44 protein-coding genes and 2 pseudogenes (1 of these 46 cut by a window edge) are annotated in these 50,945 nt (G+C 70.0%); 30 read left to right on the forward strand and 16 right to left on the reverse strand.

Annotated elements, in window-relative coordinates; genetic code table 11:
• Positions 1-1,194, forward strand: the 3' portion of a protein-coding gene (locus ACH4SP_RS37510) for an SDR family NAD(P)-dependent oxidoreductase (protein WP_398422039.1). 10,881 nt of this gene lie to the left of the window's left edge; the window shows 1,194 of its 12,075 coding nt (coding positions 10,882-12,075); the start codon falls outside the window, past its left edge; it ends in the stop codon at positions 1,192-1,194.
• The gene (locus tag ACH4SP_RS37515) at positions 1,191-2,789 is read left to right on the forward strand and encodes an MFS transporter (RefSeq protein ID WP_398422041.1); all 1,599 of its coding nucleotides are present in this window, start codon (positions 1,191-1,193) and stop codon (positions 2,787-2,789) included. The genes ACH4SP_RS37510 and ACH4SP_RS37515 overlap by 4 nt, the downstream gene beginning before the upstream one ends.
• 87 nt (positions 2,790-2,876) lie before the next feature.
• Here the strand turns inward: ACH4SP_RS37515 and ACH4SP_RS37520 are convergent, their stop codons facing one another.
• Complete coding sequence (locus ACH4SP_RS37520; protein WP_398422043.1) at positions 2,877-3,641, reverse strand: thioesterase II family protein; 765 nt, start codon at positions 3,639-3,641, stop codon at positions 2,877-2,879.
• 284 nt (positions 3,642-3,925) lie between these two features.
• Between ACH4SP_RS37520 and ccrA the strand changes: the two genes are divergently transcribed.
• On the forward strand, positions 3,926-5,278 hold the full coding sequence (gene ccrA, locus ACH4SP_RS37525) for a crotonyl-CoA carboxylase/reductase (RefSeq protein ID WP_398422045.1): 1,353 nt from the start codon (positions 3,926-3,928) through the stop codon (positions 5,276-5,278).
• The gene (locus ACH4SP_RS37530) at positions 5,275-7,011 is read left to right on the forward strand and encodes a 3-hydroxyacyl-CoA dehydrogenase family protein (RefSeq protein WP_398422047.1); all 1,737 of its coding nucleotides are present in this window, start codon (positions 5,275-5,277) and stop codon (positions 7,009-7,011) included. The genes ccrA and ACH4SP_RS37530 overlap by 4 nt, the downstream gene beginning before the upstream one ends.
• 42 nt (positions 7,012-7,053) lie before the next feature.
• On the opposite strand, the gene ACH4SP_RS37535 is transcribed toward ACH4SP_RS37530, so the two are convergent.
• Entirely contained in the window at positions 7,054-9,354 is a 2,301-nt protein-coding gene (locus ACH4SP_RS37535) for an AAA family ATPase (RefSeq protein WP_398422049.1), read from the reverse strand.
• A gap of 225 nt (positions 9,355-9,579) precedes the next feature.
• Between ACH4SP_RS37535 and ACH4SP_RS37540 the strand changes: the two genes are divergently transcribed.
• Positions 9,580-10,179, forward strand: a complete 600-nt coding sequence (locus ACH4SP_RS37540; RefSeq protein WP_398422133.1) for a dihydrofolate reductase family protein — start codon at positions 9,580-9,582, stop codon at positions 10,177-10,179.
• Between the two features lie 271 nt (positions 10,180-10,450).
• Here the strand turns inward: ACH4SP_RS37540 and ACH4SP_RS37545 are convergent, their stop codons facing one another.
• On the reverse strand, positions 10,451-10,849 hold the full coding sequence (locus tag ACH4SP_RS37545; protein ID WP_398422051.1) for an XRE family transcriptional regulator: 399 nt from the start codon (positions 10,847-10,849) through the stop codon (positions 10,451-10,453).
• Between the two features lie 442 nt (positions 10,850-11,291).
• Between ACH4SP_RS37545 and ACH4SP_RS37550 the strand changes: the two genes are divergently transcribed.
• Positions 11,292-12,359, forward strand: a complete 1,068-nt coding sequence (locus ACH4SP_RS37550) for a ParB N-terminal domain-containing protein (RefSeq protein ID WP_398422053.1) — start codon at positions 11,292-11,294, stop codon at positions 12,357-12,359.
• 122 nt (positions 12,360-12,481) lie between these two features.
• On the opposite strand, the gene ACH4SP_RS37555 is transcribed toward ACH4SP_RS37550, so the two are convergent.
• Together ACH4SP_RS37555 and ACH4SP_RS37560 are read right to left on the reverse strand one after the other, a co-directional pair.
• Positions 12,482-12,892, reverse strand: a complete 411-nt coding sequence (locus ACH4SP_RS37555; protein WP_398422055.1) for a MerR family transcriptional regulator — start codon at positions 12,890-12,892, stop codon at positions 12,482-12,484.
• Positions 12,893-13,174: 282 nt separating this feature from the next.
• Positions 13,175-14,398 (reverse strand): MFS transporter, encoded by a 1,224-nt coding sequence (locus ACH4SP_RS37560; protein WP_398422057.1) that lies wholly within the window; start codon positions 14,396-14,398, stop codon positions 13,175-13,177.
• 269 nt (positions 14,399-14,667) lie between these two features.
• On the opposite strand from ACH4SP_RS37560, the gene ACH4SP_RS37565 reads away from it, so the two are divergent.
• The 20 genes from ACH4SP_RS37565 to ACH4SP_RS37660 all read left to right on the forward strand — a co-directional run bounded on the left by ACH4SP_RS37565 (position 14,668) and on the right by ACH4SP_RS37660 (position 39,099).
• Positions 14,668-15,558 carry a LysR family transcriptional regulator gene (locus ACH4SP_RS37565; RefSeq protein WP_398422059.1) on the forward strand — a complete coding sequence of 297 codons (891 nt, stop codon included), beginning with the start codon at positions 14,668-14,670 and terminating at the stop codon, positions 15,556-15,558.
• Between the two features lie 175 nt (positions 15,559-15,733).
• Positions 15,734-17,128 (forward strand): FAD-binding oxidoreductase, encoded by a 1,395-nt coding sequence (locus ACH4SP_RS37570; RefSeq protein WP_398422061.1) that lies wholly within the window; start codon positions 15,734-15,736, stop codon positions 17,126-17,128.
• Between the two features lie 1,426 nt (positions 17,129-18,554).
• Complete coding sequence (locus ACH4SP_RS37575; RefSeq protein ID WP_398422063.1) at positions 18,555-19,043, forward strand: PhzA/PhzB family protein; 489 nt, start codon at positions 18,555-18,557, stop codon at positions 19,041-19,043.
• A gap of 34 nt (positions 19,044-19,077) precedes the next feature.
• Positions 19,078-20,253: a 3-deoxy-7-phosphoheptulonate synthase gene (locus ACH4SP_RS37580; protein ID WP_398422065.1), complete on the forward strand. Its 1,176-nt coding sequence runs from the start codon at positions 19,078-19,080 to the stop codon at positions 20,251-20,253.
• A gap of 78 nt (positions 20,254-20,331) precedes the next feature.
• Positions 20,332-20,955, forward strand: a complete 624-nt coding sequence (locus ACH4SP_RS37585; RefSeq protein ID WP_398422067.1) for an isochorismatase family protein — start codon at positions 20,332-20,334, stop codon at positions 20,953-20,955.
• The gene (locus tag ACH4SP_RS37590) at positions 20,952-22,886 is read left to right on the forward strand and encodes an anthranilate synthase family protein (RefSeq protein ID WP_398422069.1); all 1,935 of its coding nucleotides are present in this window, start codon (positions 20,952-20,954) and stop codon (positions 22,884-22,886) included. The genes ACH4SP_RS37585 and ACH4SP_RS37590 overlap by 4 nt, the downstream gene beginning before the upstream one ends.
• A gap of 89 nt (positions 22,887-22,975) precedes the next feature.
• Entirely contained in the window at positions 22,976-23,812 is an 837-nt protein-coding gene (locus ACH4SP_RS37595; protein ID WP_398422071.1) for a PhzF family phenazine biosynthesis protein, read from the forward strand.
• 52 nt (positions 23,813-23,864) lie between these two features.
• Positions 23,865-24,512, forward strand: a complete 648-nt coding sequence (gene phzG, locus ACH4SP_RS37600; protein WP_398422073.1) for a phenazine biosynthesis FMN-dependent oxidase PhzG — start codon at positions 23,865-23,867, stop codon at positions 24,510-24,512.
• 66 nt (positions 24,513-24,578) lie between these two features.
• The gene (locus ACH4SP_RS37605) at positions 24,579-25,067 is read left to right on the forward strand and encodes a PhzA/PhzB family protein (RefSeq protein ID WP_398422075.1); all 489 of its coding nucleotides are present in this window, start codon (positions 24,579-24,581) and stop codon (positions 25,065-25,067) included.
• 70 nt (positions 25,068-25,137) lie between these two features.
• The gene (locus tag ACH4SP_RS37610) at positions 25,138-26,148 is read left to right on the forward strand and encodes a methyltransferase (RefSeq protein WP_398422077.1); all 1,011 of its coding nucleotides are present in this window, start codon (positions 25,138-25,140) and stop codon (positions 26,146-26,148) included.
• Between the two features lie 56 nt (positions 26,149-26,204).
• Positions 26,205-27,461, forward strand: a complete 1,257-nt coding sequence (locus ACH4SP_RS37615; RefSeq protein ID WP_398422079.1) for a flavin-dependent oxidoreductase — start codon at positions 26,205-26,207, stop codon at positions 27,459-27,461.
• Between the two features lie 329 nt (positions 27,462-27,790).
• Entirely contained in the window at positions 27,791-29,014 is a 1,224-nt protein-coding gene (metK, locus tag ACH4SP_RS37620; RefSeq protein WP_398422081.1) for a methionine adenosyltransferase, read from the forward strand.
• A gap of 1 nt (position 29,015) precedes the next feature.
• A complete protein-coding gene (locus ACH4SP_RS37625; RefSeq protein WP_398422083.1) occupies positions 29,016-30,077 on the forward strand; it encodes a carbohydrate kinase family protein in 1,062 nt (353 codons plus the stop codon).
• Positions 30,074-30,994, forward strand: coding sequence for a methylenetetrahydrofolate reductase [NAD(P)H] (metF, locus tag ACH4SP_RS37630; protein WP_398422085.1), 921 nt, complete (start codon positions 30,074-30,076; stop codon positions 30,992-30,994). The genes ACH4SP_RS37625 and metF overlap by 4 nt, the downstream gene beginning before the upstream one ends.
• A complete protein-coding gene (gene tkt, locus ACH4SP_RS37635; protein ID WP_398422087.1) occupies positions 30,991-33,102 on the forward strand; it encodes a transketolase in 2,112 nt (703 codons plus the stop codon). The genes metF and tkt overlap by 4 nt, the downstream gene beginning before the upstream one ends.
• Entirely contained in the window at positions 33,099-34,412 is a 1,314-nt protein-coding gene (gene aroA, locus ACH4SP_RS37640) for a 3-phosphoshikimate 1-carboxyvinyltransferase (protein WP_398422089.1), read from the forward strand. Before tkt ends, aroA begins: the two co-directional genes overlap by 4 nt.
• Entirely contained in the window at positions 34,409-35,593 is a 1,185-nt protein-coding gene (aroC, locus tag ACH4SP_RS37645; RefSeq protein ID WP_398422091.1) for a chorismate synthase, read from the forward strand. The genes aroA and aroC overlap by 4 nt, the downstream gene beginning before the upstream one ends.
• Complete coding sequence (locus tag ACH4SP_RS37650) at positions 35,590-36,135, forward strand: shikimate kinase (protein ID WP_398422093.1); 546 nt, start codon at positions 35,590-35,592, stop codon at positions 36,133-36,135. Before aroC ends, ACH4SP_RS37650 begins: the two co-directional genes overlap by 4 nt.
• 49 nt (positions 36,136-36,184) lie before the next feature.
• On the forward strand, positions 36,185-37,702 hold the full coding sequence (locus tag ACH4SP_RS37655) for a carboxylesterase/lipase family protein (RefSeq protein ID WP_398422095.1): 1,518 nt from the start codon (positions 36,185-36,187) through the stop codon (positions 37,700-37,702).
• Between the two features lie 122 nt (positions 37,703-37,824).
• The gene (locus ACH4SP_RS37660) at positions 37,825-39,099 is read left to right on the forward strand and encodes a S41 family peptidase (RefSeq protein WP_398422135.1); all 1,275 of its coding nucleotides are present in this window, start codon (positions 37,825-37,827) and stop codon (positions 39,097-39,099) included.
• A 73-nt stretch (positions 39,100-39,172) separates the two neighbouring features.
• On the opposite strand, the gene ACH4SP_RS37665 is transcribed toward ACH4SP_RS37660, so the two are convergent.
• The 6 genes and pseudogenes from ACH4SP_RS37665 to ACH4SP_RS37690 form a co-directional block, all read right to left on the reverse strand.
• Positions 39,173-39,742 carry a putative immunity protein gene (locus ACH4SP_RS37665; RefSeq protein ID WP_398422138.1) on the reverse strand — a complete coding sequence of 190 codons (570 nt, stop codon included), beginning with the start codon at positions 39,740-39,742 and terminating at the stop codon, positions 39,173-39,175.
• Positions 39,743-39,814: 72 nt separating this feature from the next.
• Positions 39,815-40,048: pseudogene (locus ACH4SP_RS37670) on the reverse strand (GNAT family N-acetyltransferase); the annotation flags it as partial.
• Positions 40,049-40,069: 21 nt separating this feature from the next.
• Positions 40,070-40,402 (reverse strand): hypothetical protein, encoded by a 333-nt coding sequence (locus tag ACH4SP_RS37675; RefSeq protein ID WP_398422097.1) that lies wholly within the window; start codon positions 40,400-40,402, stop codon positions 40,070-40,072.
• 325 nt (positions 40,403-40,727) lie between these two features.
• Positions 40,728-41,093, reverse strand: coding sequence for a hypothetical protein (locus ACH4SP_RS37680; RefSeq protein ID WP_398422099.1), 366 nt, complete (start codon positions 41,091-41,093; stop codon positions 40,728-40,730).
• Between the two features lie 146 nt (positions 41,094-41,239).
• Complete coding sequence (locus tag ACH4SP_RS37685) at positions 41,240-42,460, reverse strand: IS110 family transposase (RefSeq protein WP_398422101.1); 1,221 nt, start codon at positions 42,458-42,460, stop codon at positions 41,240-41,242.
• 340 nt (positions 42,461-42,800) lie between these two features.
• Positions 42,801-43,703 (reverse strand): LysR family transcriptional regulator, encoded by a 903-nt coding sequence (locus ACH4SP_RS37690; protein ID WP_398422103.1) that lies wholly within the window; start codon positions 43,701-43,703, stop codon positions 42,801-42,803.
• Between the two features lie 188 nt (positions 43,704-43,891).
• Between ACH4SP_RS37690 and ACH4SP_RS37695 the strand changes: the two genes are divergently transcribed.
• Positions 43,892-44,197 (forward strand): DUF1330 domain-containing protein, encoded by a 306-nt coding sequence (locus ACH4SP_RS37695; RefSeq protein ID WP_398422105.1) that lies wholly within the window; start codon positions 43,892-43,894, stop codon positions 44,195-44,197.
• A gap of 222 nt (positions 44,198-44,419) precedes the next feature.
• A pseudogene (locus tag ACH4SP_RS37700) lies at positions 44,420-44,614 on the forward strand (protease); the annotation flags it as partial.
• A 317-nt stretch (positions 44,615-44,931) separates the two neighbouring features.
• Here the strand turns inward: ACH4SP_RS37700 and ACH4SP_RS37705 are convergent.
• From ACH4SP_RS37705 to ACH4SP_RS37725, 5 genes are all read right to left on the reverse strand, one after another.
• Positions 44,932-46,113, reverse strand: coding sequence for a hypothetical protein (locus tag ACH4SP_RS37705; RefSeq protein WP_398422106.1), 1,182 nt, complete (start codon positions 46,111-46,113; stop codon positions 44,932-44,934).
• A 314-nt stretch (positions 46,114-46,427) separates the two neighbouring features.
• Positions 46,428-46,925 carry a transposase gene (locus ACH4SP_RS37710; protein WP_398422108.1) on the reverse strand — a complete coding sequence of 166 codons (498 nt, stop codon included), beginning with the start codon at positions 46,923-46,925 and terminating at the stop codon, positions 46,428-46,430.
• Between the two features lie 591 nt (positions 46,926-47,516).
• Positions 47,517-47,870 carry a WXG100 family type VII secretion target gene (locus tag ACH4SP_RS37715; RefSeq protein ID WP_398422109.1) on the reverse strand — a complete coding sequence of 118 codons (354 nt, stop codon included), beginning with the start codon at positions 47,868-47,870 and terminating at the stop codon, positions 47,517-47,519.
• 383 nt (positions 47,871-48,253) lie between these two features.
• Positions 48,254-48,553 carry a chitin-binding domain-containing protein gene (locus ACH4SP_RS37720; RefSeq protein WP_398422111.1) on the reverse strand — a complete coding sequence of 100 codons (300 nt, stop codon included), beginning with the start codon at positions 48,551-48,553 and terminating at the stop codon, positions 48,254-48,256.
• A gap of 133 nt (positions 48,554-48,686) precedes the next feature.
• Positions 48,687-49,067: a hypothetical protein gene (locus ACH4SP_RS37725; protein WP_398422113.1), complete on the reverse strand. Its 381-nt coding sequence runs from the start codon at positions 49,065-49,067 to the stop codon at positions 48,687-48,689.
• A 189-nt stretch (positions 49,068-49,256) separates the two neighbouring features.
• Between ACH4SP_RS37725 and ACH4SP_RS37730 the strand changes: the two genes are divergently transcribed.
• Positions 49,257-49,853, forward strand: a complete 597-nt coding sequence (locus ACH4SP_RS37730; protein WP_398422115.1) for a DUF2165 domain-containing protein — start codon at positions 49,257-49,259, stop codon at positions 49,851-49,853.
• Positions 49,854-50,107: 254 nt separating this feature from the next.
• Positions 50,108-50,945, forward strand: an 838-nt coding sequence (locus ACH4SP_RS37735) for a transposase (RefSeq protein ID WP_398422117.1), incomplete at its 3' end; no start/stop codon positions are given.

The following is a 50,945-nucleotide window of genomic DNA, read 5'->3' on the forward strand; positions in this document are numbered from 1 at the left end:
ACCGACGAACTGGTCGCGGAACTGACCGGGGCCGGCGCGGCCACCGTACGCGTCCTCGCCTGCGACGTGAGCAGTCGCGACGAAGTGGCCCGCGTCCTCGCCGAAATCGATCCGCAGCACCCGCTGACCGGGGTCTTCCACCTCGCGGCGGTGCTCGACGACGGTGTCCTGCGCAACCAGAACACGGAGCGGTTCGCACGGGCCCTCGCACCGAAGGTCTCCGGCGCACTGCACCTGCACGAACTCACGGCGGGCCTGGAGCTCGCCGCGTTCGTGCTGTTCTCCTCGGCGGCCGGCACGCTGGGCGCCCCCGGACAGAGCAACTACGCCGCGGCGAACGCGTTCCTCGACGCGCTCGCGACACACCGTCGCAAGCTCGGCCTGCCCGCCGTCAGCCTCGCCTGGGGGCTGTGGGAGCAGGCCGGTGTCGGCATGACCGCCCACCTCGGCGAGGCGGAGCTCTCCCGGCTGAGCAGGCGCGGCTCGCAGGCCCTGACGGCGCAGGAGGGAACCCGGCTGCTCGATGCCGCGCTCGGCCGCCCCGAGACCCATCTGGTGCCGGTCAAGTTCGACGTGGCAGCCCTGGGCGAGGGGGCCGAAGTGCCGCCGCTCTTCCGGGCGTTGGCACGCCCCAGGCTGCGGCGCGCCAGGGAGACGGCGGTACGCACCGAGTCGTTCCGCGAGCGCCTCGTCGGACTGCCCGCCGCGGACCAGGTCGCCGCGCTGCTGCGAGAGGTGCGCCAGGAGGTCTCCGGGGTGCTCGGGCTGCAGAGCGCGGACACCGTTCCCGCGGACAAACCGCTGCGAGAGTTCGGCTGGGACTCCCTGATGGCGGTGGAGCTGCGCACCCGGCTCACCGCGCAGGCCCAGGTACCGCTGCCGAGCACGCTGGCCTTCGACTACCCCACCCCACGGGCCATCGCCGAGTTCCTGCACGTACGCCTCGAACTGGCGCAGGACGCCGGGGAGTCAGGACCGCCGCAGGACCCGGCGAAGGCCGCGGAATGGGCGCTGAGCAGGGTCTCGACCGAGCAACTGCAGCAGAGCGGGCTGCTCGCCCAGCTCCTCGAACTCGCGCGGCCCGAGACCGTCGCGGCGGCCGGCGCCGCCGCCGACGCGCTGCAGGCGGCGGGCGAACTGACCGACGACGAGATGGACCAGGCCCTGGACGCCGTACTCGGAATGGGCAGGTGAGCACCACCGTGACGACGAAATCGACTTCCGCCGAAACTCAGCCCCGCGACTCGGACGGTCCGGAGGGTCCCAACGGTCCGGAGGGTCCCAACGGCGACACCGGACAGGCGGCCGCGCCGCGGTACCGCTGGGTGGCCCTCGCCGTGGTGACCCTGGCCTCGTTCCTCGACAACCTCGACGCGAACGCCGTCACCGTCGTCCTGCCCGAGATCCAGCGGGACCTGGGCGCCGGATTCACCACGGCCCAGTGGACACTGGTCGGCTACACCCTGGCGTACGCCCTCTTCCTGATCACCGGTGGACGCCTCGGTGACATCTACGGCCGCAAGCGGCTGTTCCTGACCGGCGTGGCCGGATTCACGCTGGCATCCGTGGTGTGCGGTGCCGCCACCGTGCCCGAGATGCTGGTCGCCGGCCGGTTCGCGCAGGGCTTCATGGCCGCCCTGATGGTCCCCCAGGCCGTGTCCGTCATCGTCACCATGTTCCGCCGGGAGGAGTGGGCGCGGGCGTTCGCCGTGCTGGGCGCCGCGCTGAGCGTGGGCAGCGTCGGCGGCCCGATGCTCGGCGGCGTGCTCACCGAGCTCGACATCCTGGGGCTCGGCTGGCGGTCGATCTTCCTGCTCAACGTGCCGCTGGGAGCGCTCGCCCTGCTCCTGGGCCGCCGCAGCATGCCCGAGTCGCGCTCGGACGAACCGCTGCGCCTCGACATCCTGGGCGTGGTCCTGCTCACCGTTGCCTCGCTCGGCGTCCTCTATCCGCTGGTGCAGGGGCGCGAACAGGGCTGGCCGGGCTGGATGTTCGGCCTCGCGGCCGCCGGGTGCGTGCTGTTCGCCGTGTTCGCCGGGCAACAGGCCAGGCGGTACCGGCGCGACGGATCGGCACTGGTCCCGCCGACCCTCTTCCGGCACCGGTCCACCGTGGTCGGGCTGCTCATTACGCTGCTGGTCTTCAGCGGCGTCGCCTCGTTCTTCCTCGTCGTCACCTACCACCTCCAGGTGGGACTCGGCTGGTCCGTGATGAAGACCGCGCTGGTCACGGCGGCCTGGCCGGCCGGCATCACCGTCACCTTCCAGGTCGCCTGGAAGTTCGGCGAGGGGCGCGGCCGGCTGTGCGTCGGGGCCGGTTCCCTGCTGATGGTCTGCGGCGCGCTGTGGACGCTGCTCACGGTGCACTCGGCCGGCGGGGGAGACCTGTCCTGGCCGCAACTGGCCGCCGCCGAACTGCTCATGGGCTGTGGCATGGGCCTCACCACGCCCGTGCTCACCGCCGTGGTTCTCGGCGACGTGCCGCCGCAGGACGCCGGGGCCGGTTCGGGTGTGCTGAACGCGGCCATCCAGTTCAGCTCCGCGGTCGGCGTCGCCGTCCTGGGCGCCTTCTACTTCCGGAGCGTGGAGAGCGGGCCGGGAGAGGACGCCGGGCCGGAGCACTTCAGCTCGGCGACGGGGGCGATCCTCTGGGCCAACGTGGCCATCTTCGTCCTGACCACGGTGCTCAGCTCGCTCCTTCCCGGGCCCGGGAAGGACCAGGACCAGGGCAAGGACTTGGGCAAGGAGCAGGGGCAGGGGCAGGAGCAGGGGCAGACCGCTTCCGCCTGAACCGGCGCATGGAAGAAGGCCGTTGTGGTCCGTCCCCTCCCGGGGGCGGACCACAACGGCCTCGTCGCACGGCAGCCGCGAGACCGCTCAGCGGGACACCGCCGGCGTCCTGGTCAGCTGATCCTCGATGGCGCCCAGCACCTCGCTCTGCTGGTCGACGAGGAAGAAGTGGCCGCCCGGCAGCACTTGCAGGTCGAACCCGGACAAGGTGTGCTCCTGCCAGGCAGCCACCTCCTCGACCCTCGCCTTGGGGTCGCGGTCGCCGGTGAACGCGGTGACGGGGCAGTCCAGGGCGGCCCCGGGCCGGTAGCGGTAGCGGCGCACCGCCCCGTAGTCGGCGCGCAGCGCGGGCAGGATCATCTCCAGCATCTCCGCGTCTTCGAGGAGCGCGTCCCTGGTCCCGTTCAACGCCCGTATCTCCGTGACGAGTTCTTCGTCGGTACGCGGCTGCCAGTCGCCGGCACGGTCCAGCAGCGGAGCCCGGCGCCCCGAGACGAACAGTTGGGCCGGGCCGTTGCCCGAGGCCTGCAGCCGTCGGGCGGCCAGGAAGCCGACGATCGCGCCCATGCTGTGCCCGAACAGGGCGTACGGCCGGTCCGCCAGCGGCTCAAGGGCCTCGGAGACCTGGTCGGCCAGCGTCTCCAGATCCGTCACGGCCGGCTCGTGCCGCCGGTCCTGCCGCCCCGGGTACTGGACGGCCAGGACCTCGACGCGCGGCGCGAGCGCCCGCGCCACGGGGAAGTAGAAGCTGGCCGATCCCCCGGCGTGCGGCAGGCACACCAGACGCACGGGGGCGTCGGGGGAGGGGCAGTAGTTCCTGAACCAGGGGCTGTCGCCGGGGACGTGCGTCATCGAGTTCTCCTAGCCGGTTGCGAGCGGATCCCGCTTCTCCTGGCCGGTTGCAAGCGGATCCCGCACCCCACCCTGAGTGCGGGGACCAGCCCCGGCCTCCCCTAACCACCCCCTGGAACGGGACGGCCCCGGACCCGGGGGGCAGTCAGGGGTGCCCAGCGCGGGCGAGGTGCACCAGGCTCGTCGCAACGCCGTCGCGCCCGGCCACGTCTCCTCGCGCTCCTCCGTCTCCTCGCACTCCTCGTCTCCCCGGAGAACCCTCCCCAGAGAATCAGGGAATCCCCATGAAAGAGATCATCAGCGCCATGCTCTCCGAGCATGCGGTACCCCAGGACTTCGCGAGCCTGAGCCTCCCGGAGAGCTACCGCGGTGCCGTGGTCCGCAAGGAGGACGCCGGCATGTTCGACGGCATGGCCTCCGCGGCCAAGGACCCCCGCAAGTCGCTGCACCTGCAGGACGTTCCGGTGCCGCTGCCGTCGGCGGGGGAGGCCCTGATCGCGGTCGCCGCCTCCGCGGTCAACTACAACACCGTATGGTCGTCGATCTTCGAGCCGCTGCCGACGTTCGGTTTCCTGGAGCGGTACGCGAGGACCTCCCCGGCCGCGGCCCGCCACAACCAGCCGTACCACGTCCTCGGCTCCGACCTGTCGGGCGTCGTACTGCGCACGGGACCCGGCGTGAACCGCTGGAAGCCCGGCGACCGGGTGGTCGCCCACTGCCTGTCGGTGGAACTGGAGTCGGCGGACGGGCACGACGACACGATGCTCGACCCGGAGCAGCGGATCTGGGGCTTCGAGACCAACTTCGGCGGCCTCGCCCAGCTGGCCCTCGTCAAGTCCAACCAGCTGATGCCCAAGCCCGAGCACCTGACCTGGGAGGAGGCGGCGGCGCCCGGTCTGGTCAACTCGACCGCGTACCGCCAGCTGGTCTCGCGCAACGGCGCCGGGATGAAGCAGGGCGACAACGTCCTGATCTGGGGCGCCAGCGGCGGACTCGGCTCCTACGCCACCCAGTTGGCGCTCGCCGGCGGCGCGAACCCGATCTGCGTCGTCTCCTCCCCGCAGAAGGCGGAGATCTGCCGGGCGATGGGCGCCGACGCGATCATCGACCGCAACGCGGAGGGCTACCGGTTCTGGAAGGACGAGCACACCCAGGACCCGAAGGAGTGGAAGCGCTTCGGGAAGCGGATCCGCGAACTCACCGGCGGTGAGGACCCCGACATCGTCTTCGAGCACCCGGGCCGCGAGACCTTCGGCGCGAGCGTGTACGTGACGCGCAAGGGCGGCACCATCGTCACCTGCGCCTCCACCTCCGGCTTCAAGCACGAGTACGACAACCGCTACCTGTGGATGTCGCTGAAGAAGATCGTGGGCTCGCACTTCGCCAACTACCGCGAGGCGTGGGAGGCCAACCGGCTGGTCGCCAAGGGAAAGATCCACCCGACGCTTTCCAAGGTGTACTCGCTCGAAGACACCGGCCAGGCCGCGTACGAGGTCCACCGCAACCTGCACCAGGGCAAGGTCGGCGTCCTCGCCCTCGCCCCGCGCGAAGGCCTCGGCGTACGCGACCACGCACTGCGTGCCCGACACCTCGACGCAATCAACCGCTTTCGCACCCAGGAGGCAGGCACCTCATGACGCAACAGCCCCCAGCACCAGTGACAGCGATCGTCGGTCTGGGCTCGGTCGGTGAGGCCCTGCTGCACCTCCTGCACCGGGCCGGCCACCGTGTCGTCGCCGTCGACACCGACCTCGACGTACTGGCCCGTGCGGCCGGGCGGCTGAAGGCCGTCACGAGCGGCGGACCCGAAGGACCCGAAGTCGTCTTCACCCCCGACCACACGGCGGTGCGCGACGCCGGCCTGGTCGTCGAGGCGGTGCCGGACGACGCGGCCGCCAAGGCCGACGCCCTGGCCCGCATCGTGGCGGCCTGCCCGCCCGGCACCCCCCTCGTCACCACCACGGCATCCCTGTCCGTGGCACGCCTGGCCGTCGCGACCGGCCGCCCGGCCGACGTCGCGTCCCTGCGCTTCTTCACACCGCCCGCGCCCGGCGGCCCCGTCGAACCGGTAGCCACCTCCCTGACCTCGCCCGCGACCGCCGCCGCCGTCGACGCGCTGGTGGCGTCGGCCGGACTCGAACCGGTCGAGGTCGGGGCCCGCCCCGCCGCCGACGCCGACGCCCTGATGCTCGCTCACCTCAACCGCGCCGTCGTCCTCCTCGCCACGGGCTACGCCACGCACCAGGACATCGACACCGCCCTGCGGCTCGGCTGCGGACTGCCCGCGGGCCCGCTGGAGACCCTGGACCGCATCGGTCTCGACACGGCCCACAGGGCGCTGACGGACCTGTGGCGGCGCACCGGCGACAGCGCCTTCGAACCCGCCCCGCTGCTCAGCCGGATGGTCGCCGACGGACGCCTCGGCCACAAGAGCGGCGAGGGCTTCTACACGTACGACGAGACGGGCGCGGTACGCGACCGCACGGCCCGCGCACCCGGCGCGGGGGGCGCCCGCACCGTGCGCCGTGTCGGCGTCGTCGGCTCCGGCGCGATGGCCCGGGGCATCGCCGAGATCACGGCCGCCGCCGGGTGCCCGACGGTGCTGGTCGCACGCTCCGTGGACAAGGCCGAGCGCGCCCTGGACGCGATCGCCGACTCCCTCGCCCGCGCGGTGCGCCGGGGCAGGACCACCGACCGGGCCGCGCGGTCCACCCGTGGACTGCTGCGGGGAGCCGACGACGTGACGGCACTCGCCGACTGCGATCTGGTGGTCGAAGCGGTCGTCGAGGACCTCGACGTCAAACGCGAACTGTTCGCGGAGCTCGGCGCGGTGTGCGCCCCCGGCGCCGTCCTCGCCACCACCACGTCCAGCCTCTCGGTCGCTGCGTGCGCCGAAGCGTCCGGCCGCCAGGCCGACGTCGTGGGCCTGCACTTCTTCAACCCGGCCCCGGTGATGCGCCTCGTGGAACTGGTGCACACCGACACCGTCGGCCAGGAAGCCCTCGCCACCGCCCGCGCCTTCTGCCAGGTGCTCGGCAAGACCGCGGTGGAGTGCCCGGACCGTACCGGCTTCATCGTCAACAGCCTGCTGTTCCCCTACCTCGGCGCGGCAGTCGCACTCCTGGACCGGCCCGACACCGGCATCAAGGAGACCGACACCGCCGTCCAGCGCGGATACGGCCACCCCATGGGCCCGTTCGCGCTCCTCGACACCATCGGCCTCGACGTCTCCGCCGCCATCCAGCAGCGGCTGTACGAGAGTTTCCTGACTCCGGAGTACGAACCGGCCGCCGCCCTGGCGGAACTCGTGGCCGCGGGCCTGCTCGGCCGCAAGAACGGACGGGGCCTGCGCACCGCCGCCCACCGCTGAGCCGCCACCGCCGTGCCACGGCAGGGGCCCGCCCCGCGGGCCTCAGCCGTGCGAGCCCGCCGCGACGAGATCCGTCAGACCGTCCCGCGACGTCACGCGCAACTTGCGGTAGATGCGCGTCAGATGCTGCTCGACGGTACTGGGGGTGACGTAGAGGCGGGCCGCGATGGCCCGGTTGGTGCACCCGTCGGCGGCGAGGACCGCGACCCGGCGCTCGGCCGCACTGAGCCGGGCCACCGGACTGCCGGCCGGCCCGCCCCCGGCGCGTACGGCCTCGGCAGCCGCCGGACGCCAGTCCAGGGCGCCGACCGGGGCGAGGTGCCAGGCCGCCAGCGCGTCCCGGCAGGCGTGGAAGTCGCCGAGCGCCGCCCGCGGCCGCCCCACGGCCAGCTGGTAGTGGCCCCTGGCCAGCAGATAGTGCATCCCGGCCCGGGTGGCGAACATCGACTCCGGCACCGGCACCTGCAACTGCCGTGCCGCCGCGTCGAGCGCGCCCCGCCGGGTCGCGGTGAGCACGGCCGCGGCCAGCGGCATGCCGAGGGCCACCCCCCAGGCCCCGGGCGACAGCAGCGACAGCGCCCGCCCCGCGTGCCCGGCCGCACTGTCGTACGCGCCGGTACGGATGCGTACCACGGCGGCTGCGGCCTCGGCCACCGCCCGCCTGGCCGGCGAGGAACGCATCCGCTCCACCCCGGCGGTCAGCGCGCACCACTGGTCCACCCGGTCCGTCTCCGCCGCGTGCACCAGGGCCGACAGCAGGGCGGCGATCGAGGCCGGCGGCGCGTGGTCGTAGACGAGGGACTCCAGGACGCGCTCGGCCGTCTCGCCCCGGTCCTCGTCCGGAACGGGCAGCGGTGCCAGCCCCGGATACAGGTGTCCGAGCGCCCGTCCCAGCCCCTCCACGGACGGGACCCGCACCCGGCCGGTGACCGTGCGCGCCACCGCCGCGGGTCGCCCGTGCCACAGCAGCAGGCCCAGCGCCCCTTCGGCATGCGTGCCGTCGAGGCGCCCGGCGGCCAGTTCCTGTTCGAGCGCCGTCAGATGCCGGGTCACGGAGCCCGGACCGGTCTCCCACTCGGCGCGGGCGAGCAGCTCCAGCAGCTGCCCGTCCCGAGCCCCGCCGTCGCGCCCCGCGGCGGTCCGCAGGAACTCCGCCGCCCTCCCCGGCTCACCGGAGCGCAACGCGTGCCGCGCCGCCTCCGCGAGGAGCGGGGCGGCCCACTGCGGCCCCGGCCGCCCGCCACCGGACTCGGACGCCGCGACCAACTGCCGTGCCACCAGGCCTGGTTCGGCCCCCGCGTCGTACAACAGCGCGGCCGCCCTGGCGTGCAGGGCAGCGGCCTCGTCGACGGGCAGTACCCCGAGGACCGCGGCGCACACGCCCTCGTGGCGCAACCGCCCGCCGTCGAGCAGCCCCATCGCGTCGAGCTCGTCCAGACACGGCCCGACGGCCGGTTCGTGGAGACCCAGGAGCCTGGCCAGCAGGCCGGGCGTGGCGGCTTCGGCGAGTACGGCCAGCGCACGTGCGGCGGCAGTCGCATGCGGTCCGGCACTGCGCAGACAGGCGGTGACGGCCCGCCGGAACGCCGTACCGGCCGACGGCGGGGCAGCCGGCGCCGTCTCGCAGGCCCGCCGGTCCTCCAGCAGACCGTGCAGCAGCCGGGGATTGCCACCGCTCAAGCGGTACCAGTCGACAGCGGACCGCCACGCGGCAGCCGGTGCGGCCGGAACCCCACCGGCGCCGGCCGGCCCGCCCGCGTCCGGGACCGCGGCCGCGAGAACCTCAGCGACGCCCGCCTCGTCGAGGACCGTCAGCGGGACGGGTGCGCACCGCGGATGCCTGAGGAGCTCCGCCAGCGGCAGCGGCAGCGCCGGCGCAGGGCCCGTGACCGGCCCGCAGGCCAGGACGAGAAGTATCCCGGCGGACGCGAGGCGTCCGCACAGATACAGCAGACAGCGGGCGGACGCCTCGTCCGTGTACTGGGCATCGTCGACGAGGACCACCACGGGGCGGGCGGCGGCGAGTTCCCGCAGGGTGGCATGGAGTGCGGCCGGGGCCCCCTCGGGGTTGTCGTACGCCTCCGTGCGCACCGTCTCCGGAGCGGCGCCGCTGAGCAGCTGTCCCACCACGCCGAGCGGCAGACCGGCCTCGGCCGCGGACGCCGACGCGGTCAGCACCAGCGCGCCCCGGCGCCCCGTTCGGCCGGCGAAGGCATGCAGCAGGGCGCTCTTGCCGGTGCCGGGACTGCCCGTCACCAGCGCGGCGTCACCACTGCCCCGCCGGGCAGTCGCGAACAGCTCTTCCAGCCAACCGAGTTCCGTGTCCCGAAGCACCAGCTTCACCGGCTTCCCCCATACCGTCAGGCCGCGCGGACGGCCGCCTTGCTCCCTGAGGGAAGTCTGTACAGAACGGGAACAACTTCACTGGTGACGGAACGGAGCTCCGCTGGAGCCACCACCGCTGGGCCCGGGGAGCCGGGATCATTGGGCCCTTGCGGGAGGACCCGCGGGACGACAGCCTGTTGCGGACCACCCTCCCCGGACCCCGCCAACCACCTAAGGATGTCTGTGCGTCACCTCGTGTACTACATCGCCTCGACCCTCGACGGCTTCATCGCAGGGCCGGACGGAGCCGACCCGACCGGCCCCGACGGCTTCTGGCCGATCCCCGAGGACTACATCCAGCACCTCGCCGTCGAGTACCCGGAAACCCTCCCGGCCCAGGCGCGGACCGCGCTGTCCGTCACGGCCGAAGGCACGCGCTTCGACACGGTCCTCGCCGGGCGGCGCTGCTACGAGTTGGGTCTCCGGGTCGGCGTCACCAACGCCTACCCGCACCTGCGGCACCTGGTGTTCTCCCGCACCCTGACCGAGAGCCCGGACCCCGGTGTGGAACTGGTCGCGACGGACCCGGTCGCCAAGGTACGAGAGCTGAAGCGTGCGACCGGTAAGGACATCTGGCTGCTCGGCGGCGCCGAACTGGCCGGCGCCCTCTACTCCGAGATCGACCAACTGATCGTCAAGTTCGCCCCGTTGACCCTGGGCACCGGTATCCCGCTCTTCTCCCGCAACGCCACGTTCGACCCCGTCAACTGGGACCTCACCGACCACACGGCGTTGAAGAGCGGAGCGGTCTTCCTCACCTACACCCGCAGCAGCACCGCATAAGTACCCGCTCTTCGAAGCCCTGGCCGGTACACGCGAGAGGGCCGTGAGGCACGAACCGAACCTGTGGCGACACGACGAGCCCGGCGAAGCCCCCGCGTCGGTTTGACGGCGGACCGGACTCCGCGTGCTGATTCTCGATCGGGATCGGCTGATTCTCGATCAGGATCGAGAGCCAACATCCCTGTGGGGGCGAGGAGTTGGCCGAGCACCGGCGGCAGGTTGAGGCCGCGGACAAAGCGGCGGCTCTCACGCCGCGTGGTCCCTTTGGGCCTCACCGGCTCTCGTCGGTCGAGTCGAGCGGCAGGCCCTCCCGTTTGCGGATGTGCTCGATGGTGGCGAGGATCAGCTCCACGCCCTTCGGCGACAGCCCGGCGACCCGTGAGGCGACCCGCTGCACCCCGCTCTCGCGCGACTGTCCGACGAAGTCCGGTTCGGCTCCGGCCTTGGTCGCGGTGTCCGCGTCGAAGAAGTAGGCCACCGGCACCCCGAAGAAACTCGCCAGCGTCTCCAGATGCCACCTGGTGGGGTTGTCCCGCCGTCCGGTGCGCAACTGCCACAGATAGACGTGGGAGAGGGTCGGGCCGCCGCGCTCGTGCAGCAGCTCGGCGATCTCCTGGTTCGTGTACGGGCCGCGGTCCGGCGGATGCACCGTCTCAACGAGCCTGTTCAAGCGCTCACGGAAGACGTCTTCCGGCACAACTGCCTCCTGATCCCCGTGTGTGAGCAATGACCAAGGTTTGACAAAAACATCGTAGGTGAGATTAGCTGAGGTTAATCCGCCTGTCGGCGTATCCCTTGATCCGGCGATCCGAAGTTGACCACGGCGGGATCAGCCGCCCTGACTTTCCCACCATCTCATTGTGCTGCCCCGGGGGAGGAGCCAGCATGCCAGCTGCCCGAGTCATCGCGCTGGAGAGGTTGTTGGCCTCAAGAGCCACGGCCCTTTCGACTGTCCGGCCGACTGCCGGGCCGGTGTGGCGGCCCGCCGCGCGGTCAGGGCCTCTTCCTGCCGTCTCCACGCGCGTCCCCGGAACGCGCGGACCCGGAACGCGCGTCCCCGGACCGTGCGGAACCGGGCCGAAAGGCGCCGGTGGCCGGGAAGGGCGGGCGAGTTGACCGATCAGAGCCTCCCCTTCTTAGCCGGCTCCCCCGAGAAACCGGGCGGGGAGGCGGGCAGACTCCGCCGCGCCGCCGGTGGCGGGCCGGACCGGCAGCTCGTACAGATGGTTCCCATCAGCACCCTGCTGCCGTCGGACTCGCCGAGGGTCGCAGGCGAGGACGCACGGCATGTCGCGGTGCTGGCCCGAGCGCGCACACCTCTCCCGCCCATCATCGTGCAGCGGTCGACGATGCGCGTCGTCGACGGCATGCACCGCCTGCGGGCCGCCGTACTGAAGGGCGAGGACCGCATCGCGGTGCAGTTCTTCGACGGCGATGCGGAAGAGGCCTTCGTTCTGGCGGTGTCGCTGAACTCGGCGCGCGGCCTCCTGCTCAGCCAGGCCGACCGTGCCTCCGCGGCGACCCGGATCGTCGCGTCCCACCCGCAGTGGTCGGACCGGCGCATCGCCGCTGTCACCGGCATCTCGGCGAGCAGCGTCGCAGCGCTGCGCCCCCGTTCAACTGAACAGATCGAGCAGTTGAAGAAGCGCGTGGGCCGGGACGGTCGGGCCCGTCCCGTCGAGCCGACCGAAGGCCGGATGCGCGCCAGCCGGCTGGTTGCCGCCAAGCCCGGCAGCACCCTCAAGGAGGTCGCCGAGAAGTCCGGGATCAGCATCGCCACGGCGAAGGACGTGCGGGACCGCGTGCGCGCGGGAAGGGACCCGCTGCCACCGAGGCTGCGCAGCGCCGAGGCCCAGCGCGAACGGGCCGACACCGACCGGGCGTTCCCGGAAAGACACCGGTCCGTCCTTCCCCCACGTGCGCCGACCGAGCTCGACCTCGTGCTGCAGGCGATGCTGCGGGACCCTTCGATGCGTACGGAAGCGGGCCGTACGCTGCTGCAGATGCTGCGGACCCACGCCATCGACGAGAGCAACTGGCGTCGACTGGCCGCCAGTGTTCCGGGGCACCGGGCCGCCACGGTGGCCAGAGCCGCGCGGGACTGCGCCGAGCAGTGGCTGCGTCTCGCGCGGCAGGTCGAGGCCGGCCGTGGCGGGGCGAGGGGCGACGGGCCGGGCTGAACCGGAGCCGTCGCAGGAAACGGCCGGTGCGCGGGCGTGCGGGAGGCGGGTAGGCGGGTACGTGGGTACGTGGGTACGTGGGTACCCGCGAAGCCGTCGGGACCACGGCGTCCACCGGCGGTTCAGTGGTGCTCGGTGTTGCGCCTGTCCACTTCCGCCCGCAGCTCCGGGCAGTCGAGGGCGGGGTTGTCGAGCGGGCAGGACAGCATGTGGCCGAGGTACGCGCGGGCCGCCGTCAGCCGGTCGAGCCGGGCATCGATCTCCGAGAGGCGGCTGTCGACGATCTTCTGCCAGTCGCGGCAGCCGGTGCGTCCGGCCTGTACGGCGGCGATCTCGTCCAGGGTCATCAGGCCGGTCTCCTGCCAGAGGATGATCAGCGAGATCCGGTACACCTCGGCCGGGTCGTAATACCGTCGTCCGGACCGGCGTGCGCTCGGGCGGATGATGCCGCGACGCTCCCAGTAGTGCAGTGTCGACCGCCGCACGGCGAAGAGTTCGGAGACGGTCCCTATGGGGACGAGTGGGTGTTCCATGCCGATGCGTCACTCTTGCCTGTGGTGGTGGACTTGAGACGCGGCCCCGGTGATGCAGTGTCAAGGAGGCTGCGGGAAGGGCGACTTGGTGGCAGCCCCCTGCGTTCGGGCGGCAGAACCGCCACGGCGAAGGACGTACGGGAGCCGCGAGCCCGCCGGGCCGCAGCCCGCGCGAACCAGGAATCCCCCTCCTGTGCGGAGGGGGATTCCCTTGGCCTCGGACGAGCAGCCCTCTTCTTGCGGACTACAGCCCTTCTTGCGGACCACAGCCCTTCTTACGGACTACAGCGTCACGGCAGCCTGCTCCGAGGAGGACTTCGCCGCCTGCCGCTTGACCAGCCGGTGTGCGAGTTCGGAGAGCCCGAGCGCGAGAACCGCAAGTGCCGCGGCGATGAAGCCGAGGCTGCCCGATCCGCCGATCGCGAGGCCGGCCCCACCGACGGCGCCCGCCAGTGCGATGGCGAGGTACAGGATCGACGCGTGCAGCGACACCAGCACCGACGCCAGCCCCGGGTTCAGACCGATCAGACGGTGCTGCTGGGGCGCGCTCATGCTGAAGCTCGCGACGGCGAACACGGCGATGAACGCGACGGCCGGGATGAACGACCCGGTGACCAGGGGCATGACCAGCAGGCAGACCGCGACCCAGATCAGGCAGATCGCCATCACGCCGCGGCCGCCGATGCGGTCCGTCACCACACCGGCCAGATAGCTGCCGAAGATCGAGACCACGCCGAGCGTCAGCATCAGGATGGCCACTTGCCCGCCGGATCCGCCGGTGGCGTCCGAGAAGATCTCGGCGATGTAGGTGTAGAGGACGTACACGGAGGTGAACGCCAGCATCGTGGTGCCCAGGGTGGTCAGGACCCTGGCATCGGCGAGCGGTGCGAAGCGGTGCCGCAGGCTCTCCGCGGGAGGGGTGGTGATGTTGCGGGGCACCAGGGACACCAGCCCGACGATCCCGACAATGGCCAGTACGGCGACGAACCACATCGTCGCCCGCCAGCCGAACTGGCTGCCGAACGCGGTACCGATCGGTGCGCCGAAGGCCGTGGCCGCCGTGAACCCGGTGAGGACGATGGCGATCGCGCGTCCACGTCGCTCCGGCGGCACCAGCGCGGCACCCGACGCGGCAGCGACGGGCACGAACAGACCCGTACCGGCGGCCGCGATCGCCTGCGCCACCAGCAGCAGGCCGTAGTTCGGCGCGACCGCCGCGCCGATCGTGCCCACGAGATAGACCAGCGCGGCGCTGAGCAGCACCACGCGACGCGACCAGGCGGCGGTGGCCGTCGCCAGAATCGGCCCCAGGATCGCGCAGGCCAACGCGTAGACGGTGACGACCTGGCCCGCCGTCGCCAGTGAGACCTCAAGCGAATCCACCAAGTGAGGCAGCATGCCGGCCAGCACGAACTCATTCGTGGCGACAGCGAATACGCCGAAACCCAGGATCGGAACATTCCACCAGGAAGTCTTTCCTGGTGGAATGTCTGCAGTGTCTGGCACTTGCTTTCCTTCCGTAAATGCCACCGGCAATTGGATTTGAAAGAGGTCACTTCATGCGCCGGCCCCCATCCCGGGTGGAACCGCGTGTGAAAGGAGGGGCGTAAATCTCCGCATCGGAGATCTGCGCCTCCATTGCGCACGGTATATGCATGAAACCTGGCTCCAGCCAGGCTCTATGCGATTACACTAGAAGTTCCTTGCCTGTATGGTCCACCAATCCCGACTACGAGTCCAATAGCCGGGTTGTCTAGCTGCTATAATGCATGCTTATGGAAATACGGCAGTTAGAGTACTTCGTAGCGGTGGCCCAAGAAAAGAACTTCACCAAAGCGGCTGCCAAGTTGCATGTCGCCCAGCCGGGGGTGAGTACCCAAATTCGCCAGCTGGAACGGGAGCTCAAACAGGAACTCCTGGACCGGTCCGCGCGTACGGTGCGGCTCACCGAAGTCGGCGCCGCCGTACTGCCCCACGCCCGCGCCGCACTCGCCGCGATCGCCGATGTGCGGCAGACCGTCGACGAACACACCGGCCTGCTGCGCGGACGGGTGTCGCTGGGGATGGTGACCTCGTCGGCCACGGCCTACGAGCTGCCCCGCCTGCTCGCGGACTTCCACACCGAGCATCCCGCGATCGAGATGACCCTCGCCGAGGCCACCTCCGACTATCTCCTCAACGCCCTGCACGCCGGTCAGTTCGACGCCGTGGCGGTCTCCCCGGCGACGATGGTCCTGCCGGGGATCGAGATCCTGACCGTCGCCGACGAACCGCTCGTCGCCGCGGTCAGCCACGATCACTTCCTCGCGGACCGCACCACCCTGCGTCTCGACGAACTGCGCGACGAACCGCTCATCACCTTCCACCAGAGCGTCGGTGCGCGCGCCACGGTCGAGGAGTCCTGCGCCGAGGCCGGTTTCCGCCCCCGTATCGCCTTCGAAGCCAGCGACCCCAACCTTCTCGCGGAGCTCGCCGAGAAAGGCCTCGGCATCGCCATCCTGCCCGCGCCGTTCGCCGCCGTTCGCAAGGAGACCCTGCGGGCGATCACCATTACCGATCCGCCCATGCGGGGGCGCATCGCCTTTGCCTGGCGGAAGAACGGGACGGCCAACCCCGCGGCCCGTGCCCTCATCCTCCATCTTCAACGTGCCATAACTGGTGGCTGACCATTGTCACCCCCGGTGAATCCCATGCCGTTCAGGAAGGGATCGGAAGGGATCAGGAAGGGAAGGGATCAGGAAGGGGAGGGATACAGTTCCCGAATATCTATAACGGATGATTTTAGCTGCGATATAGATATCCTCTTGGACTTGTGGTGAGGCTGCCGACATCCTTGAGTTCATGGGGAACACGAAGCACCAGAAAACACAGGATGCACCTACTTTCACAGGCCCGGTCTTCCGGCCCGGCGACGCCGGTTACGACGAGGAAGTCTCCGGCTACCAGACCGCGTACACGCACCGTCCCGCGCTGGTCGTCGGCGCGGCCGACGCGGAAGACGTCCGCAGGGCGGTGACGTACGCGGCGGAGCACCGGCTGCCCGTGGCCGTGCAGGCGACGGGGCACGGCCTGTCGGTGGCCGCTGAAGGCGGTGTCCTGATCAGTACCCGGCGGATGACCGAGGTGCGGATCGACCCGGAGGGCCGGACCGCCCGCGTCGCCGCAGGGGTCCGCGCGGACGCGCTGATCGAAGCGGCCGCAGCCCATGGGCTGGCGCCGCTCACCGGCTCCTCGCCGGCCGTCAGTGTCGTCGGCTACACCCTGGGCGGCGGAATCGGGCTGCTGGCCCGGCAGTTCGGCTACGCGGCCGACCACGTGCACGCCCTGGAGATCGTCACCGCGGACGGGCAGTTGCACCGCGCGGAACCGGGCGACGAGCTGTTCGCCGCGGTGCTGGGCAGCGGCAGCAACTTCGGCGTCGTCACCGCCCTGGAGGTCGGACTGTTCCCGGTCCGCACGCTCTACGGGGGGCAGTTGGTCTTCGACGCTCCGCTGATCGAGAAGGCACTGGAGACCTGGCGGAGCTGGAGCGCGGGGGTGCCCGAGGAACTGACCTCGTCCGTCACCCTGCTCGGCCTCCCCGACATCCCCCAGATCCCCGATCCGCTGCGAGGCCGCTACTTCGCCTCCTTCCGGATCGTCTACAACGGCCCGGCCGAGGAGGGGGAACGCCTCGTCGCACCGCTGCGCGCAGTCGGCGCCCGCCTCATGGACGACCTGCGGACCATGCCCTTCACCGAGTCCGGCACCATCCACAGCGACCCGGAGGATCCGCAGCCGTACGCCGCCACCAATGCCCTGCTCGGCGAACTCACCCCGCAGGCGCTGAGCTCTCTGCTCGCCGTGGCGGGGCCGGCGTCGCCGGTGCCGTGCATCCTGGACATCCGCCACCTCGGCGGAGCGCTGCGCAAGCAGGGTCCGGCCGGGACCGTGGTGGACCACCGGGAGGCGGAGTTCCTCGTCGGTGCCCTGTCCGTCCACGGTCCCGGCGGCATCGGCCCCGACGAGGTCCGCGACCGGCACGCCCTGGTGCGCGAGGCCCTGGCGCCCTGGACCGTCGGCCACAGTCTCAACTTCCTCTACGGAGACGGCGAGCACGCCGACGAGGACCAGACCCGGGCCGTTTACCGGCCCGGCACCTACGACCGTCTGGCTGCGCTCAAGGCCGCCCACGACCCGCACAACCTCTTCCGGTTCAACCGCAACATCCGCCCGGAACCGTCCGCTTCTTCGTAGACGGACGGCGTACGGGGACGGCTCGGCGGTGCCGGGCCCGGGACGACCGGGCTCAGCGCCGCTCCGGCCGCAAGCCGCACTCATCACAACGTACTCATCACAAGCCGCACTGATCACAAGAAGCCGGCCGCGGCCGCGCAGTTGAAATCCCGGCTCCGTTCTGCACAGGTGCTCGCCCCGGTCCGACACAGGCCTTGGCCTTCCCCCCCCCGTGGGGAAGGCCAAGGCCTGTGTCGTGTGTCAGGAGAGGGGCCCGCCGAGGGGCCCGCTGATGCGCCGGGCCGCGCCCGGCGAGCGGTGCTCCGGGCGGGCGGCGGACCGGTCACGGGCGCGGGGCCCGCCTTGCGCGGCCGGGCCGACCAGCACAGGTGCCCCGCACCGAGCAGTACCGACGGGGCGCGGGAACCCGGCCGCCGCGTGGACGCCGGCCGTCGCGTGCGGCAGCGAGGTCAGCCATGGGACGGCCGATATGGCCGGATAGCGGAATGTTTTAGCTCCATGTATCGGCAGTTGAATCGCCTGATATTTGCATGGGCTGTCGCTGCAATCCTCCCTCAGTTCGTGAGGGAATTCCAATAAGCATGCCATATGGTTCCCATCGTGGAATCGAATCGTATCGAAGTTGCAGGGCATCGGTGCTGGTCATGGCGCTATCGGCCCTGCTCCCCGGCGTTAATTGAGTTGCGCGACCGCGCTGACTATGGCTGCTGAGACGGGAGTTGACTGGCCGGAAGTTCCATGGGTAACTGGCTATCGAGGCTGGCAGGGATCGACCTGGGGCTGCTTTATGTAAAGCGGTATTCATATGTAGCCCATCGAGACTCATTGCTCAATCAAGAGTCATTGCTCAACGATCTCGAATAGGGCAGCATTGGTCGTGCTCGTCAGCGTCGACGGGGTGAGTGTTGTACGGCAGTGCCCACAGCTGGTTGAGTGTGGGCACTCATGAACGGGGGATTTCTGTGAGAGTTGTTCTGAGTATTCTTCGCAACGAGCTGCCTGCCACGCCGGGGCACATCGCCGCAGGCAGCCGCCTGCCGAGTCGGTGCATCGCATCGGTGAATCCGTCCTCTGCGACGGGGTAGGGCCGACGGTCACCGCGGGCAGATGATCTCTTCTGCCCCAAGTGCTGGAGGACGACGGTCCTCGCTTTCCATGCTTCCTAACTTTTCCCTTTGGCGATCCGTCCGACGCAGAAGTCGGGCCCATGTGCAATTCCACCCATTGATCTGCCACGGCCGTCTCAGGCTCCATGGCGGCATGCCCGGTGCACGAGAGTGCCGCTGCCGCTTGAGCTCCTGAAAGCGGCCGGCCGGGCGGCAGACATTGCGGGCCAGGGGTTTTATCGCGCCCCCGGGATCGCCGTCACATTCGCAACACGTCCACTGCTCGCAGTCTGTTTCCTATCCATCAGGGGGAAATCGTCATGTCTGATTCCGTGCGGTCGCAGAGCTTCGCCGACGAGGCCGAACTGCGTTGGATCAACCGCGCCACCGTCGAGAAGTACCTGCAGACCAGGGGAGAGGACCGGCTCCGCCGGCACGAGCTGTTCACCGAAGACGGCAGCGGCGGCCTCTGGACCACCGACACCGGGGCCCCCATCGCCATCAAGGGCCGGGACCGGCTGGCCGAGCACGCCGTCTGGTCGCTGCAGTGCTTCCCCGACTGGGAGTGGTACAACATCAAGATCTTCGAGACCCAGGACCCGAACCACATCTGGGCGGAGTGCGACGGCCGCGGGAAGATCCGCTTCGCGGACTACCCCGAGGGCCACTACGAGAACCACTTCCTGCACTCCTTCGAGCTGCAGAACGGGAAGATCAAGCAGAACCGCGAGTTCATGAACCCCTTCCAGCAGCTGAGGGCCCTGGGCATCCCGGTGCCCCAGGTCAAGCGTGCTGGCATCCCCACCTGATCAGCCACCCCCCACCGCTGGATCGGAGTCCGTCGTGGAAGACGTCATGCGTGATATTCGAGTCCGCGGGGCGCTGCAGCAGCCCGAATGGGGCGATCCGCTGCAGGTCAGCCGCGTAGGGGAGGCCCTGGCCTCCCGCCCCCCGCTCGTCCGGGCCACCGATGTCAGGGTCCTCCGCGGCTTCCTGGCCAAGGTCGCTCTCGGCGAGGCCATGGTGGTACAGGCCGGAGACTGCGCCGAAGACCCCCAGGAGTGCACCGCCGACCACGTGGCGCGCAAGGCCGCGGTGCTGGATCTGCTCGCCGGGGCGCTGCGCATGGTCACCCGCAAGCCCGTCGTACGCGTCGGGCGCATCGCGGGACAGTTCGCCAAACCCCGCTCCAAGCCCACCGAGATGGTGGGTGACACCGAACTCCCCTCGTTCCGCGGCCACATGGTGAACGCGCCGGAGCCGGACGCCGACAGCAGGCGGCCCGATCCGCTGCGCATCCTCACCGGCTACATGGCCGCCAACGACATCGTCGACCACCTGGGCTGGCGCGACTCCGCCGCGGGCCGGGCCATGGTCGAGCCGCCGGTGTGGACCAGCCACGAGGCGCTGCTGCTCGACTACGAGATCCCCATGCTCCGCACCGACGAGCGGGAGAACGTGTTCCTCGGCTCCACCCACTGGCCGTGGATCGGCGAGCGCACCCGGCAGGTCGAGGGCGCGCACGTCGCCCTGCTCAGCGAGGTGAGCAACCCGGTGGCGTGCAAGGTCGGCCCCGGCATGACCCCCGAACAGCTGCTCGCGCTGTGCGAACGGCTCGATCCGGCACGGGAGCCGGGGCGGCTCACACTCATCGCCCGGATGGGGGCCGACAAGGTCGCCGAACGGCTGCCGCGGCTGGTGGAGGCGGTACGTACCGCAGGGCACCCCGTCATCTGGCTGACCGACCCCATGCACGGCAACACCGTCTCGGCGCCGGGCGGCCTCAAGACCCGGTACGTGGAGACCGTCTCGCTCGAAGTCGTGCGCTTCCAGGACGCCGTCCGGGAAGGGGGCGGGGTGGCCGGCGGACTGCACCTGGAGACCACCCCCGACAACGTCACCGAATGCGTTTCCAACAAGGCGGAGCTCGACAACGTCGGGGACAGGTACACGAGTTTCTGCGACCCCCGGCTCACGCCGTGGCAGGCCGTCTCCGTGATATCCGCCTGGACCCCCTGACACCGGTCGGCGCCGCACCCTGCCGTCTGCGAAGCACGTCCCGCGCGCACAGCGCTCGTCGATTGAGGAAATGGAGCCATGACCGGTATACCCCCCATCAGCCCCTATCCCCTGCCGATAGCGGGTGAACTGCCCGCCGCCACCGCCCAGTGGACCGTCGACCCGGACCGTGCGGTCCTGCTCGTCCACGACATGCAGCGGTACTTTCTCAAGCCCTTCCCCGACACCGTGCGCCAGGAACTGGTGCGCAACGCCGCCGGACTGCGGGAGCGCTGCGCCGCACACGGCATCCCGGTGGCGTACACGGCCCAGCCCGGTGGCATGACCGACGAACAGCGCGGCCTGCTCAAGGACTTCTGGGGCCCGGGCATGCGCCCGGCACCCGCCGACCGCGCGGTGGTCGACGAGCTGGCGCCCGCCGCGCACGACTGGACCTTCACCAAGTGGCGTTACAGCGCCTTCTTCAACTCCGGCCTGCTGGAGCGGATGCGCGGGAGCGGCCGCGACCAGCTCATCGTGTGCGGCGTCTACGCCCACGTCGGGGTGCTGATGACGGCCGTCGAGGCGTTCACCAACGACATCCAGCCGTTCTTCGTCGCCGACGCCACCGCCGACTTCTCCGAGGAGTACCACCGGATGGCCATCCGGTACGCGGCGGAGCGCTGCGCGGCGGTCGTCACGGCCAAGGAAGTCCTCGCATGAGCGAGCAACGGAAGCAGGAGCCCCCCACGGCCCCGGAGCCGTCCGGCGATCTGCTCGACCACGTACTGCGGGAACAGCCGGGCTCCTTCGCACTGCTGTCCCGGCCGGAGGCCGCGGCGGGCCTGCTCGACGTCCTCGTCGGCGAGGTCTCGGAGCCGGACCTGCTGGCGGACATCCCGCTGCGGGACGAAGCGGTGCCGGGCGCCGGAGCCCGGCACGAGGTCCTCACGCTCATCCCCTACCGGCAGATCGCCGAACGGGGCTTCCGCTGCGCCGACGACGGGGCGCCGCTGATCGCCATGACCGTCACCGACCAGCAGCAGGTGCCGCTGGCCGACGCGCTGCCGCGCATCCCGCAGGTGCCGACGGCGCTGAGCGGCGCGCACTTCGACGTGGACGACGAGGAGTACCAGGAGACCGTCCGCCGCATCATGAAGGAGATGATCGGCACCGGCGAAGGGGCGAACTTCGTCGTCAAGCGCTCGTTCGTCGCCGACATCACCGACTACGGGCCGCACAGCGCGCTGGCGTTCTTCCGGCGGCTGCTGGAACGGGAGTCGGGCGCCTACTGGACGTTCCTCGTCCACACCGGGTCGCGCACCTTCGTCGGCGCCTCGCCCGAGCGGCACGTCAGCCTCAACGACGGCAAGGCCGTGATGAACCCCATCAGCGGCACCTACCGCTATCCGGCGTCCGGCCCCACCCTCCCGGGCGTGATGGAGTTCCTGGTCGACCGGAAGGAGACCGACGAGCTGTACATGGTGGTGGACGAGGAACTGAAGATGATGGCCCGGATCTGCGAGTCGGGCGGCCGGGTGGTCGGCCCGTACCTCAAGGAGATGGCCCAGCTCGCGCACACCGAGTACTTCATCGAGGGGCGCACCACCCGCGACGTGCGCGAGATCCTGCGCGAGACCATGTTCGCCCCCACCGTCACCGGCAGCCCGCTGGAGAGCGCCTGCCGCATCATCGAGCAGTACGAACCGGCTGGCCGCGGCTACTACAGCGGTGCGGTGGCCCTGATCGGCCGCGACGCCGCAGGCGGCCGGACGATGGACTCCGCCATCCTCATCCGCACCGCCGACATCGACCACAGCGGACGGGTGAACATCGGCGTCGGCGCCACGATCGTGCGGCACTCCGATCCGGCCTCCGAGGCCGCGGAGACCCGCGCCAAGGCCGCGGGGCTCGTCGCCGCGCTGGAGACCGGCGGAGAGAGGCGCTTCGGCAACCACTCCCGCGTGCGCGACGCCCTGGCGCACCGCAACGACACCATCGCGGACTTCTGGCTGCGCGACCTCGACAGCCGCATGGACCCGCTGCCGGATCTCGCGGGGCGCGAGGTGCTCGTCGTGGACGCCGAGGACACCTTCACCTCCATGATCGACAACCAACTCCGTTCCATGGGACTGAAGGTGACGCTCCGTCGGTTCGACGAGGAGTACAGCTTCGACGGTTACGACCTCGTGGTCATGGGTCCTGGACCCGGCGATCCGCAGGAGGCGGGCCACCCCAAGATGGAGCACCTGCACGCGGCGGTACGCACGCTGCTCGCGGAGCGGCGGCCCTTCCTCGCCGTCTGCCTCAGCCACCAGGTGCTCAGCCTCCAACTCGGCCTCAGGCTGCGGCGCAGGCAGATCCCCAACCAGGGCGTCCAGAAGGAGATCGACCTCTTCGGCACCCCGGAACGGGTCGGCTTCTACAACACCTTCTCCGCGCACTGCGACCGGAACGAGACCGAGGTCGCGGGCGTGGGCACGGTCGAGGTGAGCCGCGACGAGGCAACCGGTGAGGTGCACGCCCTGCGCGGACCCCACTTCGCCTCCATGCAGTTCCACGCCGAATCCGTACTCACCCAGGACGGGCCGCGGATCGTCAGCACCGCGCTGAAGAACGTACTGGACATGACGCAGGGCGCCGGCTCGCTCTGATCCGGTGCGCCCGGACGCACCCAACTCCCCTTTCCACACCGTGATGTGACACACCGTGATGGATCACATCGTGATCAGTTGGAGAACCGATGCATTCGTACGTCGTCGTCGACGCCTTCGCCAGCAAACCCCTCACGGGCAACCCCGTAGCGGTGTTCGCCGACAGTGACGATCTCCCCACCGAGCTCATGCAGCGCATCGCACAGGAGATGAACCTCTCGGAGTCCACCTTCGTGCTCGAACCCAAGCAGGGCGGCGACGCACACATCAGGGTGTTCACCCCGGTCAACGAGCTCCCGTTCGCCGGGCACCCGCTCCTGGGCACCGCCATCGCGCTCGGCAGGCGGACCGAGAGCGACCAACTGCGGCTGGAGACCGCCATGGGCATCATCCCCTTCGAACTGCAGCGCTCGGGAGGGCAGGTGACGGCGGCCACGATGCGGCAGCCGGTGCCGTCCTGGGAGCCCTTCGACCGCACCGACGAACTGCTGGCCGCACTGGGCATCAGCAGTTCCACACTGCCCGTGGAGATCTACCGCAACGGCCCGCGGCACGTCCTGGTGGGCCTGGAGAGCATCGAGGCCCTCTCCGCGCTCCACCCCGACCACCGTGCCCTCGCACAGTTCCCGGACATGGCGGCCAACTGCTACGCCGGGTCCGGCACGCACTGGCGCAACCGGATGTTCTCGCCCGCGTACGGCGTGGTCGAGGACGCGGCCACCGGATCCGCCGCAGGACCCATCGCGATCCACCTCGCCCGGCACGGCCTGGCCGCCTACGGGCAGCGGATCGAGATCACCCAGGGCGTCGAGATGGGCCGCCCCTCACCGATGTACGCACTGGTCAGGGGCGAGGGGGACCGGGTCGACACCGTGGAGGTCGGCGGCAACGGCGTCGTCGTCATCGAAGGGACGCTGTGCCTGTGAACCCCGCACACCGCGATCCCGGCACCGTTTCCCTCTCCCGACGGAGGCACCTGTGAGCAGCACCAGGTCGGAGTCCCTGACCGGAACGGTGGACATCGACTTCCCCGAGTACGCCACCCCGCCGGCCGAGCCGATCGGGCTGCTGCGCCACTGGCTCGACGGCGCGGCCCGGCACCGGGTCCGCGAGCCGCTGGCACTGGCACTGGCCACATCGGACGGGCACGGCGCGAGCTCGTCGCGGATCGTCGTGGTGAACAGGGTGACGGACGCCGGGCTGGTCTTCGCCACCCACGACGGCAGTCAGAAGGACCGTGACCTGGCGGCCAACCCGTGGGCCTCCGGCGTCCTGTACTGGCGGGAGACGAGTCAGCAGATCACCGTCGCCGGCCCGACGCGACGCCTCCCCGACACCGACGCCGACGCACTGTGGGCGGCCAGGCCCACCTTCACCCACGCCATGACGACGGTCGCCCACCAGAGCGAGCCGCTGGAGAGCCTCGAACACCTGGAGGCGCTGCGCAAGGAGGCCGCGTTCCTCAGCGACCTCGGTGAGCCGCTGCCGCGCCCCGCCTCGTACATCGGCTACCAACTGGAGCCCGCCGTCGTCGAGTTCTGGGCCAACGGTACCGACCGGCTGCACGAACGGCTGCGCTACGACCGCTCCGGCGACGGCTGGGCGATCAGCAGGCTCCAGCCGTGACACCGGTGCGGGTACGGCCCGCCGGCCGCCCGCTGTGAACGACCACCCCGACGAATGGGAGACGCCATGACCGACCGCCCGACCCCCTCCCCCTTCACCGGGGACCTCGACCTGCGGGCCCGCAACCGCGAGGCCGTGGAGAACTACATGCGCACCGGCGAGGAAGCCCGGCTGCGGCGCTACACCCTCTACACCGACGACGGCACCGCGTCCCTCTTCTACACCGACATCGGACGGCCGATCACGGTGCAGGGCCGCGAGAAGCTCAGGAAGCACGGCGAACTCTCGCTGAAGGTCCTGCCCGACTGGGAGTGGACCAACGTGGAGATCTACGAGACCCAGAACCCCAACGTCATCTGGGTGGAGTGCGACGGGGAAGGCACGATCCGGTTCCCGGACTATCCCGTCGGCCACTACAGCAACCACTTCATCCACGGGTTCACCCTCGAAGACGGACGGATCAAGTCCAGCCGGGAGTACACCAATCCGATCGAGCACATGCGCTCGCTGAGCATCGACACCCCCCACATCCGGCGGGACTGGATCCCCTCCTGACCTCCCTGACCTACCGGGCTTCTCCGCCTCCCTCGCCTTTTCCGACTCCGACGACGAACGGACACTGACCATGGCCATAGACACCGAGGCCGCCCGCGTCACGGTCGACCTCATCACCGCCGCATGGCGCACCCAGGCCGTCTACGCCGCAACCAAACTGGGCCTGCCCGACCTCATCGCAGCGGGGCACACCGACAGCGCGGAGCTCGCCCGTGCCGCCGGAACCGACGAGGGCATCACACGCCGCCTGCTGCGTCTGCTCGCCCGGCTGGAGATCGTCGAAGGGACCGAGGAGACCGGGTACCGCAACACGGCGGCGGGAGATCTGCTGCGCGACCGGCCTGACTCGCTGCGCGACATGTGCCTGCTGTACGGCGAGGAGTTCTACCAGGCCTGGGGACACGCCCAAGTGACCTTCCGTACCGGAGAACCGGCCTTCGAGGCCGTGTACGGGCAGTCGCTCATCTCCTACCTGCGGGACGACCCGGAAGCAGCCGGCCGCTTCCAACGGACCATGCAGGCCAGCAACTTCTTCTTCGACGCCGTACCGGAGACCGTCGACTTCTCCCAGAGCTCCCACGTGGTGGACATCGCAGGCGGGAGCGGGCAGCTGCTGTCCACGGTGCTGCGCGCGGCACCGCAGACCCGCGGCACCCTCGTGGACCTCGAACACACCATCCCCATCGCCCGCAAGCACCTTGAGCAGACGGTCGGCACCGAACGCGTCGAGCTCATCGCGGGCAACATGTTCGCCGACGAGCTGCCCGCGGGCGCCGACACCTACCTGCTGTCGCGGGTCCTGGGCGACTGGGGCGACGACGACTGCGTACGGGTACTGAACAGGGTCCGCTCGGCCATGTCCGCCCACTCCCGGCTGCTGATCATCGAGCGAGTCGTACAGGACGACGGCACCGGCCTGCTGGCCCCGCTGTGGGACCTGCACCTGCTGGTGCTCAACGGCGGCAGCCAGCGCACCCTGAGCGACTACCACGGCCTGGCCGCCCGCTCCGGTCTGACCGTCGAGCGCTCCGTGGAACTGCCGATGGAGAACACCGCCCTGGTACTGGTCCCGGAAGCGTAGGCCGTACCCCGGGCCGCGCCACGTGCAGCGACCCGGTCCATCCCGAAGAAGGAGACATGGGAACTTCACAATCCGCGGACGTCGTCATCGTCGGAGGCGGCATAGGCGGTCTGACCGCAGCCCTCAGCCTGCACGCCGCAGGATTCGAGCCGCTCGTCCTGGAGAGCGCTCGTGAGATCAGGCCGCTCGGCGTGGGCATCAACCTCCAGCCCGCCGCCGTGCGGGAGCTGACCGAGCTGGGCCTGGCCGACGAACTGGCCGCCACGGGTGTTCCCGCAGCCGGACATCTCTTCGCCGACCACCACGGCACGACCCTGTTCACCGAACCGCGAGGACTGGCCGCCGGCTACAAGTGGCCCCAGTACTCGATCCATCGCGGCGAACTCCAGATGCTGCTGCTGAAGGCGGTACGGGAACGAATGGGCCCCGACGCGGTGCGTACGGGTATCCAGGTCCAGGGATTCGAGCAGACCCCCGGCGCGGTCCACGCCCACGTACTGGACCGGGCCGACGGCCACCGGGAGCTGATCGAGGGCGGCGTGCTCGTCGCCGCGGACGGAATCCACTCGACGGTGCGCGCCCTGCTCCACCCGGATCAGGGACCGCTCCAGTGGAACGGCGTCACGATGTGGCGGGGTGTGACCGAGGTCGAGTCCTTCCCGCCGGGGAACGCCGTCGTCATCGCCGCCGACGAGCAGAACGTCCAGTTCGTGGCGTACCAGATCTCCCACGCCGCCCTGGCGCGCGGCCGCACGTCGGTCAACTGGGTCTGCCTGGTGCCGGGAGGCACACCCGGCCCGCTCGGCGGCGACGTCAACTGGAACCGCCCCGGCACGGCGGAAGACATCCTTCCGCACTACGCGGACTGGAAGTTCGACTGGGCCGAGCTGCCGGAGCTCATCACCGGCAGCGAGCAGATCCTCGAATACCCGATGGTCGACCGGGATCCGCTCCCGTCCTGGGGACACGGCCGGGTCACCCTGCTCGGTGACGCCGCACACCCCGGCTACCCCTCCGGTGCCAACGGCGGCACCCAGGCCATCATCGACGCCCGAGTCCTGGCCTACGAACTCGCCACGACGGACGACCCGGTCACCGCGCTGGCCCGCTACGAGAAGGAGCGGCGGGAAGTCACCTCCGCGATCGTGCTCGCCAACCGTGAGATGGACCGGGTGGGACGGCGCGGTGCCGGTGGCCGCTCCGGCACCTCCATCGCCAAGGTCACCGACTCCTACCGGCGCACCACCGGTGCCGCGGAAGAGCTCAACTCCCGCGCCTCCCTCACCCCGCCGGGCGGGAACTTCGGGAACTGAGCCGGTACTCCGCAAGGAGACACCGACCTCGCCCGGGAGCAGGCCAACGGCCGCTCCCCCCATGAACAGGACGCGGAGGGCAGCCCCCCCGGCGATCCACTGCCCGCCGGTGCGGGCCTCATCCCCCGACCCGCACCGGCTGATCCGCGTCCCCGGGCCGGAGCGCCCCCCCCGCCCCCCCCCCGGCAGGGGCCTCCGGCCCACCCACCTACTCACTCACTCCCGCACCCGCGCACCCGCGCACCCGCGTCACAGGGCCGAACCGCCCACGTCGATCCACACCCCGCACCGCCATCAGTCAGCAGCCGCTGCGACCCCATGGAGTACCCGTGTCCCGCCGCCTGTTCACCTCTGAGTCCGTCACCGAGGGCCACCCCGACAAGATCGCCGACCAGATCAGCGACGCCGTCCTCGACGCGCTCCTCGCCCAGGACCCGGCCTCCCGGGTCGCCGTCGAAACGCTGATCACCACCGGCCAGGTGCATCTGGCCGGTGAGGTGACCACCACGGCCTACGCCGATATCGCCGCTCTGGTCCGGGACACGGTCCTGTCCATCGGCTACGACTCGTCGGCGAAGGGTTTCGACGGCGCTTCGTGCGGTGTCTCGGTGTCCATCGGTGCGCAGTCCCCGGACATCGCGCAGGGCGTCGACACCGCTTACGAGCAGCGGGTCGAGGGTGCCGCCGCAGGTGCGGAGGGGGACGAGCTGGACCGGCAGGGCGCGGGCGACCAGGGCCTGATGTTCGGCTACGCCTGCGACGAAACACCCGAACTGATGCCGCTGCCCATCCAGTTGGCGCACCGGCTCGCTGCCCGCCTCTCCGAGGTGCGCAGGAACGGGACCGTCCCGTACCTGCGCCCGGACGGCAAGACCCAGGTCACCGTCGAGTACCTGGGCAGCCGGGCGGCCCGCCTGGACACGGTCGTCGTCTCCTCGCAGCACGCGAGCGACATTGACCTCGACTCGCTGCTGACCCCGGACGTCCGCGAGCACGTCGTGGAGCACGTACTGGCCGAACTCTCCGACAGCGGCGTCAAGTTGGAGACGGACGGCTACCGGCTGCTGGTGAACCCGACCGGCAGGTTCGAGATCGGTGGCCCGATGGGCGACGCGGGCCTCACCGGCCGCAAGATCATCATCGATACGTACGGGGGCATGGCCCGGCACGGTGGTGGTGCGTTCTCGGGCAAGGATCCGTCGAAGGTGGACCGTTCGGCGGCGTACGCGATGCGCTGGGTGGCCAAGAACGTGGTCGCGGCAGGGCTGGCGTCCCGCTGCGAGGTGCAGGTCGCGTACGCGATCGGCAAGGCAGAGCCGGTCGGTCTCTTCGTCGAGACCTTCGGCACCGCGGTCGTTCCGCAGGCCCGTATCGAGCAGGCCATCGCCGAGGTCTTCGACCTGCGCCCGGCCGCGATCATCCGCGACCTGGACCTGCTCCGCCCGATCTACGCGCAGACCGCCGCCTACGGCCACTTCGGCCGCGAGCTGCCCGACTTCACCTGGGAGCGCGCCGACCGCGCCGACGCGCTGCGCACCGCTGCGGGGGTCTGACATGCGGATCACCGTTACCGGTTCGGTCGCCACCGACCACCTCATGATGTTCCCCGGACGTATCAGCGACCAGCTGCTGGCCGACAAGCTGGACCGGATCTCGGTGTCGTTCCTCGTCGACGACCTGGTGATCCGGGACGGCGGCGCCGCCGCGAACATCGCCTACGGCCTGGCCTGCCTCGGCCACCGCCCGCTCCTCGTCGCGGCGGTGGGCGCGGACTTCCAGGCCTACGGCCGTCGGCTGACGGAGCTCGGAGTGGACACCTCCGGCGTCCATGTCTCGGCCACCCGGCACACGCCCCGCTTCCTGCGCACCACCGACCCGGTCGGCAACTGCCTCACCTCCTTCTACGCGGGCGCGATGGCGGAGGCCGCCGACATCGACCTGGCCGGTGTGCTGCGCCCGCGTGGCGGATCCGATCTCGTACTGGTCGGCGCCGAGGCCCCGGCCGCGATGCTCCGCCACACCCGGGCCTGCCGCACTCTCGGCATCCCCCACATCGCCGACCCGTCCCAGCAGCTGGCCCGGCTCGAAGGCCCTGAGATCCGCGAACTGGTCGACGGGGCAAGCCTGTTGTTCACCAACGAGGACGAGCGCGAACTGCTCCTGCACAAGACCGGCTGGCGCCACGCCGACGTGCTGCGGCGGGTCGGCACCTGGATCACCACCCTCGGCGAGAAGGGCAGCCGTGTCGAACGGGCGGATGAGCCGGCCACCGACATCCCCGCCGTCCCCGTGGACACCGTCGCCGATCCGACCGGAGCAGGCGACGCCTTCCGCGCCGGATACCTGGCCGCCCTCGCCGAGGGCCTCGCCCCTGTGCGCATCGCCCTCGTGAGCCACGACCCCGTGCGATGCGCCCAAAGAGGCGCGGCCCAGGCCGCCTTGGCCCTGTCGGCCGTGGGCACCCAGACCTACGCCCCCACACCCGACCGCACCCACCACCTGCTCACCGGCACCCACGGAACCGGCACCCACGGAACCGGCAGTTCCCCAACCGGCACCTACCCAACCGGCACGGAGTACGCGCCGGACACACTGCCGACCGGGGAGCGCCGATGAGCGTCCTGACGCAGGCCACCGCCCGGCGCGGCCCGGCAGAGCTGATCGCGGCCGGAAACCGCTCGTACTCCTTCGAGTTCTTCCCGCCCAGGACCGACCGCGGCGAACAGGCGCTGTGGCAGGCCCTGCGCCGCATCGAAGCCGTGGACCCGGCCTTCGTCTCCGTGACGTACGGGGCGGGCGGCTCCTCACGGGAACGCACCGCCGCCCTCACCCAGAAGATCGCGGAGAACACCACGCTGCACCCGGTCGCCCACCTCACCGCGGTCGGCCACTCCGTCGCCGAACTGCGGCAGATCATCGGCCGCTACGCCGACGCCGGCATCCGCGACGTACTGGCCCTGCGCGGTGACCCGCCAGGTGACCCCCAAGGACCGTGGACCCGGCATCCGGAGGGTCTGGCACACGCCGCCGACCTGGTCCGCCTGGTGCGCGAGCTGGGCGACTTCAGCATCGGTGTCGCCGCCTTCCCCGAGCGGCACCCCCGCTCGCCCGACTGGGACAGCGACATCCGGCACTTCATCGCCAAGTGCCGGGCGGGCGCGGACTATGCCGTCACCCAGATGTTCTTCGACGCCGAGGACTACCTCCGGCTGCGCGACCGGCTGGCCGCCGCCGGGTGCGACACCCCGGTCATCCCGGAGATCATGCCGGCCACCCGCCACGACCAGATCAGCCGCTTCGCCGAACTGAGCAACGCGACCTTCCCCGCCGGCCTCGGCCTGCGTCTGCACACCGCGCGGCACGACCCCCAGGAGTCCCACCGCATCGGCGTCGAGCACGCCACCGCGCTGGCGCAGCGCCTCCTCGACGAGGGAGCGCCCGGTCTGCACTACATCACCCTCAACCACTCCACTGCCGCCCTCGACATCCACCGCGGACTGCGCCTGCCCTCCACGGAGACGAGTCACTCATGATCACGTCTGATGCCCTGCCCTCCACGGGCCTTCCCGCCCTCGACTGGACCGAATTGGACCAGCGGGCCGTAGACACCGCCCGCGTCCTGGCCGCGGACGCCGTACAGAAGGTCGGCAACGGCCATCCTGGTACGGCGATGAGCCTGGCGCCGGCCGCGTACACCCTTTTCCAGAAGGTGATGCGGCACGATCCGGCGGACGCCGACTGGACGGGCCGTGACCGCTTCGTCCTTTCCGCGGGCCATTCGTCCCTCACTCTCTACACCCAGCTGTACCTGGCCGGTTTCGGCCTGGAGCTGGACGACCTGAAGGCGTTCCGCACCTGGGGTTCGAAGACCCCGGGGCACCCGGAGTACGGGCACACGGTCGGTGTCGAGACCACGACAGGACCGCTCGGCCAGGGCGTGGCCAATGCGGTGGGCATGGCGATGGCCGCCCGCTACGAGCGCGGCCTGTTCGACCCGGACACCGCGCTGGGTGAGTCGCCGTTCGACCACTTCATCTTCGCGATCGCGGGTGACGGCTGTCTGCAGGAGGGCATCTCGGCGGAGGCGTCGTCGATGGCCGGGCACCAGAAGCTCGGCAACCTGGTCCTGCTGTGGGACGACAACCACATCTCGATCGAGGGTGACACGGAGACGGCGGTCTCCGAGGACACCATGAAGCGGTACGAGTCCTACGGCTGGCACGTCCAGCGCGTGGCTCCGAAGCCGGACGGCGACCTCGACCCCGAGGCCCTGTACAACGCGATCCAGCAGGCGAAGGCCGTCACCGACAGGCCCTCGTTCATCGCGATGCGCTCGATCATTGCCTGGCCCGCGCCGCACGCGCAGGGCACCGAGGCCTCGCACGGCTCGGCGCTGGGTGACGAGGAGGTCGCGGCCACCAAGCGTGTGCTGGGCTTCGACCCGGAGCAGTCCTTCGAGGTCTCCGACGAGGTCCTCGCGCACACCCGCGAGGCGCTGGACCGGGGTGCGCAGGCGAAGGCCGAGTGGGAGAAGGGCTTCGCCGCCTGGCGCACCGCGAACCCGGAGCGCGCGGCCGAGTTCGACCGCATTGCGGCGGCCGAGCTGCCCGCGGGCTGGGAGGAGAAGCTCCCGGCCTTCGAGACCGGCAAGGGGATCGCCACCCGCGCGGCCTCCGGCAAGGTCCTGGCCGCGCTCGGTGCGGTCATCCCGGAGCTGTGGGGCGGTTCCGCCGACCTGGCGGGGTCGAACAACACGACGATCGACAAGTCGTCGTCGTTCCTGCCCGCGGGCAATCCGCTGCCGGAGGCGGACCCGTACGGCCGCACGGTCCACTTCGGTATCCGCGAGCACTCGATGGCCGCCGAGATGAACGGCATCGCGCTGCACGGCAACACCCGTATCTACGGCGGCACCTTCCTGGTGTTCTCCGACTACATGCGCAACTCCGTCCGTCTCTCCGCGCTGATGCACCTGCCGGTGACGTACGTGTGGACGCACGACTCGGTCGGTCTCGGCGAGGACGGCCCCACCCACCAGCCGGTCGAGCACCTGGCCTCGCTGCGCGCGATCCCGGGCCTGAACGTGGTCCGCCCGGCCGACGCCAACGAGACCGCGATCGCCTGGCGCGAGATCCTGAAGCGGTACACGAAGGTCTTCGGCAAGGGCGCCCCCACCGGCCTCGTGCTGACGCGTCAGGGCGTACCCACCTACGAGGCCAACGAGGACGCCGCCCGCGGCGGTTACGTCCTCTTCGAGGCCGACGGCGGGACCGCGCAGGTGGTCCTGATCGGTACCGGTTCCGAGGTCCAGCTCGCCGTCGAGGCGCGCGAGGAGCTCCAGGCCGCCGGCATCCCGACCCGGGTCGTGTCGATGCCGTCGGTGGAGTGGTTCGAGGAGCAGGACCAGGCCTACCGGGACAGCGTCCTTCCGCCGTCGGTCAAGGCCCGGGTGGCGGTCGAGGCCGGTATCGGCCTGACCTGGCACAAGTACGTGGGCGACGCGGGCCGGATCGTCTCGCTGGAGCACTTCGGCGCCTCCGCCGACGGCAAGGTCCTCCTCCGCGAATTCGGTCTCACCGCCGACGCCGTCACCGCCGCCGCCCGTGTGTCCGTCCGAGCTGCTGCCCGGAGCCGGTCATGACCACACACGGCAGCGGGCGCGGGCACGCCGCGCCGAGCGCGCGGATCCCCGGCTCGAAGAGTCTGACGAACCGGATCCTGCTGCTGGCCGCGGCCGCCGAGGGCACCAGCCGGGTGCGGGCACCGCTCGTCAGCGACGACACCCTCGCCTTCCGGCACGCCCTGACCGCACTCGGCATCCCGGTGAAGTCCGGTACGACGGACGCGTACTGGGAGGTGACCGGGGTGGGGCGCGGGCCACGCGGCGGGGCCCGGGTGTGGTGTGCGGACGCGGGGACCGCCGCGCGTTTCCTGCCACCCTTCGCGGCCACCGGACAGGGGACCTATGTCTTCGACGGCTCCCCGCAGCTACGAGCCCGCCCCCAACTCCCTTTGTTTGACGCGCTGTTGGAGCTCGGCGCCGAAGTGGAAACGGCACCCGGCGGTTCCCTGCCCACGCTGATCCGTGCGCACGGCCTCACCGGCAGAGAGATCACTGTGGACTCCTCCATGAGCAGCCAGTACCTCAGCGGCCTGCTGATGGCAGCACCCCTGATGCGCCACGGACTGCTCATCAGGGGCACCGCTCTGGTCAGCCGCCCGTACGTCGACATGACCGTGACCCTGATGCGACGCTTCGGCGCGCAGGTCACCCAGGAGGAGGACGGCTCCTTCCAGGTGGCGCCCGGCGGATACACCGCCACCGACACGGTGGTCGAACCCGACGCGTCCACGGCCTCCTACCTCTTCGCCGCGGCCGCCGTCACGGGACGGACGATCACGGTTCAGGGCCTGGGCCTCGAAAGCCTCCAGGGCGATGTGCGGTTCGTGGACGTGCTGGCGCAGGCCGGTGCGCGGGTACGGGCGGACCGTACGGCGACGACGGTGACCGGGACGGGGCGCCTGCGCGGCGGTTTCACCGTCGACATGGGCGAGATCTCGGACACCTTCATGACCCTCGCCGCCATCGCACCGCTCGCCGATGGCCCCATCACGATCCGTGGCATCGGGCACGCGCGGCTGAAGGAGTCCGACCGCATCGCCGCCGTCGCTCAGGCCCTGGGCGCCTGCGGCATCGAGACCGCGTCGGGGGAGGACTGGATCACCGTCCACCCGGGGGTGCCGCGTCCCGCCCGTGTCGCCTGTCACCGCGACCACCGCATCGCGATGGCGTTCTCGGTCCTCGGGCTCGCCGCCCCGGGCGTCATCTCCCTGGACGATCCGCACTGTGTGGCCAAGACCTTTCCCGGCTTCCACGCAGAGCTGCGACGTCTCTTTCCAGCATACGAACTCCCGGTCCAGGTACGGGAGACGGCGAAGGAGCGACATTGAGCAGGTTGCGCTGGCTGACGGCGGGGGAGTCGCACGGCCCCGCACTCGTGGCGACGCTGGAGGGTCTTCCGGCCGGCGTGCCGATCACCACTGAGCTGGTGGCGGACGCGTTGGCGCGGCGCCGGCTGGGCTACGGGCGGGGCGCCCGGATGAAGTTCGAGCGGGACGAGGTGACGTTCCTGGGCGGGGTGCGGCACGGACTGTCACTGGGTTCGCCGGTCGCCGTGATGGTGGGCAACACCGAGTGGCCGAAGTGGGAGCAGGTGATGTCGGCGGACCCGGTGGCGGCGGAGGTGCTGGCGCAGTCGGCGCGCAACGCACCGCTGACCCGGCCGCGCCCCGGGCATGCGGATCTGGCGGGCATGCAGAAGTACGGCTTCGACGAGGCCCGGCCGGTCCTGGAGCGGGCTTCGGCGCGCGAGACGGCGGCCCGGGTGGCGTTGGGGGCGGTGGCCAGGTCGTTCCTGAAGGAGACGGCGGGAATCGAGATCGTCTCGCACGTGGTGGAGCTGGCGGCGGCCAGAGCCCCGTACGGCGTCATCCCCGGGCCCGCGGACGTGGAGCGGCTGGACGCGGACCCGGTGCGCTGCCTGGACGCGGACGCGAGCAAGGCGATGGTCGCCGAGATCGACCAGGCGCACAAGGACGGCGACACCCTGGGCGGCGTGGTGGAGGTGCTGGCCCACGGGGTGCCGGTGGGACTGGGCTCGCACGTGCACTGGGACCGGCGCCTGGACGCGCGGCTGGCCGCGGCCCTGATGGGCATTCAGGCCATCAAGGGTGTGGAGGTCGGTGACGGCTTCGCCCTGGCCCGGGTGCCGGGCTCCCGGGCGCACGACGAGATCGTCGGCACCGAGAACGGCATCAGGCGCGCCTCCGGCCGCTCGGGCGGTACGGAAGGCGGGCTGACCACGGGTGAACTGCTGCGGGTGCGGGCGGCGATGAAGCCGATCGCGACCGTGCCGCGTGCGCTGGCGACCGTGGACGTGGCGACGGGCGAGGCGACCAGGGCGCACCACCAGCGCTCCGACGTGTGTGCGGTGCCGGCGGCCGGGATCGTGGCGGAGGCGATGGTGGCGTTGGTGCTGGCGGATGCGGTGGTGGAGAAGTTCGGTGGCGACAGCGTGCCGGAGACCCGCCGCAACGTGGTGTCGTTCCTCGACAATCTGGCCATCCGGTGACGGCTGCTGCAGGCGGGCCGGCCGTTGTCCTGGTCGGCCCGATGGGCGTGGGCAAGACCACGACCGGACGGGTGCTGGCCGAACGACTCGGTGTGGCGTTCCGGGACACCGACGCCGACATCGTGGCGACGGCGGGCAAGGAGATCCCGGAGATCTTCACCGACGACGGCGAGGAGCACTTCCGCCGCCTGGAACGGGACGCGGTCCGTGCGGCGGTCGCCGGACACAGCGGCGTGCTGGCACTCGGCGGCGGCGCGGTGCTGGACGCCGCCACCCGCGTGCTCCTGGCCGAACTGCCCGTCGTCCTCCTGAAGATGGGCCTCGACGAGGCGGTCAGACGGGTGGCCCCGGACGCACCGCGCCCGCTGCTCAGCGTCGATCCGCGTCAGCGGTGGCGTGAACTGATGGAGGAACGGCGCCCGTTGTACGCCGAAGTCGCCCGAGCGGTGGTCAGCACCGAGGGCCGCACCCCCGAGGAAGTCGCCGAAGCCGTCCTCGACGCCCTCGGCCCGCCCGGAGGCGGAGCGAGGGCGGACCAATAGACACCCACAGCCGTACCGGTATCCACGTCCACGACAGGAGGAGCAACCGATGGAACAGCCCCGAGGAGCCGCAGGCCCCGTCGTCCGTACTGGCCAGGGCCGGGTCGAAGGCCGGTGGTCCGGGGACATCGCCGCGTTCCTGGCAATGCCCTACGCCGCGCCCCCGGTGGGCGAGTTGCGGTTCGCCCCGCCGCAGCGGCCCGCACCCTGGGAAGGGACACGCCCGGCCGACCGCCCCGGAATCGCCGCGGTGCAGGCACCCTTCCCACCCGAAACCGCGATAGGCCGCATCTTCCCGCAGCCCCTGCCCGGGCAGGGCGAGGACTGCCTGACGGTGAACGTATGGACCCCGGCTAAGGACCCCGGAGACCGGCTGCCCGTGATGGTGTGGCTGCACGGCGGCGGCTTCCTGATCGGCGCCGGCTCGGCCCCGCACTACGCGGGTACGGAACTGGCACGCCGAGGCGATGTCGTCGTGGTCAGCCTCAACTACCGCCTCGGCGCCCTCGGCTACCTCCACGTGCCGGAGCACACCACGGAGGCCAACTTCGGCCTGCAGGACCAGATAGCGGCACTGGAATGGGTGCAGGAGAACATACGGGCCTTCGGCGGCGACCCGGACAGCGTGACCCTCTTCGGCCAGTCCGCCGGTGCGTACTCGATCCTGGCCCTCGGCACGGTGCCGCACGCACGCCGGCTGTTCACCCGCGCCATCGTGCAGAGCGCGCCCATCGACGAGGACCACCACGGCCCGGACCGCGCGGCGGAGGTCACCGCGCTGTTCCTCGACGCCGCGGGGATACCCGGCGGCGACCTGCACGACCTGCGCGCCCTGTCCGTCGACCGGCTGCTGCACGCCCAGAACGAAACCGTGCGGCGCTGGCACCAACCCGACTTCGGCGCCAGCCCGTTCGCCCCGGTGGCCGACGGCGGGCTGCTCACGACCCCACCGGGGCGGGCAGCGCTGGCCGGAAGCCTCGACCACATCGAGCTGATGATCGGCTGCACGACCGAAGAAGCCCTCTTCTTCCCCGAGGTGACAGCCCTGTGGGACACCGATGAGGCCCCCCGGCTGCCGAAGGACGCCGCCGCCTACCTGCGCCACGCCGCGCAGCACCCCGGCGAACCTCCCGCCAGGCTGCTGAGCCGCGTGATCACCGACACGTTCGCGGCACACCACTTCGACATCGCCGAACACCGCGCGACAACGGCCCGCCCGGCCTACGTCTACCAGTGGCGGCACCCCTGCACCGGGTGGTACGGCCGGCTCGGCGCCTGCCACTGCGCCGAACTCCCCTTCCTCTTCGGCAACGTGGCGGACTGGCGGACCTCCGCGCTACTGGAGGGCACGGACCCATGGGACATCCGGTACCTCACCGAGCACACGCAGAACGCCTGGACCGCCTTCGCCCGCAGCGGCGACCCCGACCCGGCGGGCACGCTCGGCTGGACTCCGTACACCTCGGACACCAGAACCGTCCTCGCCCTCGACACACCGGTGAAGCTGCTCACGACCCGGACGGCCGTCACCAGCAGCCACCGGGACGCCCCGGTACCTGTTACGTGAGTGGCTGTAGGTTGTCAGTGGCTCAAGGGGGCTGTCCCCCTTACCGGGAAAGGGGAACCGTGCGACGCAGGCGTTCGAAGATCGTAACGACCTTGATAACAGCGGCACTTGTAGGCGCGGTGATGGCGCCCGCGGCGGCAGCACCGCAGCCTGCGACTGCCGACGGGATCTGGCGCATGGACGGCTACGACACCGTCCTGACGATCGCGGACGGACACCTGCAGGAGTACCAGACGACAGCGGTGAGCTGTGTGCAGGGCGCCGTCGCGAACCGGACGGCCCCGGGCACGTACAGCACCGCCGGCGGAACAGTCTTCACCGTCCGGCAGCCGGGGACGCTGCGCGTGGCCGGTTCGTCGGGGGACAGGACGCTGCACCGGCTGGCGGAGCTCCCACAGGCGTGCCGGCAGCCGATGGCCAAGGACCCCCTCACGGCGTTCGACACCTTCTGGCAGACCTTCGAGGAGAACTACCCCTTCTTCGTGGCCAAGGGCATCGACTGGCACGCCGTACGGGACACCTTCCGCCCCAAGGTGCACGCGGGAACGACCAGGACCGAGCTGCTCTCCCTCTTCGGCGACATGGTGAAACCGCTGTACGACGCGCATGTCGTCGTCTACGACGGCGACCGCTTCTTCGTCCAGATACGTCCCGGCACGACCCTGCTCACCCCGGAGCTGGAAACCAAGGTCAAGAACCACATCGTGCGGCGTGACCTCCACGGCAAGAAGCCGCAGGAATTCGCGAACGGCCAGGTCAGCTATGCGGACCTGCCCGGCGAGCAGGGCTATCTCCGCATCTCGGCGTTCGGCGGATTCCACCCCAAGGACCCGTCGTACGCTGCCCAGTTGGCCGAACTCGACAAGGCGCTGAACAGCATCCTCACCGCGGAGCGCACTGCGTCCCTCAAGGGGCTGATCATCGACGTACGGACCAACGGCGGCGGCTACGAGGCCCTCGGCGTACGCATCGCCGAACGCCTCACCGACACCCCGTACCTCGCCTACAGCAGGCGCACCCAGTACACCCCTCCCCAGCCCGTCCGGGTGACACCCGAACAGGGCGCCCCCCGCTACACCGGCCCGGTCGCCGTGCTGACCGCGGGGACGACGATCAGCGCGGCCGAGACCTTCACCCAGGCCCTCATCAACCGGCCCGGCAAGACCGTGCGCATTGGCGAGCCCACACAGGGCGTCTTCTCCGACGTCCTGGAACGCAAGCTCCCCAACGACATGGCCTTCTGGCTCCCCAACGAGCAGCTCGTGACCCGCTCGGGCCACACCTTCGACGGCACCGGCATCCCACCCCACCTGCGCACACCGGTCTTCACCCCGGAAGAATTCGACAAGAACCGCGACTCGGCCTTCGACACCGCGGTCGCGACCCTCCGGCGCTGAGGGGGTTGCAGGAGAGGGCGCCGCACGGGACCTGGCGGCCGGACCCGGAACGGCCGCGGTTGTCGACGAGGAGTCAGCCGCGGTGTTGTGGCTGACCCTCGGTTCGGCGGGGTATGCGCAGGGACGTGTCCAGGATGGTCATGAGCTGTGCGGCACGGCTCTTGCCCGTCGGCGCCGGCGGGTATCTGTTCAGGACATCGATCAGGACGGGTACGGCGCGTTGTCGAGCCTCCTCGATCAGCCGGAGCCCGACGGCGAAATCATCGCCCGCGTTCAGCTCTCCTACGCGCGCGGCGCTTGCGGCGGCTCTCAGGATGTGACCGACTTGGGTGGCCTTCGCGATCGGATGGAGATAGGCCGCAGAGGCGGCATCTCCGGCGGCGCGTGCAGCGAGCCGCGCGGCCTCCGTGGTCGCCTCCTTCGCCGCCCGGTGGGCGTCCAAGGAGGCGATGCGCTGAAGTCTGGTCCTTCTCGCGCCGTTCACGAATTCCTGTGCGGCGTTGATGGCTGCACGAGGTCGAGGATCGCCGGGGTGGGCGTCCTCGAACACAGGAAGAACTCCCTCAGCGCTCTCCAGAACGTAGTGTGCGACGACACGCAACTCGTCCATGGTCAGCTCAAAGTCACCGGATCCGATCGCCACGGCCCCGATTCTCCCATCGAGAGATCGCCCGCGGTCACGGGCGAAGAGATCCAGGACGGCTCCGACCCGGGAAGCACCCAGCTTCTGCGCTGACGCCTCGACTGCCCGTAACAGGCCCCGGCCCAGACCCGCCCCACGCCCCGTAGGCCGTACGTACATGCGCTTCAGCCATGGTTGTCCAGAGTGCCCCGCTGGAGAGGGCCAGCACCATCTGCTCTGGCCGTTCTGGCCGCGGGCGACCCGCCCGTACTGATACCGGCGGCGTACGCGGGGAAGCGGAACCTTGGGGCGCCGAGAGCGCCCCAAGGTGTTCCGCCACCGTGCTCGCTATCCGGTGAAGATCACCGCATGCGGAACCGTGGCTCCGCCGTAGGCGCCACTCCCGCCGGGCGCCAGCGAGTCCTGCGGGACCATGCACTCCGTGTCGCGGAAGAGCACGGCCTGGGTGTCGGTGCCGTTGTCGGCAATGCCCGCCCCACCGTCCAGCGGGACACACGTGTCGTCCGGCGGATCGGCGATCGGGACCCGGAAGCCCGTGTCGGCCCGGTTGTAGAAGAAGGTGCCCGACGCCGCCTGGGCACTGGTCGACACCCCTGCCACCAGGACGAACGCCGAGCCTGCGACGACGGTCATCCTGGCGAGCCGTTTCCACCTGTGCATAGAGGACCCCTTTTCCCGAAACCGAACGATTTCCACTGTTGCCCCTTATGAGGGCTATGCCCAGCACAGCAGGTATGACGGCGGCATGCCGCCGCTATGCAGACGAATCACCTGTGCGGTGCGGCGAAGCGGAAGCTCGGACGACGGGGAATGCGCGGGCGGCGCCCCCACTATCCGGTGCTCCCGCTCTCCGGCGGTCCGCTCAGCCCATCGGCTCAGCCCCGACCGTCAACTCCCAGCGGATCTCGCCGTCCTGGACCACGGCCAGGCCATCGGCAGCCCCGGTAGATCCTGACTCTGCGTCGCCCGAGGGCAAAGCTCAAGCTCACCAGACGATGACACCGCCGCCCTCGGCCTTGGCTCGCACGGAGGCGGCAACGATGTTGTTGAAGCATCGGGTGATGTACTCCGTGCCGTAGCCGCTGACTTCAGCAAGGTGATCGAAGTGCGGGCGTATCGCTTCGCACTCGGTCAGGAAGTCGTCGATCTCACCCGGCTCGACCTGGAGGTTGCCGCCGTCGAGCCGGGGAAAGAAGCGAGTCCCCAGCGCCCGAACCGCTTCAGAGCCCCACAGCTTGCTTCGTGTGTTCTCGAATCCGGCCATGGTCCTGCTGTAGTCGTCGTCGGGATCTTCCAGAAGGTCCCACTCGCCGTTGGCTTTGTATACGTAGGTATCCACATTGAGGCTCATGTGCTGATTCTCCGGAGCAAGGCCGTGCCGCGTCGATTGGATTGCAGCTGCCGCGACAGCGGCACGGCCGTCACGCAGGGCAGACACTTCGAGACGCTGGCAGCTCTGCGTCATGCCCGTAGATAAAGAACTTCCCAATGACGATGTCAAGCCGCCGCCGTGACGGTTGGTAGTACCTGATAGCACGCTCCGTCTCGGATCATGGCCCACAAGACGTTCGCCCGTCGACGGGCCAAAGCCAGCAGAGCCTGCTTGTGTCCCTTTCCCTCGTTCCGTTTGCGCCCGTAGTAAGCCTGGGAGGCGGAGCAGGTTCTCAGGCTGGCCATCGCGGAGAGGTAGAAGGCCCGAAGCAGGCCGCGGTGGTAGCGGCGCGGGCGACGCATGTTGCCGCTGACACGGCCGGAGTCCCGCGGCACGGGCGAAAGGCCAGCGAAGGACGCAAGCCGGTCGGCCGTGCCGAAAGCCTCCAGGTCGCCACCGGTGGCGGCGATGAACTCGGCACCAAGGAGGGTGCCCATGCCCGGCAGACTTCGAATCACCGTTGCGTGTCGGTGCTCGTTGAACCGTGCCTCGATGAGCGCGTCGAGTTCGGCGATTTCCTCGTCGAGGGCCAGCACGCCCTTGGCGATGCGGGCGACCATGGCGGCCGCGAGGGTCTCTCCCGGCAGGGCGGTGTGCTGGACCCTGGCCGCCTCAACAGCTGTCTCGGCGAGCGCGACAGCGTTCTTCACCTTGCGGTTCTTCAGCCAGGTTCCGATTCGCCGGGTCCCGCTGCGCCGAATCGCGGCCGGCACCTGGTAGCCGGTCAGCAGGACGACCGGACCCTTCTTGCTCAGGTTCAGCGTGCGCTCCAAAGCTGGGAAGAACTCCAGAAGCTGGGCCCGCAACCGGTTGGTCTGACGAGTTCGGTCGTTGACCAGGTCGAGGCGGCGGGCGGTGAGGATGCGCAGGTCGACGGCTATCTCGTCACCGGGCCGAAGGAGACCAAGGTCCTGACGCATGCGTGCCTGGTCGGCGATGACAAACGCGTCCTTCTCATCCGTCTTGCCCTGGCCGCGGTAGGCCGTCGACGCCTGGTGCACGGCCAGGCCGGTGATGTAGACCATCGGCTGCTCGTGGCTGAGCAGGAGACCGATGAGCAGGGCGGCACCACCGTGGTTGATGTCCACCGCCCACAGGGCGTCCTCGGAGAGGGCGAGTACATCTGCGATCAGCTCCAGCAGGACTGGTTCGTCGTTGAAGACTCGACGTGAAAGGAGGCGTTCGCCGCGGTCGTTGACCACCACGCAGTGGTGGTGTTCCTTGCCGATGTCCACTCCGGCCCAGATGTGGGGCACGGTCACCTCCGCCAGCTCGTCGTCACACATCGATCCCGCAGACGACCTCGCCGACGTTGTCCTACACAGCGATCAAGTCGCGTATCCCAATTAGCGGTCGAGTCGTCGCGGGGCTCCGGGCGGCCAAGTTCTTTGAACCATCCAACGGCGACAAGCTCATAGCCATACCCAGAACCCCCGGGTCCGCCGATCTTACGAATGACCGGCTCAGACCCACGCTTGGAAGGTAGGACAAGCTCAAGTCCGCCGGCTTAGCGAGGTCGTGTGGGACATTCAGCAAGACCGCCGTCGTCATCACCGCGAAGTCCGCCGGGCGCAAGGTCTTCGGCCTCGCCACCGCAGGCGTCCGTCTCGCTTGACCTCTTGCGCGTCAGTCCGGCAGCCAGTGCAGCTCGTGCGCCAGGGTTTTGGCGACGGCACGGATGCGGCGGTGCAGCGGTGACTGCTCGCGTGGGAGGACCAGGTGGATCGTCAGGCTGGGCGCGCCTCGCAGCGGTCGCCAGGTGAGACCGGCCGGTTGTGCCGTGGCCGCGGCTTCTCCGGCCGGGGCGAGGGTGACCCCGTCGCGCAGGTCGCGCTGAGACATGTCGAAAGAGACTGCGGGCGTGTGGAATCGGGGGCGCGGTCGGGTGTCTCGGAACACTGCGGACAGCTGATCGTGGATCACGGGGTTGGCCGCACGGTCCGGGAGTCGCAGCGGATACGCGGCCGCGTCGGCGATCTCGATCTCCGGGTGTTCGGCCAGCGGATGGTGCTGCGCCAGCTGGACCCCGATGCGCGCACGCCGCAGCAGGAACCGGCGCACGCCACGGCCCGGCTGTTCACCTCGGGTGATCCCGGCATCGATGCGGCCGTCGGCGACCGCGGGGGAGATCTCCGGTGTCGCCATCGGGACCGCGCCGACCTCAAGTCCGCTGTTGCCGCGCATCAGCCTGTCCACCAGGGCCGGTGCCGTCTCGGCCCCGGCGCTGAGGCTGTATCCGATGCGCAGCGTGCCCAGTTCACCGGCCGCCGCGCTCCGGGCGGTGTCCCATGCCCGGTCCAGCGCCGCCAGCGCGGGCGGCGCGGACTCCATCAAAGCCGCACCGGCCGTGGTCAATACGACGCTACGCGTGTTGCGGACCAGCAGGGCCGTACCGAGTTCCGCCTCCAATCGGCGCATCCGGGCGCTGAGTGCGGGCTGTGCGATACCGATCCGTGCGGCCGCGCGGGTGAAGTTCAACTCCTGCGCCAGCACCAGGAAGTACCGCAGGCTCACCGTATCCGGCGCCACGTGCTCTCCCCGCCAATTGATAGCGATCCGTTCTGAGCCTATCCCGTACCGGTCTTTCCCCCGACCGCAGATCAAGCCCTAGCCTGCGCATATGACGATCCAACCGACCGCAGCAGCGGTCACCGGGATCGATCTGTCTGAGTGTCAATTCGAAGTCGGAAGTGTCCGGCCGAACACAGGAGGTTTCCATGGCTAAGGGCTACTGGGTCAGTGTCTACCCCGCCATTTCCGACCCTGAGAAGCTGACTGCCTACGACAAGCTGGCCGGTCCGGCTGTCCAAGCTGGGGGCGGGCGCGTCCTGTCCCGCCTCCTGTCCCTTGGCGGTCGAGTCGTCGCCCACGAGGCCGGACTCACGCAACGCGTCATTCTGATCGAGTTCGACAACTTTGAACAGGCCGTCGCGGCATACGAGAGCGAGGCATACCAGAAGGCGCTGGTGGCCCTCCCCGACGGCTTCGAGCGCGACTTCCGCATCGTCGAAGGCATCGACTGACCGGCGGACCCAGCCATCGCTGAGCATCCGTAAGCCGGCCGCCCAGCCACACCACAGGCACCACCCTCACCCGAAAGCTCGGGCAGGGTGTCACACACTGCACACCGTCGGGCAGACCCACCCGAGCCTGCCCGACAGGCCGTCTCCGGAGAGATCCCGCACAACGTGCCAGCCCATAGCGAGAAGGCTGAGTTCGGGCCGCTGCCGGGAGGGTCTCCCCCCGACGTCCTGGAACGCAAGCTCCCCAACGACATGGCGTTCTGGCTCCCGAACGAACAGTTCCTGACCCGCTCGGGCCACACCTTCGACGGCACCGGCATCCCACCCCACCTGCGCACCCCGGTCTTCACCCCGGAGGAATTCGCCAAGAACCGCGACTCGGCCTTCGACACCGCGGTCGCGGCCCTCCGGCGCTGAAGGCAGACACGGGGGTGACTCTCTGCCAGGGAAGTGCGGCGGCCTCCTCTCAAAGGCTCGGGTGGGGAGGCTCCGGGCGCTGGATGCAACGGCCTGACTCCCACCCCTCGTTGGGCTGGATCCGTACGGCTGCCGGAGCGGTGACGTGTATGGGGAGCCGGCCGCCCCACCATCCATGGCGGGGCGGCCGCCTTTCGGGCGGGGAGTCTGCGGGTATGCCCGGTCAGCAGGGGGTTCTGTGGACGGTGGAGCCGCGGAAGCTCTGACCGTGGCTGCGGGAGTGGTGCGAAGGATCCAGTCAGGTGTGTGCGGGGCCGTCAGACCAACGCGTCCTTGTACATGATGGTCGTCGTACGGGCCTCGCCATCACGGCCGGCGAAGCCGTAGCAGAGCCGGGCCTCTCCGGCGATCACCTGGATCGCCATGCCTTCGGCCTCACGGTAGGTGAGCGATTCGCCCGAGGTGATGTGCCGCTGCTCAACTGTCTTGCCGGTGTTGAGGTCGACCGTGGTGAGGTGGGCGTTGCCGGAGGTCTTGGGGGCGCCGGGGAATCCTTGCTCCTGGCACCACTTGACGAAGGCCGGGGAGGGGGAAGGGGCTTGGCCCGAGCCACGGGGTTTGTTCATGTCGCCGTCCCTCCAGGTCAGTTCGTCGCAGTCGTTGTAGGCGTTGCCGTCCAACAGGTACAGGTACTGGCCGTGGAGGGTGTACCCCTGGAAGACGCCGGTGTAGGACAGTGGTTCCCACTTGTTGTCGGTCTTGTTGTTGCGGAGCTGGCCGGTGTAGCTCAGCGCGGGCTGGGCGACCTCCGCGAGGACGTTGTACTTGCGGGCGAGCACATCACTGAGTGCGTAGGTCCGGTAGCGGAAGGGGCCGCTGCCGGCCTTGTACCGCTGGACCAGCCGATTGTTGACCGGGTCGATGGCGCAGGTGACGTTCCGGGCGCCGCTGACCAGCACGTGCTTCTCGACTTCCGGCGAATCCGGGTAGTACGTCCCGTTGTCGTGGAACGGAATACGGGCGAGAGCCGTGCCCGCGCAGTCCCCGTCAGCCACCACGGCACCGTCCACCTCGACCCACAGGCGCAGGTGCACACTGCTCGACTCGACACCGATCGACACGCCGTGGCCCCAGCCCTTGCCGTTCCTGTCGCGCAGGGTCATGCTGCCGAGAACCTTGCCGGTCAGGTCGGTCTTGGTGATCCGCAGCCGTCCCGCCCCTGCCGAGCCGCTCTCGTTCAGCACCTGGGCCAGGTAGATGGCGCCCCGGTAGTGATCGAAGGCGAATGACTGGAGCACGGTGCCCGTGTAGATCGAGTCGTTCCACAGCAACGTGTAGACGTCGCCCGCGAGGCTGAACCGCTTTGACGCGGGCACTGCCGCGGCCTCGGCCGCGCCGGCCGGCCCGGCGCCGAAGACGGGCCCGAACGCCGTCCCGGCGGCTGCCCCCGCACCAAGTCCTAGCACCCCTCGCCGACTCCACTGCTTTGCAGGCTTCATGCGCCCCCCATATCGACGTGCTTGTACGACGCCTCACACCCCGCGGGCGGAGACTCGATCACTGGCCGGAACCGCCGGTGCCCTGTGATCGATGAAGGGAGACTAGCCGAGAGCCCTAGAACCTCTGTTGCAATAGTCCGGGCCCCGGCGCCGCCTCCGTGGCGTCGCACACGGCGGGTCAGAGCCCACGCGACCACCTCCCCCTCCGGGAGCCGGTCCCCGAATTCCGGATGCCATCCGGCTACTGCCCCTCCTCCGAGAAGCGCACCCGCCGACAAGCCCCCGCCCCTGCACCCACCCTTCTGCAACAACTTTTAGAGCGTGTCGACCAGGAGATGGCGCTTGATCCCGAGCACCTTCTTCGCACCGTCGCACCGTCGCACCGTCGCACCGTCGCACCGTCGCACCGTCGCACCGTCGCACCGTCGCACCGTCGCACCGTCGTACCCGTGCCGGCCGCCCCGCTCAGTGGCTTTCACGCTCTGACTGTCCAACACCCCCGCACTCGGGGTGGGTTCATGCCCCTGGTCTGCACGTTCTCTCGCCCGCAGCGAGCCCAGGACCTCTTCCCAGAGGCCCTCGATCCGCCACTGCCGCCAGTAGTGGTAGACGGTCTGCCAGGGCGGGAAGTCGTTCGGAAGCAGTCTCCAGGCGCGGTCGGCCCGTACCCCGTACGCAAGAGCGTCAAGGATCTCGCGACGCGGGTGCTTCGGTGGGCGCCCGCCCGGCCTCGGCGGCGGCACGAGCAGGGCCAGTACCGCCCACTCCACATCAGACAGGTCCGTCGGATACCCGCGTCGCCGACCGGTCATCTCGACCTCCACCAGCGCAAAAACTACCAACTCACCTGCCTTGAACGGGGCTTCTCAGACACCCACTACTGATCTCTTCGGCTTGATGTCGGGGAGGGACGGTGGAGGGCCGGGCCGGTCTCGGCCGGGCAACCGTTGATGAGTTCGGGATGGCGCTGGACATGACCGAGTCCCCGGCGAAGGGTGCGTTCGAGGTGTTCGTCGTCGGTGAAGGCCACGTTGGCCGGCGGGCCGCGCCGCCACAGCGGCCAGATGCCTTCCTCTCACCTCCGGACTGCACAGTCCCCGTACTCCGCTGCGCCGGTTCCTGGACCGCGAACTGTCAGCAGGACCACGGCCGCTGCGCGAGTCCTTCCGTGTCCAGCACCAGACCGACACCCTTCTACCGACACGGTGTGGGCCGCGGATGAGCGCGATCGTCAGGCTGAGGCTGAGACTGAGGCTGACCGCGCGGGCGGTGCAGTGCCGGGCGAGGGATACCGCCTCGCGCGGCACCATGACGGCCGGCCGTGACGGCCCTTGCCCGGGGCGCCGGGCCGCTGCGCTTTGGGCGCGCCTACCGCGTGCGGACGTCCTTTTGCGTCGTGCAGACTACTTCGCCGCGGCTTCGGAGGGCGTACCGAGGCTGCTCTGGGTGGCGTTGACGATGTCGTGGAGTTCGGCTGTGGCGGCGCTCCACTCGTTCTGTTGTCTCTGCCAGGACTCGGAGGCTTCGCCTTCGTAGCTCCCCGCGATCTTCTGGATGAGGCTCTTCATGTCATCGAGTTCAGCCGACAGGCCGGTGCTGCTGTCCGGAGTCTCGTCCGTCGGCGCGGCGTGGCCGCTGGGCTGGGCCGCGAGGTGCAGACCGGTGGGAGCAGCCGCAGCACAGGCTGCCGGGGCGAGGGCAATGCTGCCGAGAGCAGCGGCGAGCAGCGCAGCGGGCAGGACACGTGTGTTGATCATGCTGACCTAACGCGGCGGCCTACGGAGCGGTAACGTCCCCTACCCCCAGATGGACGTAGTACCGGCTCGTTCAGGATCCTCACAACAACAGGTCAAGGCCCAAAGAACGCGAGCGCTTCCGGCAGGAGCAGCTGCGCCAGGAGCAGGAAGCCGCAGCCGAGGCGGCAAAGCAGCAGAGCCGCCGGTTTGCCCGGCGGCGCAGCATCTGACCGGAGCGAGAGTCCTTCCGGCGGTCCCCGGCCGCCGGGGAAGTCGGGGACGAGGGCTTCTTCGTGCACACCGTGCACTGCGCACCCTGCTGGGGCCTGCGCCACACTGTCAGGCCCCAGCAGCGCCCTGTCCTGCCCGCGCATCTCCGCCCGCACCGCAGTCCATACGGGCCGTTAGGCGTCGTCCCGGCGTGTGCAGGTGGAGGCTTCTTGGTCGAAGTGGGTTTCCTGCGGACAGATGAATGACCACTTGTAGGTCTTCTCCGTGCCGTCCGGGAACTGTGCGGGCAGGCACACGTGGAAGACCTGGTTGTCGGTCTCGGGGTCGGCGTAGTAGCCGTACGGGCGTTCGTTGCAGGAGAAGCTGGTCTCCAGGTTCTGGGCGCCGGGCGGCGGGGTCGGGTCGGCCGCCGCCGTACCGGCCGCGCTCAGCACAGCGGTGGCCACGGCCGCGAGCACGAGAAGTCTGCGCATTGCTCTACCTCCAGTTCACAGGGGCGGCGAGCATGATCCCACCGTCCGCTGTGCCAACAACCTGCACCGGAGAAGGTCATCAGAACGAGGCACCACGCCGACGCCACCGTTCCGGCCCGTACCGGGCTTTGGTTCACAGCATTTCGGCGATGCCCCAGGGGCCGCTGAGGTCGTTGAGCCACCGGTCGGGCAGTTCTCCGTTCCACCGTGCGGTCAGCGTGAAGCGGGAGCGGACCTCCACCAGCCGCTCCAGGACGATCAACGACATCGGGTGCGCGAACAACTCGTGCCGCCCGCATTTCGCGGTCGCGGACTGGGGCCCGTATTCCGCGTACAGCCGCACCAGCCGTTCCCGGTAGGCGTCCACGAACTCCTCCAACCGGGCCGGGTATGCCTCCCGCTCCCCTTCCGGGATCACGGACCACGGGACCGGCAGGACGTTCTCGGTCATGCCGTCGTCGAAGCGCACGTGGACCGCGAACGCGGCGTACGACCGCACCGCGACCGCCGGCATTCTGTCCGCAGCACCCTCCCGGACCTCCCCTCGCCGCCCGCTCTACCGGACCGCCCGCTCTACCGATCCGTTGTGCCGAAGCACGATAGTTGTCACCAGGCAGGACGGCTGGAAGGCCTGCGCACGTGAAAAGGGACAAGTACGACCCGTGGTCCAACTGCCCGCGGGACGACGAGCGAGGGCACATACATGGCACAGGCCGATCGACCGACCCGCACCGGCTCCGGTTCCCCTTCCTCGGGAACCGCCCCGGCCGCCCCGCGGAACTGGTTCCTCCGGCTGGGCGCGCCGCCCGTCGCGGCGACCGCGCTGACGGCGGCCGTCGCGCTCTGCATGTCCCTGGTCGCGTTCGGAAACATCACGGATTTCGGGACCAACCAGCAGTTCGTCCAGCACGTCCTGAGCATGGACACCACGTTCAAGGACCCCGACCTGATGTGGCGGGCAGTCGAATCCCCCGCCGTTCAGAACACCGCCTACGTCGCCGTCATCGCCTGGGAGACGCTGACCGCGTCCGTCCTCCTCACCGCTACCTGGTTCTGGATCACGGGGCTGCGCCGCGACGTGTACGATCGTGCCCGCGCGGCCAGCACCGTGGGCCTGGTCATGATGCTGGTCCTCTTTGGGATGGGCTTCCTCGCCATCGGCGGAGAGTGGTTCGCCATGTGGCAGTCGTCCGACTGGAACGGTCTGGACGCTGCGGCCCGCAACGTCGCACTGGCTGCCTTCACGCTCCTCGTCGTGCACCTGCCTGGGATCTGCCGGGCAGGTACGGCACAGACCTGAGGCCGACCACGCAGCGGGCGAGGCGGACGACAAGCGCAGAGCGCAGCTCCCCGCAGAGCTCCCCGCAGAGCTCCCCGCAGAGCTCCCCGCACAGCTCATCTGGCCACTGCGGTACGACGTCGGTTGAGTTTATTCCTTTACCACGGGCCCGGTCGAGTGGTCACTCTTCGGGGTGATCGCAGCGTATGAGGGGGCCCTCCTTGTGATCCTGAACTCTGCGAGGAGATCCAGGAGCTCGCCAGGAGGGCCGTGGGATGGGTGTGCTGCCGCAGGTCGGCGGGTGGGATGCGTTCGCGGATCTGGCACGCTTCCGGACAGCCTTCCACGGCTGCTTGTCTGCTCGGGCCGACGCGTTCTTCGAACTCACCGACGCCCTGCTATGTGCGGACGGCCCGGTGCGAACCCCGGTGGAGTTTTCGCTGACGGCCGAGCACTGCCGCGGGTACGGCTCGCTTTACGCCGCCCTGAACCAGGGGCGACTCGACATGGCTGCCCTGCGTGACCTGTTGGTTTCCGTGCCGCTTCCGCGGTTCGACGGGCGGATCGTGCTCACGGTGGACGTCTCGCCGTGGCTGCGGTCGGATGCCGCCTGTTCGCCGGAGCGGCTGTTCTGTCTGGTCCACGGCCGCAACGGTCGCGCATCGGACCATGTGGTGCCGGGCTGGCCGTATTCGTTCGTTGCCGCGCTTACCCCGGACCGCACCTCGTGGACGCAGGTTCTGGACGTGGTCCGGCTGGGGCCCGCCGACGACGCCGCGGCCGTGACCGCCGGACAGTTGCGGGCTGTGGTCGAGCGCCTGGTCGCGGCCGGCCAGTGGCAGTGCGGGGATCCGGACATCCTGATCGTGATGGATGCGGGTTACGACGTGATGCGGCTGGTCTGGGTGCTGCGTGATCTGCCCGTCGAGCTCGTGGGGCGCCTGCGGTCGGACCGGGTCCTGCGGCTGCCGAAGCCGCCACGCGTCTACGACCCCAGAGGCGGCCGGCCACCCAAGCACGGTACGTGCGCTTCGCCACCGTGCACCCGGCACACTTCCAGACCATGTTCCGCCCGGAGCTTCTGCACCCGGACGACCAGGAACTGCTCACGGC

This window comes from Streptomyces sp. NPDC021093 (genome assembly GCF_044333135.1).
GTDB lineage: Bacteria > Actinomycetota > Actinomycetes > Streptomycetales > Streptomycetaceae > Streptomyces.

What these genes read in the sequence shown, in the direction of transcription:
- tkt (WP_398422087.1), top strand. Translation starts at nt 30,991, where the DNA reads ATGATCACGTCTGATGCCCTGCCCTCCACGGGCCTTCCCGCCCTCGAC.
- ACH4SP_RS37730 (WP_398422115.1), top strand. Translation starts at nt 49,257, where the DNA reads ATGGCACAGGCCGATCGACCGACCCGCACCGGCTCCGGTTCCCCTTCC.
- ACH4SP_RS37625 (WP_398422083.1), top strand. Translation starts at nt 29,016, where the DNA reads ATGCGGATCACCGTTACCGGTTCGGTCGCCACCGACCACCTCATGATG.
- ACH4SP_RS37590 (WP_398422069.1), top strand. Translation starts at nt 20,952, where the DNA reads ATGAGCGAGCAACGGAAGCAGGAGCCCCCCACGGCCCCGGAGCCGTCC.
- ACH4SP_RS37715 (WP_398422109.1), bottom strand. Translation starts at nt 47,870, where the DNA reads ATGATCAACACACGTGTCCTGCCCGCTGCGCTGCTCGCCGCTGCTCTC.
- ACH4SP_RS37520 (WP_398422043.1), bottom strand. Translation starts at nt 3,641, where the DNA reads ATGACGCACGTCCCCGGCGACAGCCCCTGGTTCAGGAACTACTGCCCC.
- ACH4SP_RS37575 (WP_398422063.1), top strand. Translation starts at nt 18,555, where the DNA reads ATGTCTGATTCCGTGCGGTCGCAGAGCTTCGCCGACGAGGCCGAACTG.
- ACH4SP_RS37570 (WP_398422061.1), top strand. Translation starts at nt 15,734, where the DNA reads ATGGGGAACACGAAGCACCAGAAAACACAGGATGCACCTACTTTCACA.
- ACH4SP_RS37695 (WP_398422105.1), top strand. Translation starts at nt 43,892, where the DNA reads ATGGCTAAGGGCTACTGGGTCAGTGTCTACCCCGCCATTTCCGACCCT.
- ACH4SP_RS37720 (WP_398422111.1), bottom strand. Translation starts at nt 48,553, where the DNA reads ATGCGCAGACTTCTCGTGCTCGCGGCCGTGGCCACCGCTGTGCTGAGC.
- ACH4SP_RS37585 (WP_398422067.1), top strand. Translation starts at nt 20,332, where the DNA reads ATGACCGGTATACCCCCCATCAGCCCCTATCCCCTGCCGATAGCGGGT.
- ACH4SP_RS37605 (WP_398422075.1), top strand. Translation starts at nt 24,579, where the DNA reads ATGACCGACCGCCCGACCCCCTCCCCCTTCACCGGGGACCTCGACCTG.
- aroA (WP_398422089.1), top strand. Translation starts at nt 33,099, where the DNA reads ATGACCACACACGGCAGCGGGCGCGGGCACGCCGCGCCGAGCGCGCGG.
- ACH4SP_RS37565 (WP_398422059.1), top strand. Translation starts at nt 14,668, where the DNA reads ATGGAAATACGGCAGTTAGAGTACTTCGTAGCGGTGGCCCAAGAAAAG.
- ACH4SP_RS37685 (WP_398422101.1), bottom strand. Translation starts at nt 42,460, where the DNA reads ATGTGTGACGACGAGCTGGCGGAGGTGACCGTGCCCCACATCTGGGCC.
- ACH4SP_RS37705 (WP_398422106.1), bottom strand. Translation starts at nt 46,113, where the DNA reads ATGAAGCCTGCAAAGCAGTGGAGTCGGCGAGGGGTGCTAGGACTTGGT.
- ACH4SP_RS37615 (WP_398422079.1), top strand. Translation starts at nt 26,205, where the DNA reads ATGGGAACTTCACAATCCGCGGACGTCGTCATCGTCGGAGGCGGCATA.
- ACH4SP_RS37655 (WP_398422095.1), top strand. Translation starts at nt 36,185, where the DNA reads ATGGAACAGCCCCGAGGAGCCGCAGGCCCCGTCGTCCGTACTGGCCAG.
- ccrA (WP_398422045.1), top strand. Translation starts at nt 3,926, where the DNA reads ATGAAAGAGATCATCAGCGCCATGCTCTCCGAGCATGCGGTACCCCAG.
- ACH4SP_RS37610 (WP_398422077.1), top strand. Translation starts at nt 25,138, where the DNA reads ATGGCCATAGACACCGAGGCCGCCCGCGTCACGGTCGACCTCATCACC.
- ACH4SP_RS37530 (WP_398422047.1), top strand. Translation starts at nt 5,275, where the DNA reads ATGACGCAACAGCCCCCAGCACCAGTGACAGCGATCGTCGGTCTGGGC.
- ACH4SP_RS37595 (WP_398422071.1), top strand. Translation starts at nt 22,976, where the DNA reads ATGCATTCGTACGTCGTCGTCGACGCCTTCGCCAGCAAACCCCTCACG.
- ACH4SP_RS37675 (WP_398422097.1), bottom strand. Translation starts at nt 40,402, where the DNA reads ATGCACAGGTGGAAACGGCTCGCCAGGATGACCGTCGTCGCAGGCTCG.
- ACH4SP_RS37725 (WP_398422113.1), bottom strand. Translation starts at nt 49,067, where the DNA reads ATGCCGGCGGTCGCGGTGCGGTCGTACGCCGCGTTCGCGGTCCACGTG.
- ACH4SP_RS37710 (WP_398422108.1), bottom strand. Translation starts at nt 46,925, where the DNA reads ATGACCGGTCGGCGACGCGGGTATCCGACGGACCTGTCTGATGTGGAG.
- ACH4SP_RS37660 (WP_398422135.1), top strand. Translation starts at nt 37,825, where the DNA reads ATGGCGCCCGCGGCGGCAGCACCGCAGCCTGCGACTGCCGACGGGATC.
- ACH4SP_RS37680 (WP_398422099.1), bottom strand. Translation starts at nt 41,093, where the DNA reads ATGAGCCTCAATGTGGATACCTACGTATACAAAGCCAACGGCGAGTGG.
- ACH4SP_RS37555 (WP_398422055.1), bottom strand. Translation starts at nt 12,892, where the DNA reads ATGGAACACCCACTCGTCCCCATAGGGACCGTCTCCGAACTCTTCGCC.
- metF (WP_398422085.1), top strand. Translation starts at nt 30,074, where the DNA reads ATGAGCGTCCTGACGCAGGCCACCGCCCGGCGCGGCCCGGCAGAGCTG.